General features: G+C 60.6%; 42 protein-coding genes and 1 pseudogene (2 of these 43 only partly in view). 22 read left to right on the top strand and 21 right to left on the bottom strand.

Annotation, left to right across the window (positions count from 1 at the left end; genetic code table 11):
* Positions 1 to 289, top strand: the end of a protein-coding gene (locus tag AB4O12_RS11685; RefSeq protein WP_460062031.1) for an FAD-dependent oxidoreductase. The gene continues 1,103 nt to the left of window position 1, outside the view; only the last 289 of its 1,392 coding nucleotides appear in the window; its start codon lies beyond the left edge, outside the window; it ends in the stop codon at positions 287 to 289.
* 8 nt (positions 290 to 297) lie between these two features.
* Here the strand turns inward: AB4O12_RS11685 and AB4O12_RS11680 are convergent, their stop codons facing one another.
* Positions 298 to 1,686: a type VI secretion system Vgr family protein gene (locus AB4O12_RS11680; protein ID WP_457262687.1), complete on the bottom strand. Its 1,389-nt coding sequence runs from the start codon at positions 1,684 to 1,686 to the stop codon at positions 298 to 300.
* A 221-nt stretch (positions 1,687 to 1,907) separates the two neighbouring features.
* On the opposite strand from AB4O12_RS11680, the gene AB4O12_RS11675 reads away from it, so the two are divergent.
* Positions 1,908 to 2,612: a YebC/PmpR family DNA-binding transcriptional regulator gene (locus tag AB4O12_RS11675; protein WP_252882301.1), complete on the top strand. Its 705-nt coding sequence runs from the start codon at positions 1,908 to 1,910 to the stop codon at positions 2,610 to 2,612.
* Between the two features lie 102 nt (positions 2,613 to 2,714).
* Here AB4O12_RS11675 and AB4O12_RS11670 read toward each other — a convergent pair whose 3' ends face one another.
* From AB4O12_RS11670 to AB4O12_RS11655, 4 genes are all read right to left on the bottom strand, one after another.
* The gene (locus AB4O12_RS11670; protein ID WP_460062028.1) at positions 2,715 to 4,028 is read right to left on the bottom strand and encodes a leucine-rich repeat-containing protein kinase family protein; all 1,314 of its coding nucleotides are present in this window, start codon (positions 4,026 to 4,028) and stop codon (positions 2,715 to 2,717) included.
* A 234-nt stretch (positions 4,029 to 4,262) separates the two neighbouring features.
* Positions 4,263 to 5,393, bottom strand: coding sequence for a cell division protein ZapE (gene zapE, locus AB4O12_RS11665; protein ID WP_041477127.1), 1,131 nt, complete (start codon positions 5,391 to 5,393; stop codon positions 4,263 to 4,265).
* Between the two features lie 207 nt (positions 5,394 to 5,600).
* The gene (locus tag AB4O12_RS11660; protein WP_095182095.1) at positions 5,601 to 6,356 is read right to left on the bottom strand and encodes an anti-sigma factor family protein; all 756 of its coding nucleotides are present in this window, start codon (positions 6,354 to 6,356) and stop codon (positions 5,601 to 5,603) included.
* Complete coding sequence (locus tag AB4O12_RS11655) at positions 6,353 to 6,859, bottom strand: RNA polymerase sigma factor (RefSeq protein ID WP_056788806.1); 507 nt, start codon at positions 6,857 to 6,859, stop codon at positions 6,353 to 6,355. The genes AB4O12_RS11660 and AB4O12_RS11655 overlap by 4 nt, the downstream gene beginning before the upstream one ends.
* A 156-nt stretch (positions 6,860 to 7,015) precedes the next feature.
* Here AB4O12_RS11655 and AB4O12_RS11650 point away from each other — a divergent pair, with 156 nt between their 5' ends.
* Both AB4O12_RS11650 and AB4O12_RS11645 read left to right on the top strand, forming a co-directional pair.
* Complete coding sequence (locus tag AB4O12_RS11650) at positions 7,016 to 8,122, top strand: catalase family peroxidase (RefSeq protein ID WP_460062025.1); 1,107 nt, start codon at positions 7,016 to 7,018, stop codon at positions 8,120 to 8,122.
* Positions 8,119 to 8,664 carry a cytochrome b gene (locus tag AB4O12_RS11645; RefSeq protein WP_016775318.1) on the top strand — a complete coding sequence of 182 codons (546 nt, stop codon included), beginning with the start codon at positions 8,119 to 8,121 and terminating at the stop codon, positions 8,662 to 8,664. The genes AB4O12_RS11650 and AB4O12_RS11645 overlap by 4 nt, the downstream gene beginning before the upstream one ends.
* Positions 8,665 to 8,723: 59 nt before the next feature.
* On the opposite strand, the gene AB4O12_RS11640 is transcribed toward AB4O12_RS11645, so the two are convergent.
* Together AB4O12_RS11640 and AB4O12_RS11635 are read right to left on the bottom strand one after the other, a co-directional pair.
* Positions 8,724 to 9,875: a M14 family metallopeptidase gene (locus AB4O12_RS11640; RefSeq protein WP_460062022.1), complete on the bottom strand. Its 1,152-nt coding sequence runs from the start codon at positions 9,873 to 9,875 to the stop codon at positions 8,724 to 8,726.
* Positions 9,876 to 10,292: 417 nt separating this feature from the next.
* Positions 10,293 to 10,691 carry a DUF6124 family protein gene (locus tag AB4O12_RS11635; RefSeq protein ID WP_315436107.1) on the bottom strand — a complete coding sequence of 133 codons (399 nt, stop codon included), beginning with the start codon at positions 10,689 to 10,691 and terminating at the stop codon, positions 10,293 to 10,295.
* A 130-nt stretch (positions 10,692 to 10,821) separates the two neighbouring features.
* On the opposite strand from AB4O12_RS11635, the gene AB4O12_RS11630 reads away from it, so the two are divergent.
* Positions 10,822 to 11,481, top strand: coding sequence for a LexA family protein (locus tag AB4O12_RS11630; RefSeq protein WP_071172928.1), 660 nt, complete (start codon positions 10,822 to 10,824; stop codon positions 11,479 to 11,481).
* A gap of 42 nt (positions 11,482 to 11,523) precedes the next feature.
* Here AB4O12_RS11630 and AB4O12_RS11625 read toward each other — a convergent pair whose 3' ends face one another.
* From AB4O12_RS11625 to AB4O12_RS11610, 4 genes are all read right to left on the bottom strand, one after another.
* Complete coding sequence (locus tag AB4O12_RS11625) at positions 11,524 to 13,473, bottom strand: acetyl/propionyl/methylcrotonyl-CoA carboxylase subunit alpha (protein ID WP_460062020.1); 1,950 nt, start codon at positions 13,471 to 13,473, stop codon at positions 11,524 to 11,526.
* Positions 13,473 to 14,285, bottom strand: coding sequence for a gamma-carboxygeranoyl-CoA hydratase (locus AB4O12_RS11620; protein ID WP_252886440.1), 813 nt, complete (start codon positions 14,283 to 14,285; stop codon positions 13,473 to 13,475). The genes AB4O12_RS11625 and AB4O12_RS11620 overlap by 1 nt, the downstream gene beginning before the upstream one ends.
* Positions 14,286 to 14,405: 120 nt before the next feature.
* Complete coding sequence (locus AB4O12_RS11615; RefSeq protein ID WP_056788823.1) at positions 14,406 to 16,010, bottom strand: carboxyl transferase domain-containing protein; 1,605 nt, start codon at positions 16,008 to 16,010, stop codon at positions 14,406 to 14,408.
* A gap of 107 nt (positions 16,011 to 16,117) precedes the next feature.
* Positions 16,118 to 17,281: an isovaleryl-CoA dehydrogenase gene (locus AB4O12_RS11610; RefSeq protein ID WP_460062017.1), complete on the bottom strand. Its 1,164-nt coding sequence runs from the start codon at positions 17,279 to 17,281 to the stop codon at positions 16,118 to 16,120.
* Between the two features lie 300 nt (positions 17,282 to 17,581).
* Here AB4O12_RS11610 and AB4O12_RS11605 point away from each other — a divergent pair, with 300 nt between their 5' ends.
* Positions 17,582 to 19,279: an AMP-binding protein gene (locus tag AB4O12_RS11605; protein WP_460062014.1), complete on the top strand. Its 1,698-nt coding sequence runs from the start codon at positions 17,582 to 17,584 to the stop codon at positions 19,277 to 19,279.
* A 651-nt stretch (positions 19,280 to 19,930) separates the two neighbouring features.
* Here AB4O12_RS11605 and AB4O12_RS11600 read toward each other — a convergent pair.
* The 3 genes from AB4O12_RS11600 to AB4O12_RS11590 form a co-directional block, all read right to left on the bottom strand.
* Positions 19,931 to 20,830 carry a hydroxymethylglutaryl-CoA lyase gene (locus AB4O12_RS11600; protein WP_460062012.1) on the bottom strand — a complete coding sequence of 300 codons (900 nt, stop codon included), beginning with the start codon at positions 20,828 to 20,830 and terminating at the stop codon, positions 19,931 to 19,933.
* Between the two features lie 145 nt (positions 20,831 to 20,975).
* Positions 20,976 to 21,374, bottom strand: a complete 399-nt coding sequence (locus AB4O12_RS11595; RefSeq protein ID WP_039763349.1) for a MerR family transcriptional regulator — start codon at positions 21,372 to 21,374, stop codon at positions 20,976 to 20,978.
* A gap of 199 nt (positions 21,375 to 21,573) precedes the next feature.
* Entirely contained in the window at positions 21,574 to 22,503 is a 930-nt protein-coding gene (locus tag AB4O12_RS11590; protein ID WP_056788837.1) for a LysR family transcriptional regulator, read from the bottom strand.
* A 171-nt stretch (positions 22,504 to 22,674) separates the two neighbouring features.
* Here AB4O12_RS11590 and AB4O12_RS11585 point away from each other — a divergent pair, with 171 nt between their 5' ends.
* On the top strand, positions 22,675 to 23,904 hold the full coding sequence (locus AB4O12_RS11585; protein WP_323167586.1) for an acyl-CoA dehydrogenase: 1,230 nt from the start codon (positions 22,675 to 22,677) through the stop codon (positions 23,902 to 23,904).
* A gap of 121 nt (positions 23,905 to 24,025) precedes the next feature.
* Here AB4O12_RS11585 and AB4O12_RS11580 read toward each other — a convergent pair whose 3' ends face one another.
* Together AB4O12_RS11580 and xthA are read right to left on the bottom strand one after the other, a co-directional pair.
* A complete protein-coding gene (locus AB4O12_RS11580; protein WP_460062007.1) occupies positions 24,026 to 25,360 on the bottom strand; it encodes a substrate-binding domain-containing protein in 1,335 nt (444 codons plus the stop codon).
* Positions 25,361 to 25,539: 179 nt separating this feature from the next.
* Positions 25,540 to 26,352 carry an exodeoxyribonuclease III gene (gene xthA / locus AB4O12_RS11575; protein ID WP_041477104.1) on the bottom strand — a complete coding sequence of 271 codons (813 nt, stop codon included), beginning with the start codon at positions 26,350 to 26,352 and terminating at the stop codon, positions 25,540 to 25,542.
* Positions 26,353 to 26,610: 258 nt separating this feature from the next.
* Between xthA and AB4O12_RS11570 the strand changes: the two genes are divergently transcribed.
* The 7 genes and pseudogenes from AB4O12_RS11570 (at position 26,611) to AB4O12_RS11540 (ending at position 37,903) form a co-directional block, all read left to right on the top strand.
* Complete coding sequence (locus tag AB4O12_RS11570) at positions 26,611 to 27,261, top strand: GNAT family N-acetyltransferase (protein ID WP_041477100.1); 651 nt, start codon at positions 26,611 to 26,613, stop codon at positions 27,259 to 27,261.
* A gap of 66 nt (positions 27,262 to 27,327) precedes the next feature.
* A complete protein-coding gene (locus AB4O12_RS11565) occupies positions 27,328 to 29,055 on the top strand; it encodes an autotransporter assembly complex protein TamA (RefSeq protein ID WP_460062004.1) in 1,728 nt (575 codons plus the stop codon).
* A complete protein-coding gene (locus AB4O12_RS11560; protein ID WP_460062002.1) occupies positions 29,052 to 32,726 on the top strand; it encodes a translocation/assembly module TamB domain-containing protein in 3,675 nt (1,224 codons plus the stop codon). The genes AB4O12_RS11565 and AB4O12_RS11560 overlap by 4 nt, the downstream gene beginning before the upstream one ends.
* A 250-nt stretch (positions 32,727 to 32,976) precedes the next feature.
* Positions 32,977 to 33,459: a MarR family winged helix-turn-helix transcriptional regulator gene (locus AB4O12_RS11555; protein ID WP_016775300.1), complete on the top strand. Its 483-nt coding sequence runs from the start codon at positions 32,977 to 32,979 to the stop codon at positions 33,457 to 33,459.
* A pseudogene (locus AB4O12_RS11550) lies at positions 33,449 to 34,917 on the top strand (efflux transporter outer membrane subunit). Before AB4O12_RS11555 ends, AB4O12_RS11550 begins: the two are co-directional and overlap by 11 nt.
* A 15-nt stretch (positions 34,918 to 34,932) precedes the next feature.
* Positions 34,933 to 36,135 (top strand): HlyD family secretion protein, encoded by a 1,203-nt coding sequence (locus tag AB4O12_RS11545; protein ID WP_016775298.1) that lies wholly within the window; start codon positions 34,933 to 34,935, stop codon positions 36,133 to 36,135.
* Positions 36,136 to 36,373: 238 nt separating this feature from the next.
* Positions 36,374 to 37,903, top strand: coding sequence for a DHA2 family efflux MFS transporter permease subunit (locus tag AB4O12_RS11540; protein ID WP_024013426.1), 1,530 nt, complete (start codon positions 36,374 to 36,376; stop codon positions 37,901 to 37,903).
* 178 nt (positions 37,904 to 38,081) lie between these two features.
* Here the strand turns inward: AB4O12_RS11540 and lpxH are convergent, their stop codons facing one another.
* Both lpxH and AB4O12_RS11530 read right to left on the bottom strand, forming a co-directional pair.
* The gene (gene lpxH, locus AB4O12_RS11535) at positions 38,082 to 38,828 is read right to left on the bottom strand and encodes a UDP-2,3-diacylglucosamine diphosphatase (protein WP_252876571.1); all 747 of its coding nucleotides are present in this window, start codon (positions 38,826 to 38,828) and stop codon (positions 38,082 to 38,084) included.
* Positions 38,825 to 39,331 carry a peptidylprolyl isomerase gene (locus tag AB4O12_RS11530; protein WP_460061998.1) on the bottom strand — a complete coding sequence of 169 codons (507 nt, stop codon included), beginning with the start codon at positions 39,329 to 39,331 and terminating at the stop codon, positions 38,825 to 38,827. Before AB4O12_RS11530 ends, lpxH begins: the two co-directional genes overlap by 4 nt.
* Before the next feature lie 251 nt (positions 39,332 to 39,582).
* Between AB4O12_RS11530 and AB4O12_RS11525 the strand changes: the two genes are divergently transcribed.
* Positions 39,583 to 41,280 (top strand): glutamine--tRNA ligase/YqeY domain fusion protein, encoded by a 1,698-nt coding sequence (locus AB4O12_RS11525; RefSeq protein WP_460061996.1) that lies wholly within the window; start codon positions 39,583 to 39,585, stop codon positions 41,278 to 41,280.
* A gap of 18 nt (positions 41,281 to 41,298) precedes the next feature.
* Entirely contained in the window at positions 41,299 to 42,681 is a 1,383-nt protein-coding gene (gene cysS / locus AB4O12_RS11520) for a cysteine--tRNA ligase (protein WP_460061993.1), read from the top strand.
* Between the two features lie 180 nt (positions 42,682 to 42,861).
* Here cysS and AB4O12_RS11515 read toward each other — a convergent pair whose 3' ends face one another.
* On the bottom strand, positions 42,862 to 44,697 hold the full coding sequence (locus AB4O12_RS11515) for a sigma-54-dependent Fis family transcriptional regulator (RefSeq protein ID WP_460061991.1): 1,836 nt from the start codon (positions 44,695 to 44,697) through the stop codon (positions 42,862 to 42,864).
* A 384-nt stretch (positions 44,698 to 45,081) separates the two neighbouring features.
* Here AB4O12_RS11515 and AB4O12_RS11510 point away from each other — a divergent pair, with 384 nt between their 5' ends.
* Genes AB4O12_RS11510 through AB4O12_RS11485 form a run of 6 tightly spaced genes read left to right on the top strand, consistent with a single transcriptional unit; the run spans position 45,082 to position 51,034 of the window.
* On the top strand, positions 45,082 to 46,176 hold the full coding sequence (locus tag AB4O12_RS11510; protein ID WP_016775291.1) for an ABC transporter ATP-binding protein: 1,095 nt from the start codon (positions 45,082 to 45,084) through the stop codon (positions 46,174 to 46,176).
* Positions 46,176 to 47,288: an ABC transporter ATP-binding protein gene (locus AB4O12_RS11505; protein ID WP_460061989.1), complete on the top strand. Its 1,113-nt coding sequence runs from the start codon at positions 46,176 to 46,178 to the stop codon at positions 47,286 to 47,288. Before AB4O12_RS11510 ends, AB4O12_RS11505 begins: the two co-directional genes overlap by 1 nt.
* Complete coding sequence (locus AB4O12_RS11500; protein WP_007912484.1) at positions 47,285 to 48,151, top strand: carbohydrate ABC transporter permease; 867 nt, start codon at positions 47,285 to 47,287, stop codon at positions 48,149 to 48,151. The genes AB4O12_RS11505 and AB4O12_RS11500 overlap by 4 nt, the downstream gene beginning before the upstream one ends.
* Positions 48,152 to 48,160: 9 nt before the next feature.
* A complete protein-coding gene (locus AB4O12_RS11495) occupies positions 48,161 to 48,961 on the top strand; it encodes a carbohydrate ABC transporter permease (RefSeq protein WP_041477086.1) in 801 nt (266 codons plus the stop codon).
* A 10-nt stretch (positions 48,962 to 48,971) separates the two neighbouring features.
* The gene (locus AB4O12_RS11490) at positions 48,972 to 49,244 is read left to right on the top strand and encodes a DUF2160 domain-containing protein (RefSeq protein WP_038861868.1); all 273 of its coding nucleotides are present in this window, start codon (positions 48,972 to 48,974) and stop codon (positions 49,242 to 49,244) included.
* A 47-nt stretch (positions 49,245 to 49,291) separates the two neighbouring features.
* Positions 49,292 to 51,034, top strand: coding sequence for an ABC transporter substrate-binding protein (locus AB4O12_RS11485; RefSeq protein ID WP_016775286.1), 1,743 nt, complete (start codon positions 49,292 to 49,294; stop codon positions 51,032 to 51,034).
* Between the two features lie 135 nt (positions 51,035 to 51,169).
* On the opposite strand, the gene AB4O12_RS11480 is transcribed toward AB4O12_RS11485, so the two are convergent.
* Positions 51,170 to 53,848: an RHS repeat domain-containing protein gene (locus AB4O12_RS11480; protein ID WP_460061984.1), complete on the bottom strand. Its 2,679-nt coding sequence runs from the start codon at positions 53,846 to 53,848 to the stop codon at positions 51,170 to 51,172.
* On the bottom strand, positions 53,845 to 57,671 hold the 3' portion of the coding sequence (locus AB4O12_RS11475) for a SpvB/TcaC N-terminal domain-containing protein (RefSeq protein ID WP_460061982.1). The gene runs 784 nt beyond the window's last position; only the last 3,827 of its 4,611 coding nucleotides appear in the window; its start codon lies off the right edge, out of view — the gene reads right to left on this strand; the stop codon is at positions 53,845 to 53,847. Before AB4O12_RS11475 ends, AB4O12_RS11480 begins: the two co-directional genes overlap by 4 nt.

The raw sequence follows: 57,671 nt of genomic DNA, 5'->3' as shown, positions 1-57,671 counted from the left end.
GTTTTACGGCTTCGGTTATTCCGGCAGCGGCGTCGGCCCGTGTCACATGGGCGGGCAGATTCTCGCCGCGCTGGTGCAGGGTCTGGATAATCCGTGGACCCGTTCGCCGCTGGTCAACGGGCCGCTGGGTTATTTCCCGCCGGAACCCATCCGCTACCTCGGCTCGTTGATGGTGCGCAACGCCATCCGCCGCAAGGAGCGCGCCGAAGATCACGGGCGCCGGCCTCGGCATCTGGACGTGCGCCTGGCCAGGTTCGCGGCGGCGGCGGGCAAGGCGGACAAAGGCTGAGGCGCCGATCAATGCTCGGCGCGGTGGCTCAGCCAGTCGAGCAACAGGCTGTCGCGCACGGGCTCTGATTCGCGCTCCGGCGGCTGGCGTGCGTGGCTGAGGCAAAGGATCGGTCGGTCCGGATCGCTGTCGAGGAAACTCACCCACACTTCACTGCCGGCGCGCGGTAATTGATCGACGGCGACGGGGCCGCTGAGCCGGCTCATGGCGATCGGCAGCCACAGGGCGTCGCTGGCGGATTTATCCTCAGCCGGCCACAGGCTTACAGCGAGGCAGCCGTTTTCGTCCACTTGCGCAGGTTGCCCAGGCGCACCCGCCACTTTTGCCAAGTGATAACCGGCAATATTCGGGCGAGCTTGTTTGAGTGGCGGACGGAAATCGGTCGACCAGGGCTGCGCAGTGAAGTCGTTGTGATAACGCTGAACGCTTGGCGCCGGATCAAGGATCGAAGGGTGCTGCCCGTGGTGGCGCACCGCGCTGATCAGCCATTGTTCGTTGAAATGATGAATCGGGTGGTCGGCCACAAGCAGCAGTCGTCCACTGAGCAAATCGCTGCAATCACTGCGCCCGTGAATGGAGCGCAACTGGCAGCGTTGGCGTTGCAGATGACGTCGGCTGCGTTGTTCGGCGTGCAGACGTTCCGGCGATCGCGCGGGCATCGGCAACTCGGTCGAGACCTCGTTGGCGGCTTCGGCATTGCCGGTTGGCTGACCGCGATTGCGCACCGCATGCAGCATCGGTACAGGCGCCGCGCGATGCTGTTGATAGAGCGCGCTGACGCAGGGCGACGGTGGTTGCTCATCAGCACTGAAAGGGATTTCGACCGGTTCCTGCGGCAGGCTCAGGCTGTCGTCAGCGAAGACCACGACGTGTCCGTCCGGCCCGTGTTCGAAGTGATAGTGGATGCCTTCTTCTTCGCATAGCCGCTGCACCAGTGCCAGATCGCTTTCTTCGTACTGAATGCAAAACGCCCTTGCCGGGTAGTGACCGACGCTCATTTCAATGCGGTAGCTGTGCGCTGGCAGGGCATGTTCTTCGAGCAGTTGTTGAATGATCTGCGGCACACTCAGGTGAGTAAACACGCGGCGCTTATGCGTTTGCGCCAGTTGTTGCAGATACGGCACCAGAATCAGTCGATAGCCGACCCGATGCGTCCCGCGATGTTCGCAGCTGGCGCTGGAAATGACGCCGTGGAATCCGTGCTGCTCACTGAGCCGCAAAAAGGCTGGCCTGTGCAGGAAGGATCCCGGGACGATGGCCGGGGCCAGTCCGAGCAGTTCGATGTCGAAACGGTAAGGCTGGTTCAGCGCTTCCTCGCCGCGAAAACGCACCACCGGCAGGCGCAATCCGCTGTCGGTCAGCGTAAGGGTGAAGGGACTTTCCTTGTCATTGAGCATTCGAGCAGGCCCTGTCAGGCGATACGGGGTTTCAAGGGTACGAAACCGTCGGCCTGAATGGTCATGTCAAAGGCGCTTTTCAGAATCCCCCTACATGCTTTGGTGAAGATGTCGATTCCGTCGGCTGTTTTTTTGGTCGATTGCCGACTTTAGGCCGTATAAACTTGCCGCCACGCGTCGGCCAATAGATGTCTCGGCGCCACAGATCAAGAGAGTGAGTAATGGGCGCACAGTGGAAGGTTAAACACAAAGAAGCGGCAGCCAACGCCAAAGGGAAGATCTTCGGCAAACTGGTGAAAGAAATCACCATTGCTGCGCGCAACGGTGCCGATACCGCCACCAACGCACACCTGCGTCTGGTGGTCGAACAGGCGAAAAAAGCCTCGATGCCAAAAGAAACCCTCGATCGCGCGATCAAGAAAGGCGCCGGTCTGCTGGGTGAAACCGTGCAATACCATCGCGTGACCTACGAAGGCTTCGCGCCGCATCAGGTGCCGCTGATCGTCGAATGCGTCACCGACAACATCAACCGCACCGTCGCGGAAATTCGTGTGGCGTTCCGCAAGGGCCAGTTGGGCGCTTCGGGTTCGGTGGCGTGGATGTTCAACCACGTCGGCATGATCGAAGCCGCGCCGGACAGCCCGGAAGCCGATCCGGAAATGGCTGCGATCGAAGCCGGTGCCCAGGATTTCGAGCCGGGCGAAGAGGGCGCGACGCTGTTCCTCACCGACCCGACCGACCTCGACGCTGTGCAGAAAGCCCTGCCGGAACAAGGCTTCACCGTGCTCTCGGCCAAGCTCGGCTACCAGCCGAAGAACCCGGTCAGCGGCTTGAGCGACGAGCAGATGGCTGAAGTCGAAGCGTTCCTCGAAGGCCTCGACAACCATGATGACGTGCAGGACATGTTTGTTGGTCTGGCTGGCTGATCCGTCGCGCCAGTAATGACCTCTTCTCGAGCAGGCTGGCTCCCACATTTGCAATGCATTCCAATGTGGGAGCGAGCCTGCTCGCGAATGACCGCGCAGCGGTCACAGATTCTCCAGCATCTCGATGACTTCACTGAACCCCGGCCGCCCCAGCACATCCGCCTGACAGCAACGTCGTTCCAGCGCCTCCAGGTGCGCGCGCCGCTCCGTACTCAATCCTGAGTCGACACGCTCCAGCAATTCCCCCAACAACACACCGAACGCACGGACTTCCAGGCGCTGCAATGCGCGCGTCTGCACATCATCGCGGGTTGCATGAAACGACGCCGCGCCGAAATCCCCGAGCAGACAATCGCCCTGATCGTTCAACAGAATGTTGTGGCCATACAGATCGCCGTGGGTAATGCCTTGGTGGTGCAGGTGCTCGGCCGCTGAGGCGATGCCTTGGGCGACGCGCAGGGCAACCTCCGCCGTGAACCGGCAGTCCTCGGCATAAACATCCCGCGAGCACGAGACCAGGCTCGGCAAGCCGGCGAGATTGCCGAAGCTCGGATCTATCAACTGCATCACCAATCCCTGCTGCTGATCGGGGTGGCCGCTGATGCGACCCTCGACGCGGATCAGGTTGGGGTGCAAACCGGCGGTGATGCAGGCGTTCATCTCATGCAACGGCGAGCCGTCGCTGGTCATCTCGCCTTTGTACAGCTTCACCGCAACCGCTTGCGCCGTGCCATCGTCACGCTGCCAGACTGCCCGGGAAATCACCCCAGAAGCGCCTTCGCCCAGTTGCTGTTCCATGCGCAGCGTCGACCAGTCGATCAGCGGCGTGGCCTCAAGGGCAGCGGCATCGGCTTCGGTCTCCAGCGGATTGCCGGCGTAGGCCAGCCAGGTCAGGCTCGGCAAGGTCAGCAGCCATTGCGGCAGCTCGTTGAGCTGGTTGGCGGCGATGCGCAGCAATTCCAGCCGATGGCAGTGACGCAGGGAGTCTGGCAGCGAGCGCAGGCAATTGCCGGCGAGCATGAGCTTCTGCAAAGCGCGGCGTTCGCCCAGTTCCTTCGGCAGGCTCTCGATGCGGTTATCGGTGAGGATCAGCCAGCGCAGCTGCGGCGGCAGAGCGTCACCAGGGACATTGACGATGCGGTTGGCCTTGAAGCCGACCATGGTCAGCGCGGTGCACTGGCCGAGGCAGGCCGGCAGCTCGGTGAACTGGTTGTCGGAGCAGAACAGCACGCGCAGGCGGGTCAGGCGATGCAGGTCATCGGGCAGGCTGCTCAGCGCGTTGCCGCTGAGGTTGAGCACTTCCAGCGTGTCGGCCAGTTGGAATATTTCGCGGGGGAATTCGGTCAGCCCGCAGGACAGGTCGAGGCGGGTAATGCCTGACAGCTCGCCGGCGCGCAGTTGAGCAAGGGTGTGCATGTCTGGTTTCGCTATTGATCGGTGGAGCGACGCGGGGGCGCTGGAATGGGCGACATGATAGCGGTAAAGCGGATGCTGAACGGATTTTGAGTTGTCCCGGGACCTTGTGGGAGCGAGCCTGCTCGCGAAAGCGGTGTATCAGTTAAATGAACCCTGACTGACATACCGCTTTCGCGAGCAGGCTCGCTCCCACAGGGCTCGCTCCCACAGGGCTCGCTCTCACAGGGTGGGGTGTCAGTTGGGTTCGTGAATTTCCTGCAACTGACCCAACCGGCTGCGCGTGCGCGCCAGGTCAATGGCGTGACCTTCCAGGCTCTGGCCCAGCGGCAGTTGGCCGAGCAGGGTCAGGTGCTTGTCCTGATCGTAGAGCACGTCGATCAGATTGATGAAGCGCTGTTGCACGGCGATCGGACACTCGCCGAGCGGCGGCAGGTCATCGATGATCCACTGGTCGAAACGCTGGCACAGTTGCAGATAATCCATCACTGCCGTTGGCTGTTCACACAGATCGTTGAAGGTGAACGCGACTCGCCGGCCTTGGCAAAAACGGGCCTGAAGCTGGCGCTTGCCAACCTCGAGGGCAAGGGCAGGCGCGTCGGCTGGTGGCAGGTCCAGGGCCTGGCGCTGGGCTGTTGTAGCCGGCCAGACGTAATGCCCTTGGGTAAACACTTGATGCGAATGCTGGCGGTTCAGCGTGCGGTAGTCGTGGTCGCCGCCGACTTCCATCACCTGCATGCGCGTGTTGATCAGCTCGATCACCGGTTTGAAGCGTGCGTGATACAGCGGGTTGGGCAGCAGGCCTTCCGGCGCGTAGTTGGAGGTTACCAGCAACATGATCCGCCGTTTGAACAGGGCCTTGAACAGCCGCGTGATCAGCATCGCGTCGCCGATGTCGTGCACATGAAATTCGTCGAAACACAGCACCTGGCAATCTTCCAGCAACTCATCCAGGGTGATTTCCAGCGCGTCTTCCTGCAGGCGGTGACGGAACATGCCGTCGTGCAGCCGGGCAAAAAACTGATGGAAGTGCAGGCGACGTTTGCGCGTGATCGGCAGCGCCTGGAAAAAACCGTCGAGCAACCAGCTCTTGCCGCGCCCGACGGCTCCGTACAGGTACAGACTCGGCGGTGTGTGGCCGCTGTCGCCCAGCAGTACGCTGGCCTGCTGCGCCATGCAGTCGATGACGTGCTGCTGGCTGTGGCTGAGGGTGTAGCCCTGGCTTTTGGCCTTGTCGCGGAAGTAATCGCGGATGGTCGCGGCATGAGCATCGTGCCCGGCGCTGACGGGCAGGCTTTTGCCGAACAGGCGGCGCAACAACGGCCAGCGTTGGCTCAGTCGTGATCGTTTCGGCGTTCGGGCGGGCACGCGGGAAAGGCTCCTGGTTGATCGGGCGGGCTCCACCGGGAGCGCGGTGGCCCAAGTGTAACCAGAGCTCAGGGGCTGGCTCCATGAAATATGTGCACGGTCCCCTGTAGGAGCTGACGAGTGCAACGAGGCTGCGATCTTTGATCTGGGTTGCCGCCAACAGATCGCAGCCTCGTTGCACTCGTCAGCTCCTACCAGAGGCGGATTTCAGAACGGTGGCGATTGCTTGAGCAACTCTGCTGCCGGCGAGTCGGTCGGGCTGACCACCGCATAGTTGTAGCCCGGCCCTGACCAGTAATCGGCCTGCAGATCGCCATCGCTGCGCGAACCGCGCGGCAGCAGGGTGTTTTTCGGCCCCGGTGGACGCAGGTAGAAACTGACCTTGTGACCGCTGCGATCCTCATACATCACCATCGCTGCCGCGCCTTCATCGGTGCTGAGCAAACGCCCGCTGACTGGCTCGAATCCGGCAGCTTTCAAGTCCGGCAAGCGTCCGGCACCACTGAAGTAGCGGTCGAGCCAACGCTGCATGTCGCCGTCGCTGTCGACCTTGTAATCGGCGGGCAGTACGCCTTGCTGGGCGATCAGGCGATAGGCTTGCAACGCGTCAGTCATCGGCAATTGCGCAGGGCGCGCCAGGGTCATTTCCCGCGCCTGCCAGCCACTGAAACCGCCAATGCTCACGGCAATCAGCAACACCGCCGCGCTGGCCAGGTGCCGACGGGACTGCTGGCGACGGCGCTGGCGAATCATCATCGGGTCAAGCGCCGGATTGGCCGGTTGCTGCAACGCGCCACTCAGCGCTGCGCGCAATTGCTGGGCGTCGCGTTGCCAGGCGCGAACCTGCGCCGCTTCTTCAGGGTGGCTGGCCAGCCAGGTCTCGAGCACGCGCCGATCGGCGTCGCTGAGCTGGTGGTCGACGTAGGCGTGCAAATCACGTTCGCTGGGAGGCAGGCTGATCATTTGAGTATCCGCAAGGAAGGGCTGCTGATTTCGCCGTCGCTGAGTTGGCGCAAGGCCTGGCGGGCGCGGGACAGGCGCGACATCACGGTGCCGATCGGGGCGCCGAGGATCTCGGCGACCTCTTTATAGGACAGGCCTTCCACCGAGACCATCAGCAGCAAAGCGCGCTGTTCGGTGGGCAGGCGTTCGAAGGCTTGCAGGGTCGATTGGGCAATCACGGTGCGTTCCACCGACGGCTCGGCATCGTCGCGACCGGTGAAAAATTCCAGCATCCGCGCATAGCGCCGCGAACGACGGTGCGCGTCGAGAAATTGCCGATAGAGGATCGCGAACAGCCAGGCGCGCACGTCGCCGTCAGCGCGTTTCTCGCCCCACGCCGACAGCGCCCGCTCGAGGCTGGCCTGGACCAGATCGTCGGCGCTGCTGCTGTTGCGCGTCAACGACACGGCGAAGCGGCGCAATCTGGGAATGATTTCTCTCAACTGTTCGTCGAATTCGCTCATGAATGTCTGTTGGTCGCTACGCTGTGGACTAGGAAGACGCCCCTCAGCGCAGGTTATTCCCCGCGCGCAAAAATAAATACCGCACCGTGGAATAAACCCGGACGGGGTGCGTCTTGCTGACTCTTTCCACTTGTGGCCGATGGCCTGGAGATATTCATGGTTGATCGCTCGTCCCCAAACGCTGCACCGCCCGGCAGGCCGCCGCGCCAGCCACTGAGCGCCGCGAGCCTGGTTTTTCGTCTGGGCGGCATTGCCGTGATTGTCGCCGCCGTGGCCGGGGCGTTTGCCTACGTGCATGGCAACCTTGACCCGCAACGATTGACGCCAAAAGCGTTGGTCGATGTGCTGGAAAAGAACAACGGCGTGCATCCCGGCTTTCGTCGCAATCACGCCAAGGGTGTCTGCGTGATCGGCCATTTCGAAAGCAGCGGCGAGGCGCGCGCGTTCTCCACGGCACAGCTGTTCAACCTGCCACAGACACCGGTGGTGGGGCGTTTCGCCTTGCCGGCCGGCAATCCCTACGCGCCGGACAGCGCCGTACCGATCCGCAGCCTGGCGCTGCGCTTCACCCAGGCGAACGGTCAGCAATGGCGCACCGGGATGAACAGCATGCCGGTGTTTCCGGTGGGCACGCCCGAAGCGTTCTACCAATTGCAGCAGGCGCAGTCGCCGGATCCAGCCACCGGCAAGCCAGACCCGACGAAGGTGCCGGCGTTTTTTGCCGCACATCCGGAAGCCGTGCCGTTTCTGACGTGGGTGAAGACCGCCAAGCCTTCGGCCAGCTACGCCACCGAAACCTATAACAGCATCAATGCGTTCTATCTGATCGATGGCAACGGTAAAAAACAGGCCGTACGCTGGAGCATGACGCCGCTGGCGCAGGACGCGGCGGGTGCCACGGCCCCTGAAGGCGCGGACTTTCTCGAGAAGGATCTGGTGCAACGCCTGGCCGCCGCACCCTTGCGCTTTCAGTTGAACATCACCCTGGCCAACGCCGGTGACCCGGTGAACGATGCCAGCAAGACCTGGCCCGCAGATCGCAAAGTGTTGAACGCCGGAACCCTGGTGCTGGAGAAGACCCAGCCGCAACTCAGTGGCGAGTGCCGTGACATCAACTACGACCCGCTGGTGCTGCCGGCCGGGATTCAAGGCTCGGAAGATCCACTGCTGGCCGCGCGTTCTGCCGGCTATGCCGATTCCTACCTGCGTCGCACCAGCGAAGTCAGCCAGTTGCCCGCCGCCAAACAGGAGGCTCGTCCATGAACAAGCAACCGACGCATTTCGTTTTGCTGGCGCGCCTGCTGCACTGGCTGATGGCGCTGATGATCATCGCCATGCTGTTTATCGGCGCGGGCATGGTCACTTCGGTGTCGTCTCGCCATGAATGGCTGATTCATTTGCACAAGCCGCTGGGCATCGCGATTCTGGCGCTGGTGATCGTGCGCCTGCTGGTGCGCTTCACCACCCGCCAACCGCCGCTGCCGGATGATCTGCCGGGCTGGCAGGTGCTGGCAGCCAAGGCTTCCCACGTCTTGTTGTATGCGTTGATGCTGGTGTTGCCGTTGCTCGGCTGGGCGATGATCAGTGCCTCGGGCGAGCCGGTGATGCTGACGGCGTCGCTGCATCTGCCGTCGATTGTGCCGGCCGACGCGCAACTGTTTGCATTGCTGCGCAAATCCCATGGCTATCTGGCGTATCTGCTGTTTCTGACGGTGCTGCTGCACTTGGCGGCGGCGCTGTTTCATGGATGGGTGCGGCGTGACGAAGTGCTCGACAGCATGTTGCGCGGGCGCGATCGCGGCTGACCGCTTAAAGCAAAAGATCGCAGACAGGCTGCGATCTTTTGTTGTTGCAGGGGAGGGGATCAGCGCAGGGTGTCGACCATGTCGGCGAAGGTGGTCAGCACATCCTTGCCCAATTGTTTGGAACGTTTGCCCGACCAGCCGGTGATCTTGTCCGGGTGGTCGTCGTGGTCCTTGAACGGCATCTCCAGGGTCAGCGACAGGCAGTCGAATTTCTGCCCGACGCTGTTGCAGGCCAGGGTCATGTTGGCCTGTCCCGGTTCGTCGCGGGTGTAGCCATAGGTGGTCTGGAAGTCTTTGGTGGTGTGCTTGAGGTGGCTGCGGAAATGCTCTTCAAGCTTTTCGATGCGCGGTGTGAAGCCGGGATTGCCTTCACAGCCGGCGGTGAAGACGTGGGGAATTTCCTCGTCGCCGTGCACGTCGATAAACGCATCGACGCCATATTTTTCCATCTGCTGCTGGACGAAAAGCACTTCCGGGCTGATGTCCTGGCTGGCGTTCTGCCAGGCCCGGTTCAAGTCCTGACCCATGGCATTGGTGCGCAGGTGGCCGTGGAAGGCGCCATCCGGATTCATGTTCGGCACCAGATACAGATCGGCGCTGGCCAACAGTTTGTTCAGTACCGGATCATCCTGGCGCTCCAGACGCTCGATCACACCTTCCATGAACCATTCAGCCATGTGCTCGCCCGGATGCTGCTGGGCGATGATCCAGATTTTGCGCTGGCCTTCGGCACCGGTGCCTTTGCGCAGCAGCTGAATGTCGCGGCCCTCGACACTTTTGCCGGTCGCCAGCAATTCGGTGCCAGCCTTGCTTAGCGCTTGCTCGATCAACCAGTCGTGGCGGCCGCGGCTGTAGGGTTCGAAGTAGGCGAACCAGGCGTGGGTCTGTTCCGCTTCGAGGCAGAAGCGCAGGCTGTCGCCTTCGAAGCTGGTGGGGATGCGGAACCAGTTGACGTGATCATACGACGCCACCGCTTGATAGCCCGGCCAGCCTTTGCTGTAGGTCGATTGGCTGGCGTTGACCAGGCGAAACCAGTGTTCCTGGTGCACATGCAGGCCGCTGGCCTTGAAGTGGAACCACTGAAAATGAGCGCTGCGGGTGTCCGGGCGGATGGCCAGGACGGGACTGAGCGGGTTGCTGATATCGATGACTTGGATATTGCCGCTGTCGAAATTGGCGCTGATGTCGAACGAAGATTTAGCCACGGTCATAGTCGCTTCCTGAGCAGGATTTTTATGACCGGTACTCTACACGCAGGCAGGGCTGAAACCGAGGGGAATTGCGGGTGTAGCGGGGGGCGTCCTCCGTGACGCGCCAGCAGCTTAGAGGCTATGCGATTGATTCTCAAGTGCTGATTGCCATTAGTTTCGCCCAATGTGGCTGGGCTCGGCTTGCCAATTAATATTCTTTTGATATTATCCGCGCCATCGAATTGCAGCACCCAAAGACTTCATTAGCCTGAAGACACAAGCCCGAAAAACGGGCAAAAAAAGACCCGGCAAAAAGCCGGGTCAAAAACCGTGATTAGCCTGATGAGGAGATAGTCCAGAAGACCGACCTAAGGTCTCTGGTCCATCGACTGATCTCGCGACCAGCTGCTTGCAATAATAATCATTATCATTTGCAAGTCAAATGTTTTTATCTGCGCGATGGGAAAATTCTTTCCTGTCCGCCCGTACCTTGTCCGCCGTGACTTCGTCGTTGTCGATCGAATGGTCGACCATCGCCCGCGCCATATCCACCATGTGCACCACCGAAAAGGCCAGGTCGCGACTGGTGCCTTGCAGGTTTTCTGCGGCCTTGAACGCGGTGGCGGCCGCACATCGCAACAGATCCGAGGCATGCACCAGCGCTTCTTCGCCGCTGAGATGGCCTTTGACATTGAAAAAACGTTCGTCCGTCTCGGATTTCGAAACAGTCGGTTTCAAGTAGTAGTCCAGCGCGCGCTGTGCGGCGGCATTGCCCTGAGGGGAGGTGAAGCTGGTGTCGATTTGCAGATCGGGCAGGTCTTTGCTGCTGATGTTCATCATGACACGTCACTCCATGTTCGATTGAAAGTCCGTTCCTCTAGGATAGTACCGCCTGTATTTGTGACTAGGATTTAAATACTACAATATGTGTTTTGCCGGTCGAAGACGTCCGCGTAAGGTGCGGCACATGGATAAATGGATTGAGTTGGTCAAGGCCAAGATGAGTGAACTCAAAGTCACTCAAACAGAGCTCGGAGAGCGCGTCGGCATGTCCCAGGGCGGGATCGGTCATTGGCTGAACAAGCGTCGCGAACCCGGTGTTACCGAAATGAACCGCGTGCTCAAAGCGCTGGGAATGGACTTCCTCGAAGTCGTTCTGGTGATCCGCGAACCGCAGCCGACGCCGGAAGACGAAATGCCGCTGGCGCAGAAGTACAACCCGTACTTCCGTTATCCGGTCTGCGATTGGCGTGCACCGTGCGAAGTGCGTGACACTGCGGCGAGCTATCCCGGAGCATCAGCGAAGCAGCGCTTCGAACTCACGGATTACCACGCTCGCGGCGGTGCGGCGTTCTGGCTGACAGTAACCGGGGATTCGATGACCGCGCCGAGCGGCCAGAGTGTTGCCGAGGGCATGCTGATTCTGGTCGATCCGGAGTTGGAGGCAGTGCCTGGCAAACTGGTGATCGCCCAGTGGCCGGACAGCGAAGAAGCGATTTTCCGCAAGCTCGACGAACAGGCCGGCCAGCGTTACCTGGTGCCGCTCAATCCGACCTGGCCGAAAACCCTGCTCACCGATGAATGCCGGATCATCGGCGTGGTGGTTCAGGCAACGGCGCGTTACTGAACGGATCGATCCTCGCGCAAGGCCAGGATCGACCCTTTTATTTCATCCCTCTTCCAGTTCAACCAAAGCGCTGCCTTCACTGACCATATCGCCTTCCTGGCAGTACAGCGCTTTGATCACACCGGCCTGCGGCGCGCGGATGCTGTGTTCCATCTTCATGGCTTCAAGCACTACCAGTTGCGCCCCGGCCTCAACCGACTGTCCCGTTTCGACCAACACACGCACGATGCTGCCGTTCATTGGCGCCGTCAGACCGCCCTGATGGCTGTGGCTGGCCTCGACGGCGCTGATCGGATCGAACGCTTCGATGCGCCGCAACTCGCCGTCCCATTCCAGATACAACACGCCACCCTGACGAATCGCCCGTAACGTGCGGCGCACGCCGTCATGCTCGACGACCAGCGCTTCGCCCAGCAGTGTAGCAGAGGCCGCAGAGCCCAAAGTCAGCGCGCGATCCTGTCCCTCGCAACTCAAATGCAAGGTGATTTGCGCCGGCAAACCTGCGCGCAAACCACTACCGCAAGACCAGGGCGAGGCGGGATCATCCGCCCGCGCACGCTGCGGCAGACTCTGCGCAAACGCCTGCGCCGCCGCCTGCCAGAACTCATCGCTCAACGTGCCTGGTGCTGGCAGCAATTGCTCCTGATAGCGCGGAATGAACCCGGTATCCAGCTCTGCCGCCGCAAACGCCGGATGCGCGATGATCCGGCGCAGGAAATTGATGTTGGTCTTCAGCCCGCCAATCGCAAACTCGTCGAGCATGCTCAACAGACGCAAGCGCGCCTGCTCGCGATCTTCACCCCAAGCAATCAGCTTGCCGAGCATCGGGTCGTAGAACGGCGAAATCTCGTCACCTTCCTCAACGCCGCTGTCCACCCGCCGCCCCGCGCCCTGTGCCGATTCGCGATACAAGTCCAGCCGCCCGGTGGCCGGCAGGAAATCATTCGCCGGATCCTCGGCATACAAACGCACTTCGATCGCATGACCGTTGAGCGGCACCTGCGCCTGGTTGATCGGCAGCGTTTCCCCACGGGCGACGCGAATCTGCCAGGCGACCAGATCCAGTCCGGTGATTGCTTCGGTCACCGGGTGCTCGACCTGCAGCCGCGTGTTCATCTCCATGAAGAAAAACTCGCCGCGCGCATCCAGCAAAAACTCCACGGTGCCGGCGCCGACATAACCGATCGCCTGCGCTGAACGCACGGCCGCTTCGCCCATTGCCCGGCGTAGCTCGGGCGTCAGACCCGGCGCCGGGGCTTCTTCGACGACTTTCTGGTGACGACGCTGGATCGAGCAGTCGCGCTCGTTGAGATACAGGCAGTTGCCGTGCTGATCGGCGAACACCTGAATCTCCACGTGACGTGGCTTGAGCAAATACTTTTCCACCAGCATCCGCGAGTCGCCAAACGACGATTGCGCTTCGCGCTGCGCCGAGGCGAGGGCTTCAGCCAGTTGGCTGACATCCTCGACGACTTTCATGCCTTTACCACCGCCGCCGGCCGTAGCCTTGAGCAGCACCGGATAACCGATGCGTTCGCAGGCTTCGCGGAAGGTTTCGAGGTCCTGCGCCTCGCCGTGATAGCCCGGCACCAAAGGCACACCGGCCTTTTCCATCAACGCTTTGGCGGCGGATTTGCTGCCCATCGCGTCGATGGCCGAGGCGGGCGGGCCGAGGAAGATCAGCCCGGCGGCTTCGATGGCGCGGGCGAATCCAGCGTTTTCCGAGAGAAAACCGTAGCCGGGATGAATCGCCTGGGCACCGCTGGCCTTGGCGGCGGCGATCAATTTATCGATTTGCAGATAACTCTCGGCAGCCTTGCTGCCGCCCAGATCGACGCGGATATCGGCTTCACGGCTGTGGCGCGCATCGCGGTCGGTGGCGCTGTGCACAGCGACGGTAGTCAGGCCCAAGGCCTTGGCGGTGCGCATGACCCGGCAGGCGATTTCGCCACGGTTGGCCACCAGCACAGTGGTAATCACAGGTGCGCTCATCAACGCGACTCCTTGGTGGGTGCGGCTTGCCAGTTCGGTGGGCGTTTTTGCAGGAAGGCGCGCAAGCCTTCCTGGCCTTCAGGGCTGACGCGAATCCGCGCGATGGCATTTTCCGTGTAGCGGCGCAGGGCCGGGGTCAGCGCGCCGTTGCCGACTTCGCGCAGCAAGTCCTTGCTGGCGCGCATGGCCGCGGGGCTGTTGAGCAGCAGGTTGTCGATCCACTGTTCGACCTGTTGCTCCAGTTCAGCCGCAGGATAGCTTTCGGCGAGCAAGCCGATCTCCCGCGCCCGCTGCCCGCTGAAGCGCTCGGCAGTCAGCGCATAGCGCCGTGCCGCACGCTCACCGATCGCTTGCACCACGAACGGGCTGATTACCGCTGGCGCCAGACCGATGCGCACTTCCGACAGGCAGAACTGCGCGTCATCGGCGCCGATCGCCATGTCACAGCAACTGATCAAGCCCAGCGCGCCACCGAACGCCGCGCCTTGCACCACGGCCAGCGTGGGGATTTTCAGCTTGGCGAGGTTGTACATCAGCTCGGCCAGCTCGCGGGCGTCATCGAGGTTGGTGTGATAATCGAGTTCCGCCGATTGCTGCATCCACGCTAGGTCGGCGCCGGCACTGAAGTGCTTGCCGCGCCCACGCAGCAGCAGGAAACGCAGGCTCGAATCGCTGGCGACCTTGTCGAGGGCGAGGATCAGTTCGCGGATCATCTCGGCGTTGAAGGCGTTGTTTTTCTCCGCGCGATTGAGCCACAGCGTCGCGAAACCGCGTGGATCGGTTTGCAGTTCGAGGGTATTGAAGTCGCTCATATTCATCTGTCTCCACGGTTCTTGTGGGAGCGAGCCTGCTCGCGAAAGCGGGGTATCAGTCGATCTATCCGCCGCCTGACAGATCGCATTCGCGAGCAGGCTCGCTCCCACAAAAAAACATCACATCCGGAACACGCCGAAGCGGCTCGGTTCGATTGGCGCGTTCAGCGACGCGGACAAGGCTAGGGCCAACACGTCGCGGGTCTGCGCCGGGTCGATGACGCCGTCATCCCACAGCCGCGCGCTGGAGTAATAAGGGTGACCCTGTTCTTCGTACTGATCGAGAATCGGCTGCTTGATCTCGGTCTCCTGCTCGGCGCTGAACGCCTGACCGCTGCGTTCGGCCTGTTCGCGCTTGACCTGCACCAGCACACCGGCGGCCTGTTCGGCGCCCATCACGCCAATCCGCGCGTTCGGCCACATCCATAAGAAACGCGGATCGTAAGCGCGCCCGCACATGCCGTAGTTGCCGGCACCGAAGCTGCCGCCGATGATCACGGTGAATTTCGGCACCTTGGCGCAGGCCACTGCGGTCACCAGTTTCGCGCCGTGTTTGGCGATGCCGCCGGCCTCGTATTTCTGGCCGACCATGAAACCGGTGATGTTCTGCAGAAACAGCAGCGGGATGCCGCGCTGGCAGGCCAGTTCGATGAAGTGCGCGCCTTTCTGTGCGGCTTCGGCGAAAAGGATGCCGTTATTCGCCAGAATCGCGATCGGATAGCCGTGCAAGTGAGCGAAACCGCAGACCAGCGTGGTGCCGAACAGCGCCTTGAATTCGTCGAACACCGAACCGTCGACCAGCCGCGCGATCACTTCGCGCACATCGAATGGCTGCTTGGCGTCAGCCGGAACCACGCCGTACAACTCGTCGCTGGCGTACAGCGGCGCGATCGGCGTGCGTTGCTGCACCTCGCCGAGCTTGCGCCAGTTGAGGTTGGCGACGCTGCGGCGGGCGAGGGCGAGGGCGTGTTCGTCGTTCTCGGCGTAATGGTCGGCCACGCCGGAGGTCTTGCAGTGCACATCGGCGCCGCCGAGGTCTTCGGCGCTGACCACTTCGCCGGTCGCGGCTTTTACCAGCGGCGGGCCGGCGAGGAAAATCGTCGCCTGGTTGCGCACCATGATCGCCTCGTCCGCCATCGCCGGCACATACGCGCCGCCTGCGGTGCACGAGCCCATGACCACGGCGATCTGCGGGATGCCCATGGCGCTCATGTTGGCCTGATTGAAGAATATCCGCCCGAAATGCTCGCGATCCGGAAACACTTCGTCCTGACGCGGCAGGTTGGCGCCGCCCGAGTCCACCAGATAAATGCACGGCAGGCGATTCTGCTGGGCGATGGTCTGCGCACGCAGGTGCTTCTTCACGGTGAGCGGGTAATACGAGCCACCTTTCACCGTCGCATCGTTGGCGACGATCATGCACTCGACGCCTTCAACGCGACCAATCCCGGCGATCACCCCGGCAGCCGGCACGTCTTCGCCGTAAACCGCATGGGCGGCCAGTTGGCTGATTTCGAGAAACGGCGAGCCCGGATCAAGCAAGCGATTGATGCGCTCGCGCGGCAGCAATTTACCCCGCGAGGTGTGGCGTTCCTGCGCTTTGACACCGCCACCCTGCGCCACTTGGGCGAGCAAGGTGTGCAGCGCGTCGACCTGTTTGAGCATCGCCGCACTGTTGGCGGCGAACTCCGCTGAACGCGGGTTGAGCTGAGTGTGCAGAATCATGGGGCTTACTCCGTAAGCAGCTTCCAGCTACAAGCGGCAAGCTGCAAGTTGGGGCAAGAGCGTGGTTCTCTTGCAGCTTGTCGCTTGCGGCTTGCAGCTGACGAAATTCATTTCGTCTCGTTGAACAGTTCGCGGCCGATCAGCATGCGGCGGATCTCGCTGGTGCCTGCGCCGATTTCGTAGAGCTTGGCGTCGCGCAGCAGGCGGCCGGCGGGGAATTCGTTGATGTAGCCGTTACCGCCGAGAATCTGGATCGCGTCGAGGGCCATTTGCGTGGCGCGTTCGGCGGTGTAGAGGATTACCCCGGCAGCGTCCTTGCGGGTGGTTTCGCCGCGCTCGCAAGCCTGGGCCACCGCGTACAGATAGGCGCGGCTGGCATTGAGCTGGGTGTACATGTCGGCAACTTTGCCCTGGATCAGCTGGAATTCGCCGATGCTCTGGCCGAACTGCTTGCGGTCGTGGATGTACGGCACGATCAGGTCCATGCACGACTGCATGATCCCGGTCGGGCCACCGGAAAGCACCACGCGTTCGTAATCGAGGCCGCTCATCAGCACTTTCACGCCACCGTTGAGCACGCCGAGGATGTTTTCCTCCGGTACTTCGACGTCATCGAAAAACAGCTCGCAGGTGTTGGAGCCACGCATGCCAAGCTTGTCGAACTTGTTGCTGCGGCTGAAGCCTTTCCAGTCACGCTCGACGATGAATGCAGTAATGCCGTGCGGGCCTTTTTCCAGATCGGTCTTGGCGTAGATCACGTACGTATTGGCGTCAGGGCCGTTGGTGATCCAGGTTTTGCTGCCGTTGAGTACGAAGCGATCGCCGCGTTTGTCGGCGCGCAGCTTCATCGAGACCACGTCGGAACCGGCGTTGGGCTCGCTCATCGCCGGGGCGCCGACGTGCTCGCCGCTGATCAGCTTCGGCAGGTATTTGGTTTTCTGTTCGTGGTTGCCGTTGCGGTTGATCTGGTTGACGCAAAGGTTGGAGTGCGCGCCATAGGACAACGCCACCGACGCCGAGCCACGGCTGATTTCTTCCATCGCCACCACATGCGCGAGGTAACCCAGACCTGCGCCGCCGTACTCCTCCGGCACGGTGATGCCGAGCAGGCCCATGTCACCGAATTTGCGCCACATGTCGGCGGGGAACAGGTTGTCGTGGTCGATCTGCGCGGCGCGCGGGGCGATCTGATCGGCGACGAAGGACTGCACCTGATCGCGCAGCATGTCGATGGTTTCACCGAGGGCGAAATTCAGGGATGGATAGCTCATGAGGCACCTTTTGGCTTTTTTATCGGGTGGAGCGCACGACGAATCGGCGTTCAGCTTTACGTTAACGTAAAGCTTCCGGAGTTCGACTGTCAATCGGCTTTACGTAAGCGTCAACTTGGGCGAGAGTAAGGACAGTTCAGGATCAGATATCGGTTTGTTTCTGGTGGGAGCGAGCCTGCTCGCGAAAGCGCTGTATCAGTCGCCCTCAAGGCTGAATGACGCAGCGTATTCGCGAGCAGGCTCGCTCCCACAGGGATTCAAAACCGGGAAAACCCACTAATAAAGACAATAGGGGTCGTCATGGATCTACCCAGTGCAAACCCGCAGCGCAGCTACACCCGTGGCTCTCAGGACAAAGCCCTGCTGGCGATGACCATCGGTCAGCGCTTCGATCAGACTGTCGCGCAATACCCGGACGGCGAGGCTTTGGTGGTGCGCCATCAACAGTTGCGTTACTCCTGGCGGCAACTGGCCGACGCGGTGGATGAGCAGGCCGTGGCCTTGCTCGCGCTGGGCTTGCAGACCGGAGATCGCCTCGGCATCTGGGCGCCGAATTGCGCGCAGTGGTGCATCACTCAGTTCGCCACGGCGAAGATCGGCGTGATCCTGGTCAACATCAATCCCGCCTACCGCAGCTCCGAACTCGAGTACGTGCTCAAGCAATCCGGCTGCCAGTGGCTGGTCTGTGCCGGAGCGTTCAAAACCTCGAATTACCACGAAATGCTCCAGAGCCTGGCGCCGGAATTGGCCGAGCACACCATCGGTCAGCTGCGTAGCGAACGCCTGCCGGAGTTGCGCGGCGTGATCAGCCTCGATGCCAATCCGCCGCCCGGTTTTCTGCCGTGGTCGCAGCTCAGCGATCTGGCCGCCAGCGTCTCGCCCGATCAATTGCGCGAACGCAGCGCCAGTCTGCATTTCGATCAACCGGTGAACATCCAGTACACCTCCGGCACCACCGGTTTCCCCAAGGGCGCGACCCTCAGTCACTACAACATTCTCAACAACGGCTACATGGTCGGCGAAAGCCTCGGCCTGACGACTGCCGATCGTCTGGTGATTCCGGTGCCGCTGTATCACTGCTTCGGCATGGTCATGGGCAACCTCGGTTGCGTCACCCATGGCAGCACGATGATCTACCCCAACGACGCTTTCGATCCGGCGCTGACCCTGCAAGCGGTGGCCGAAGAAAAAGCCACGGCGCTGTACGGTGTGCCGACCATGTTTATCGCCATGCTCGATCAGCCGCAGCGGCAGACCTTCGACCTGTCGAGCCTGCGCACCGGGATCATGGCCGGCGCGACCTGTCCGATCGAGGTCATGCGCCGGGTCATCAACGAAATGCACATGAGCGAAGTGCAGATCGCCTACGGCATGACCGAAACCAGTCCGGTGTCGCTGCAGACCGGGCCAGCGGATGAGCTGGAGTTGCGCGTCACCACGGTCGGGCGCACCCAGCCGCAACTGGAAAGCAAGATCATCGACACCGCCGGCAACCTTGTGCCGCGCGGCACCATTGGCGAATTGTGCACGCGCGGTTACAGCGTGATGCTCGGCTACTGGAACAACCCGCAGGCTACTGCCGAAGCCATCGATGAGGCGGGGTGGATGCACACCGGCGACCTGGCGAGCATGAACGAGGAGGGTTACGTCAACATCGCCGGGCGTAACAAGGACATGATCATTCGTGGCGGCGAGAACGTTTATCCGCGTGAGCTGGAGGAATTCTTCTTCACCCATCCGGCGGTGGCGGACGTGCAGGTGATCGGTATTCCGTGCTCGCGCTACGGTGAGGAAATCGTCGCCTGGATCAAATTCCACCCCGGCCACAGCGCCTCCGAACTGGAGCTGCAAGCCTGGTGCAAGGAACGCATCGCCCATTTCAAGACACCGCGTTACTTCAAATTCGTCGACGCGTTTCCGATGACGGTGACGGGCAAGATCCAGAAATTCAGGATGCGTGAGATCAGTATCGAGGAGCTGAAAACAATCGAGCGGTAACCTAAACCCTGTGGGAGCTGGCTTGCCAGCGATGGCGTCAGGTCAGCCAGCATCAATGTTGAATGTTCTACCGCAATCGCTGGCAAGCCAGCTCCCACAGGGATCGGGGGATTCAGGAATCACAGAAAGCACAAAGGGGAGCCGAAGCTCCCCTTTAATTTGTCGTTGCGTGCTCTTTTTATTATTGAGGGTCGGTCTGTTGTTGTTTTTGGCAACCGTGGCCCTGTACAGCTTTTTGGCGACCCCCATCCGGGGTCAAGAGCAAACGTATTTTTTTGAGCGCTGATCTGCTTTCTCGTTTAACGATCCAACCGATTCGGGAGCTACCTGAAGGTAGTTTTATTGTTCTCTGCCCGGTTGCGGGTCACTCCTGAGAGCACCCTGAAAAGCACACCTTCTCCAAAAAAATCTGTTAGCTGCGTCTCTGCCGTGTTGTTCTTGTTATGTCAGAGTCGTTTCGTCTTGTTTTTATTGGTTTGCGGCTTTTTATTCTTGTTATGCCATAGAGATAGCAGGTGTCGTGCCAACTTTTAAAAAGTCTTATAAATCAGTGATTTAAGTTTTTCGGGCTTTTTCACCCCAGGGCAAAGCCAGACAATTTGTTTCCGTGTTACTCGCTTTTGCCCACAGCACTGACCCAGCGGTAACACCTCACTGCGCGCTGCGTGCCTTGGCCACTCGCGAACCGCTTGGACGGCCGAGCACTGCACTGATCTGCTGGCCCGCAGCAATCAAGGCGTCCAGGTCGATACCGGTCTCGATGCCCAGGCCATTGAGCAGGTACACCACGTCTTCGGTCGCAACGTTACCGCTCGCGCCTTTGGCGTACGGGCAGCCGCCGAGGCCGGCGATAGAGCTGTCGAACACAGCAATGCCTTCGAGCAGGCTGGCGTAGATATTGGCCATGGCCTGGCCATAGGTGTCGTGGAAATGCCCGGCAAGCTTGTCCCGTGGTACCTGCGCCGAGACCACCTCGAACAGGCGCCGGGTCGCGCCCGCCGTGCCGGTGCCGATGGTGTCGCCCAGCGACACTTCGTAGCAGCCCATCGCGTACAGCTCGCGCGCGACCATCGCCACTTGCTCCGGCGCGACCGTGCCTTCATACGGGCAGCCCAGCACACAGGAAACGTAACCGCGCACGGTAACGCCGTGTTGTTTGGCGGCCTCCATGATCGGCGCAAACCGCGCCAGGCTTTCGTTGATCGAGCAATTGATGTTGCGCTGCGAGAACGCCTCGGAGGCGGCGGCGAACACCGCGACTTCCTTGACCCCGGCGGCGAGCGCGTCTTCAAAGCCGCGCAAGTTCGGCGCCAGCGCGCCGTAGGTCACGCCGGGTTTGCGCTGGATCTGCGCAAACACCTCGGCGGAGCCGGCCATCTGCGGCACCCATTTCGGCGAGACGAAACTGCCGACTTCGATGTAGCCGAGCCCGGCGGCGCTCAGGGCATCGACCAGTTGCACCTTGTCAGCCACGCTGATCGGTTGGGCTTCGTTCTGCAGGCCATCGCGCGGGCCGACTTCGATCAGGCGTACTTGGGAGGGGAGGGACATGGGTGGGACCTGCCTGTTTTTTTAGTTCACGAAGAACCCTGTGGGAGCGAGCCTGCTCGCGAAAGCGGTGGATCAGTCACCGTTAATGTTGGATGACAGAATGCATTCGCGAGCAGGCTCGCTCCCACAGGGGCGCCAGTGTTGGCTAGACCGCCTGCTGGCTCTTGAGCGTCTGCTCCAACGCCTGTACGCAGCGCTCTTCGGCAGTGTCCAGCTCAAGCTTCATCTGTTCGATATCGAGCAACTGCTGTTCGAGCTGTTCGCGGCGTTCGCTGATTTTCGCCAGCATGCTGTTGAGCTGTTTGGTGTTACCACCGGAAGGGTCATAGAGCTCGATCAGCTCGCGGCATTCGGCAAGGGAAAAACCGATGCGCTTGCCGCGCAGGATCAGCTTCAGAGTGACCTTGTCGCGCGGCGAATAAATGCGTTCCTGGCCACGACGCTCGGGGCTGAGCAGGCCTTGCTCTTCATAAAAGCGGATCGCCCGGGTGGTGATGTCCAGCTCGCGGGCGAGATCGGAAATGCTGTAGGTCTGACTGCTCATGAAAGCGCTCGGAAAAGGGGCATGGCGCTAAGCTAATCGGTGGTTTACGTTTACGTCAAGCGGGATGGATTTGGGGTGTCCGTACAGGCCTCTTCGCGAGCAGGCTCGCTCCCACATTCGACCGCGTTCCTTCAGATGAAATGCAATTCATTGTGGGAGCGAGCCTGCTCGCGAAGAACGATAACGCGGTAAAAAAGCCCTACACCTTCTCCAGCTTCTTCTCCTGCGCCGTCACCTGTTGGCACAACTCGATCATCTGCTCGCGCATCCAGCGGTTGGCCGGGTCCTGGTCGGTGCTCTCATGCCAATACAGGTGCGTTTCCACCGAGGGCACATCATTCACCGGCAAATTGAACGATTGCAGATCATGGCGGCGGGCGAAGCGTTCCGGCACGGTCATGACCATGTCGGTCTGCTGCATCACTTGCGAGGCCATCAGATAGTGCTGCGAGCGCAGGGCGATCTTGCGCTGGATGCCCATTTTGCCCAGCGCCAGATCGACATAACCCAGCCCACTGCGGCGGCTGGAAATATGGATGTGAGTCAGCGACAAATAGTCATCGAGGCTGAGTTTTTCCTTGCCCGCCATTGGATGGCCCTTGCGCATGGCGCAGACGTAACGGTCGTCCATCAGCTTGACGTGGCGTACCTGCGGGTCGGTGTTGAGCGGCGCATCCACGGCGAAATCCAGACGCCCGGCGGCCAGTTCCTTGGTGGTTTCCCGGCGTTTGGACAGAAAGCTTTCGATGATCACCGTCGGCGCCAGGCGGCGCAGACGCTGGAACAAGGGCGGCAGAATGATTGCCTCCGTCAAATCGGTCATGCTGATGCGATAAGTCTTGGCCGCCTGCGCCGGGTTGAAGATGCGGCTTTCCTGCACCGATACGCGCAGCAGCGACAGGGCGTTGCGCACCGGGCCGATGATGTTCTGCGCCATCGGCGTGGGCACCATGCCCTGAGCGGTACGCACGAAGAGCGGGTCGTTGAAGGTTTCGCGCAACCGCGCCAGGGCATTGGACACCGCCGGCTGGGTGATGCCGACAATCTGCCCGGCGCGGGTCAGGTTGGCTTCCGTGTAGATCGCGTCGAAGACGATGAAAAGGTTCAGGTCGACCTTGCTCAGATTCATAACGCGGCTTCTCTTGTTATTAAGTGCAAGTGTTTTGGGGGTGACGATCAGCGGATCATATATTGGTGATGAATGTTTATACACGCCGAGAATAGGCTAGGTAAATGATCAGCGCTGTTCTAGCATCGATTGCATGACTTGAACAACATCTGCCCGAGAAGGTAACTACCCATGGATTTCGCTTATTCGCCCAAGGTGCAAGAACTGCGTGAGCGCGTGACCGCGTTCATGGACACTTACGTTTACCCGGCCGAAGCGGTGTTCGAACGCCAGGTCGCCGAGGGCGATCGCTGGCAGCCGACCGCAATCATGGAAGAGCTCAAGGCCAAGGCCAAGGCTGAGGGTCTGTGGAATTTGTTTCTGCCTGAGTCCGAGCTGGGCGCCGGCCTGAGCAACCTCGAATATGCGCCATTGGCGGAAATCATGGGCCGTTCCCTGCTGGGGCCGGAGCCGTTCAACTGCTCGGCGCCGGACACCGGCAACATGGAAGTATTGGTGCGCTACGCCAACGAAGAGCAGAAACAGCGCTGGCTCGAGCCGCTGCTGCGCGGCGAGATCCGTTCGGCGTTCGCCATGACCGAGCCCGACGTGGCATCTTCCGACGCGACCAACATGGCCGCTCGGGCCGTGCGCGATGGCGATCAGTGGGTGATCAACGGTAAGAAATGGTGGACTTCCGGCGCCTGCGATCCGCGCTGCAAGATCCTGATTTTCATGGGCCTGAGCAACCCCGACGCGCCGCGTCACGCCCAGCACTCGATGATTCTCGTGCCGGTCGACACCCCCGGGGTGAAAATCGTCCGTCCGCTGCCGGTGTTCGGCTACGACGACGCACCGCACGGTCACGCCGAAGTGCTGTTCGACAACGTTCGCGTGCCGTACGAAAACGTCCTGCTCGGTGAAGGACGCGGCTTCGAAATCGCCCAGGGTCGCCTTGGCCCAGGCCGCATTCACCACTGCATGCGTTCGATCGGCATGGCCGAACGTGCGCTGGAACTGATGTGCAAACGCTCGGTGAGCCGCACCGCGTTCGGCAAACCGCTGGCGCGTCTGGGCGGCAACATCGACAAGATCGCCGACTCGCGGATGGAGATCGACATGGCGCGTCTGCTGACGTTGAAAGCGGCGTACATGATGGACACCGTCGGCAACAAAGTGGCGAAAAGCGAGATTGCGCAGATCAAAGTCGTCGCACCGAATGTCGCCCTGCGGGTGATCGACCGCGCTATCCAGATGCATGGCGGGGCAGGGGTGTCGAACGATTTCCCGCTGGCCTATATGTATGCGATGCAGCGCACCCTGCGTCTGGCCGACGGCCCGGACGAAGTGCACCGCGCGGCGATCGGCAAGTTCGAGATCGGCAAGTATGTGCCGAAGGAGATGATGCGTGGCGGCCAGTAACACCGCGTCGCCTCATTCGCGAGCAGGCTCGCTCCCACAAGATTTGTGCACGCCACAGATCCAATGTGGGAGCGAGCCTGCTCGCGAAAGGGCCTGTACACTCAGCACATCGACATCAGGATCAATACACCCAAACCTCAACCCGCCGATTCTTGATCCGCCCTTCATCCGCGCTGTTGGTCGCCACCGGCATCAGCGCACCAAAGCCGCGTACTTCGCGCATGACCACACCGTTTTTGACCAGCTCGCGCCGCACCGCCATTGCTCGCAGCTTCGACAGTAGATCAGCCCGCGCCGGGTCATCCTTCAAATCACCAAACCCCACCAGCGTCACCGCCCGTTCGGTCTTGCCATTGCGCTTTATATAGTCGAGCACCCGCGCCAGATCCTGCCGCGCCTTGTTGTCCAGACTGGCGCTGCCCTCGGCAAAACGGAAATTCACTGTCAGACGCTGGGCATGCCGGCTGAGAGATTGATAACCCTCTGGCATTAGCGCATTCGGCGCCACGCTCATGGCCTGCACGGTCTGGCTGACAAAACCGCTGGTCGCGACGATCGCCTGTCCCTGTGGACTTTGCGCGAACGTTGCCAACGCCTGCGCCCACGGATTCTGGATGTCCGGCGGTAGATAAAAGAACAAGCGCCGCGACAGCGGATAGTCTTCGGTGGCGATCAGGCTATTCAGCGGCAACATCGCTTGCGAGGCGCCGTCGGCAATCGCCACGGCTTTGGCCTGACGCACGTAAGGCAAGCCGATGAAGCCGATACCTTGCGGATCGTTGCTGACCGCATCGGACAATTGCTCGCTGGATTCGAAACGTTTCGCCGCGCTGCTCAGACTTTTCCCACGCCGGCTCAGAACCAGTTCCTTGAACGTGTCGTACGTCCCCGATTGATCATCCCGCGCATATAAATGAATGGCGTCGCCACGGCCACCGAGTTCTTCCCAGGTTTTCACTTCGCCGGCAAAAATCCGCGCCAGTTGCTCGGTGTTCAACTGCTCAAGCGGGTTGGCCGGGTTGAGGATAATCGCCAGGCCATCGATGGCAATGACTTGCTCGGCCGCCGGGCTTTTCAGATCGCCGAGGGCTTGCAGGGCAAGCAGTTCGCTGTCCTTGATCTCACGGGAAGAGGCGGCCAGATCGGCGCTGGCGTTTTTCAACGCAGCGAAACCGGTGCTGGAACCGTGAGCGGCGACTTCGATGATGACGCGTTGCCCTTGTGCGGTCTGGCCGACGATGCGTTGTTCGTTGGCGGTGTCCGGGGTTTCGCGGTGGATTTTCAGCAGGCCTTGTTGCTGCAACAGGCCTTCGACCAGCGCCGGACCAAGATCGGCACCGATGGTGTTGGAACCCTGAATGCGCAATGCCGGGCCGTTTTCGGGGATCGGCAGGGCGGCGGCGTAGATCGACAGCCAGCCACTCAACAGGAAAACGCAGAGAACACGCAGGGTCATGCCGGCACCGAATCAAGCCAAGGGGATTGCCGGGGAGATTAAGTCAGGCGCGTGACCGAAATATGACAGGGGATTACCTGTGGGAGCGAGCCTGCTCGCGAAGGCGCCGTGTCAGTCGAAAAATTCGTCGCTGATCCACCGCATTCGCGAGCAGGCTCGCTCCCACAATGAAAATTCCCTCAGGCCAGCTCAAGCCAGATCGGCGCATGGTCCGATGGCTTTTCCATGCCGCGCAGTTCGTAGTCCACGCCGGCATCCTTGACCCGTGGCAGCAGGCCATGGGACGCCAGAATTACATCGATGCGCAGGCCGCGTTTGGGCTCATCTTCAAAGCCACGGCTGCGGTAGTCGAACCAGCTGAACATGTCGCTCACGTCGGGATTGAGGTGACGGTAGCTGTCGGTCAGGCCCCAGTTTTTCAGGCGCGCCATCCACTCGCGTTCTTCCGGCAGGAAGCTGCATTTGCCGGTTTTCAGCCAGCGCTTCATGTTGTCCGGGCCGATGCCGATGTCGCAGTCTTCCGGGGAAATGTTCACATCGCCCATCACCACCAGCGGCTGTTCGTTGTGGAACTGGCTTTCCAGCAGCGCTTGCAGATCGCTGTAGAAACGCTCTTTGGCAGGGAATTTGGTTGGGTGATCGCGGCTTTCACCTTGTGGGAAATAGCCGTTCATGATCGTCACCGGCACGCCGTTGGCATCGGCAAAAGTGCCCCAGATAAAGCGCCGTTGCGCGTCTTCTTCATCGGTGGCGAAGCCTTTATGGATGGCGATCGGTTCGTTGCGCGAGAGCAGGGCGACCCCGTAATGACCTTTCTGGCCATGGAAGTGCACGTGGTAGCCGAGGGCGCGGATGTCTTCGAGGGGGAACTGGTCGTCGTGGACCTTGGTTTCCTGCAGGCCGATCACGTCGGGCTGATGTTTTTCGATCAGCGCTGCCAGCTGATGCGGACGGGCACGCAGTCCGTTGATGTTGAAGGAAACAATCTTCATGGTCGGCAGTCCTGGCAAAAGGGCGATGCTAGCTGACATGGGGGAGATGGGCCAGTGTGGGACAAATCATTTTGGCCTGTGGGATTTGTGATGCCCTATGCAGCGCCTCTGTGGGAGCGAGCCTGCTCGCGAAGAGGCCGGCGAGATCGATGAAGATCCCGACTTGGTCTATACCTGTCAGGGGAACCACCACATCCGCCCAAGGTTCGTACCAACAAGCGCCAGCCTCCGAGCGCGCCCCCGGGGAGAATCACTGCAATGCCTGAAACCCAGACCGCCGTTGCCGACATCCATATGCTCGACCGCGGCTATTCGCGCGAAGCCCGCTCGTTGCTGTATCAGGCCTATCGCCACGAGCCGACCTTCGGCTACCTGTTCGAAGCCGAACGTCCCGGCTATGAGCAACGGGTGCGCGCGACGGTGCGCGAGTTGGTCAAACAGCATTTTCTCCAGGACCTGCCGGCGATCGGCCTGTTGGTCAACGATCGCTTGATCGGCATCGCCCTGATCGCACCGCCGCAACGGCGCCTGGGCGTTACCGAAAGCTGGGCATGGCGCCTGCGCATGGTGCTCAGCACCGGTTTTCGCTGCACCCGGCGTTATCTGGAATACCACGATGCCGTTGCTGCATGCGTGCCGGGTGATTCGGTGCACATGCTGCCGTTGCTCGGCGTTCACCCGCAGTTTCAGGGCAAGCATTACGGCGAACAATTGCTCACTGCCGTGCACAACTGGTGCGCCGTCGATGAAACATCGCAAGGCGTGGTGCTCGACACCGGCAACCCGCGCTACCTGGAATTCTATAAAAGGCAGGGTTATCAGGAGATCGGCGAGGTTGCCGTCGGGCCGGTGCGCGAACACGTATTTTTCCACGCCAATCCGCAGGTGTTACAAACAGCAACGGGATAATGATCGAACTTCTTCACAAATTACCTGTTCTATCAGGCTCCCGAGCCCGTGATAGCATCCGCGCCTATGAAGTTTCCACGAAGATTTACCAGCGGCGTGCTGATGCTGTTATCCAGCTGCGCGGCGCTGGCGCAAAGTGAATTGGATGTACGGATCAAGCCGTCCAACGATGAACTCAAGGCCAATATAGAAGGCTATATCGGCAGCCTCGGCGATCGCGACGAAGAAGCCTTGCTGCGTTTCAGTCGCGGCGCCGAAGAGCAGGCGCGCAAAGCGGCGCAGGCGTTGGGCTACTACCAGCCGCAGATCGACAGTGACGTCAAGGGTGGAGAAAAACCGCGTCTGGTGTTGAACATCGATCCCGGCGAGCCGATTCGCCTGCGCAACGTCACCGTGCGCGTCGACGGCCCGGCAGCCTCGCTGAAATCCTTTCGCGTGCCGAAAAGCGACCTGCTCAAGTCCGGCGCCGTGCTCAACCATGGCCGTTACGAAGACGCCAAACGGGTGATCCAGAACCAGGCCTCGCGCTTCGGTTACTTCAGCGGTCATTTCACCAGCCAGAAGCTCATGGTCGATCCGCGCGCGGGCGTGGCCGACATCGAATTGATCTACGACAGCGGCGCGCGCTATGCGCTGGGCAAAGTCAGTTTCGAGGGCGACACGCCGTTCGACGAAGACCTGCTGCAACGCATGGTGCCGTTCAAGGCAGGCGAGCCTTACGATTCGGAACTGATCGCCGAACTCAATCGCGACCTGCAATCGAGCGGCTATTTCGAAGGCGTGCGTGTCGATGCAGCACCGACGGCAGCGCAGAACGATGTGATTCCGGTCGCCGTCAAACTCGACACGCGCAAGCCGCGCACCATGGGCCTGGGCCTCGGTTATTCGACTGACGTCGGCCCACGGATCAAGGCCAACTGGACGCGTCACTGGGTCAACCCGCAGGGCGACAGCTATGGCTGGGAGGCCGAGCTCTCGGCGCCCCGGCAGAACGTCGGGCTGTTCTACGATATCCCGCTCGACCCGCCATTGACCGACAAACTGCGCTGGGCCGGCGGCTATCAGTTCGAAGACATCGAAGGCTCCGACACCCTCAGCAAACTGCTGACTTTCGGCCCGGAATGGCACAGCAAGTTGCCCAGCGGCTGGCAGCGGGTGATCTCGCTGAAATGGCAACGTGAAGAATACGAACTCGGCGACGACTCCGGCCTGAGCACGTTGCTCATGCCCGGCATCAGTTATTCCTATCTGAAAAGCGACAACCGCATCGACCCGCGTAACGGCTATCGCCTGAGCTTCGAAAGCAAAGTGGCCAAGGAAGGCCTCGGTTCGGACAACAACCTTTTATACGGCACCGCGCTGGTCAAGGGCCTGACCACGGTATTCGACAAGCACCGCCTGCTCGGCCGCGTGCAGGTCGGCGGCAGCGCCACCAACGGCTACAACTCGATCCCGCCGTCGCTGCGCTTCTTTGCCGGTGGCGATCAGAGCGTGCGCGGTTACGACTATCAGAGCCTGTCGCCGAAAAACTCTGACGGCGACCGCATCGGTGGCCGCTACATGATTGCCGGCAGCGTCGAGTATCAGTATTCGATCGCCGAGAAATGGCGGGTCGCGACCTTCGTCGACCAAGGCAACTCTTTCAACAAACTCGAACTGCCCGACCTCAAGACCGGGGTCGGTGTAGGTGTGCGCTGGGTCTCTCCGGTCGGGCCGATCCGCCTTGACCTGGCCCATGCGCTGGACGACGACGGCGGCATCCGGCTGCACTTTTCCATGGGGCCTGAGCTGTGAAGCGTGGTGTGAAAATAACGGCGCTGACGCTGTTGGCGCTGGTTGTGTTAATCGTCTTGAGCCTGGCCGCACTGCTTGGCACGCAGGCCGGCAGCCGTTGGGCGCTGGGCCTTGTGCCCGGCTTGAGCGTGGAGAATTTCCACGGTCGCCTCGCTGGGCAGTGGAGTGCCGATCACCTGGTGTGGCAGCAGGACACCAGCCGTGTCGAGCTGAACAAGGCGATTTTCGCCTGGTCGCCGCTGTGCCTGACGCGCATGACCTTGTGCATCGATCAGCTCAAGGCCGATCAGGTGATCCTGCAATTCCCGCCGAGCGAAGAAACCACCGAGAGCGGCCCGATCACACTGCAGGACCTGCAATTGCCGTTGGCCATCGAATTGGGCGACGTCGAGGTGGGCAGCCTGTTGTTCAACGGCAGCGAACAGCTCAAGGGCTTGCAACTGGCGGCGCACTGGACCGCACGAGGCCTGCAGATCGACAGCGTGAAATTGCAGCGCGACGAGCTCAGCCTGAACCTGTCCGGCCTGCTGCAACCGAGCGGCAACTGGCCGCTGACGATTCAGGGCGATTTGACTTTGCCTTCTCCCGGCAGCGAGCCGTGGACGCTGGCGCTGAAAGTCGACGGCGATCTGCTGAAAACCCTCAACCTGCACGCCGACAGCCGCGGCTACCTCGACGGCCAGTTGAACGGCGAGCTGCAAGCGCTGGCGGAAAACCTCCCGGCCAAGCTGCGCGTCACCAGCGATGCGTTCAAGCCGAGCGCCGATCTGCCGGACACCCTGCAATTCAATCAGCTTGTGCTCACCGGCGAAGGCGACCTGAAAAACGGTTATCAACTGCTCGGCAACGCCACGCTGCCCGCCGAGAAATCACCGGTGGCGCTGCTGCTCAAGGGCAAGGTTGACGCCAACGGCGCGCAGATCGCCGGCCTCGACCTCAACGCCAACGACACGCAAAGCGTCAAGCTCAGCGGCAATGTCGACTGGAGCAAGGGTCTCAGCGCCCAGGCCAATATCAACTGGCAAGACTTCCCGTGGCACCGGCTCTATCCGGAAATCGACGAGCCGCAAGTGACGTTGCGCACCTTCACCGGCGAAGTGTCCTACACCGACGGCCAGTATCTCGGTAATTTCGACGCTGCGCTGGATGGCCCGGCCGGGGCGTTCACCTTGAGCAGTCCGTTCAGCGGCAGTCTGGAACAGATCGCTTTGCCGCAACTGGTCATGCAGGCCGGGCAGGGCAGGGCCGAAGGGCACGTGAATGTGCGCTTCGCCGATGGCATCGCCTGGGATACTGCGCTGGATCTGTCGGCGCTCAACCCGGCGTACTGGGTCGCCGAACTGCCGGGCACCCTGGCCGGACCGTTGAAGAGTAAAGGCGAGATGAAGAATGATCGACTCAGCCTCAGCGCCGACCTCGATCTCAAGGGCAAGTTGCGCGGCCAACCGGCGGTCCTCCAGGCCAAGGCTGACGGCGCGGGCGAGCGGTGGAATCTCAATGCCCTGCAGATCCGCCTCGGCGACAACAGCATCAATGGCAAGGGCAGCCTGCAGGACAAACTCGGCGGACAGATCGACATCAAGCTGCCGCGTCTGGCCCAGTTGTGGCCGCAATTGCGCGGGCAGGTCAACGGTCAGGTCAACGTCGCCGGCACGCTGAAGGCGCCGCAGGGCAAGCTTGATCTGCAAGGTTCGCAACTGGCCTTCCAGGACAATCGCCTGCAAAGCCTCAACCTCGACGCCACGCTCGACAGTGCGCAGCGGGCGAAGATCAATCTCAAAGGCAGCGGCATTCAGGCCGGCGATACTTCGCTCGGCACCCTGACCGCCAGTGCTCAGGGCGATATCAAAAGCCAGAAACTCAACCTCGACCTGATCGGACCGAAGCTGAAACTGGCGCTGGGGCTGGACGGCAATCTGGACAAGGGCAACTGGCGCGGACGCTTGGCCAGTGGCGACATTCAGGCCGGTGGCCAGGACTGGAAGCTGCAAAGCCCGGCTAGACTGGAGCGCCTGGCGGACGGCCAGATCAATTTCGGCGCGCATTGCTGGCTGTCCGGCAATGCCAGCCTGTGTGGCGAAGATCAGCGCCTGATGCCCGAGCCTAAGCTGCGTTATCACCTCAAGCAATTCCCGATCGAAAGCCTTGCGCAATGGTTGCCCAAAGACTTCGCCTGGCAGGGCCGGCTCAACGCCGATCTGCAACTGGACTTGCCGGCGAGCGGCCCGAACGGCGTGGTCAGTGTCGACGCCAGCGGCGGCACCCTGCGCGTGCGCGACAAGGATCGCTGGCTGGATTTCCCCTACCAGACCCTCAAACTCAGCAGCAAGCTAACGCCCAAGCGGGTCGACACCGAGCTCAATTTTGTCGGCGGCAAACTCGGCGAATTGCTGGTGCAAGCGCAGCTCAATCCGCTGCCGAAAAACAAACCGCTGAGCGGCTCGTTCCGCCTCTCTGGCCTCGACCTGTCGGTGGCGCGGCCGTTCGTGCCGATGGTCGAGAAACTCACCGGCCGCCTCAACGGCAGTGGCACGATCTCCGGTGGTTTGCTCGCACCGCTGGTCAACGGCACCGTGCAGCTCAGCGATGGCGAAGTGTCCGGCGCCGAACTGCCGATGGAGCTGCAGAATCTGCAACTGACTGCAGCGATCGCCGGCGAATCGATGCGCCTGGACGGAGGCTGGAACAGCGGCAAGACTGGCAAGGGCAGCCTCAACGGCAACGTCGCTTGGGGGCAGGCGCTGGTGGTCGATCTGGCGCTCAAGGGCACGCAATTGCCGGTCAGCGTCGAGCCCTACGCCAAACTGGAAATGGCCCCGGACCTGAAGATTTCCATGGCCGGCGATGAGCTGAAAGTTGCCGGCAAGGTGCTGGTGCCGAAAGGCGAAATCACCGTGCGCGAGCTGCCGCCATCGACGGTAAAAGTCTCCGACGACACGATCATCGTCGGCGCACAGACCGAAGAGGGCAAACCACCGATCGCGATGAAAATGGACATCGACGTGATCGTCGGCCAGGACAAGCTGAGCTTTGCCGGTTTCGGCCTGACCGCCAATCTGCAAGGTCAGGTGCACATCGGCGACAACATGGACACCCGTGGCGAACTCTGGCTCAACGACGGCCGCTATCGCGCCTACGGCCAGCGCCTGACCGTGCGTCGCGCGCGTCTGTTGTTCGCCGGTCCCATCGACCAGCCGTATCTGGACATCGAAGCGATCCGCCAGACCGACGACGTCATCGCCGGCATTCGCCTGAGCGGCAGCGCCGAACAGCCGACCACGCAGATCTTCTCCGAACCGGCGATGAGTCAGGAACAGGCGCTGTCGTACCTGGTGCTCGGCCGTCCGCTGAGCACCAGCGGCGAAGACAACAACATGCTCGCGCAAGCCGCGCTGGGCCTGGGCCTGATGGGCAGCGCCGGGGTCACCAGTGGTCTGGCCAAGGATCTGGGCATCGAGGATTTCCAGCTCGACACCCAGGGCAGCGGCAACGACACCAGCGTCGTCGCCAGCGGCAACATCTCTGAAAAACTCAGCCTGCGCTACGGCGTCGGCGTCTTCGAACCGGCCAGCACCATCGCCTTGCGCTACAAGCTGAGCAAGAAGGTCTACGTCGAAGCGGCGAGCGGCGTGGCGAGTTCGCTGGATATTTTCTACAAGCGGGATTTCTAGAGCGCGTTCTCTCCAATGATCGTTCCCACGCTCTGCGTGGGAATGCCTCAAGGGACGCTCTGCGTCCCGGCTCTCAAAAAAACGGACGCAGAGCGTCCCCGGCTGCATTCCCACGCGGAGCGTGGGAACGATCCCGCGTGGCCGGTCAGTGATTAATTACAAAGCCCCCTAACTATTGCGTTGACATTCGCTGCCTAAGCAGTAACATCTCGACATACATTCACTGCCTAGGCAGTCATCAGGTCGACCCATGAAGCATTTCACCCCGGAAGAATTCAAACATTGCCACCTCGGCCTGTTGCTCGGTCGTGCCGCGTTGCTCAAGGACCGGATCATCGATACCCACATGGAACCCCACGGCATCACCGCCGCGCAGTTCAAGGTGTTGATCATCATGGCCCAGTTCGGCGTCGACACCCCGGCCGAGCTGTGCCGCCATCTGTCGCTGGACAGCGGGTCGATGACGCGCATGCTCGATCGTCTCGAGCAGAAGGCTTTTCTGCTTCGTCAGCGCAGCGAAGGCGACCGGCGTCAGGTGCAGTTGAAGCTGACCGAGCAGGGCCAGCAACTGGCTGATCGTCTGCCGCACATCGGTGCCGATGCGATGAATGAGCTGGCCGGCGCGATCTCCCGCGAAGAGTTGAAAACCCTGGAATACATCCTGAAGAAAATCCTGCTGGCCGCCGGTGACCCGATCACCATACAGCGTCTAGGTGATCACAATGAGCGCTAACACTTTGCGCAGCAGTCTGACGCTGCTGTTGTCGGCGATGATCCTCGCCGGTTGCGCCAATTACAGCGGCCTCGACACTGAAGGCCAGCGCCTCGACGCGAAGAGCCTGAAGACAGCGCAGTCTCTGGACGGCGTCAGCCTGTCGCCGGCGGCGTGGCCGAAAAGCGATTGGTGGAGCAGCCTCGGCGATCCGCAGCTCGACGGCCTGATCCGCGAAGCCCTGCACGACAGCCCGGACATGCAGATCGCCGCAGCCCGCGCCCATCAGGCCAGTGCCGCCGCCTATGCCGCCGACGCCGAGCGTTATCCGACCCTCGACGCCAGCGCCGGCATCAGCCGTTCGCGGCTGGCTCGTGATCAGGATCCGCTGGGGCAGGGCGGGGCTTACGCGACGGTGCGCAATGTCAGCGCCGGCTTCAATTACAACTTCGATTTGTGGGGCGGTCAGCGCGCTGCTCGGAAGCCGCACTCGGCGAGGCTCGTGCTGCTGAAGTCGACCGTCAGGCGGCGCAGCTGACACTTGCCGCTGACGTCGCCCGTGCGTATAGCGATCTCGGTCAGGCGCACATCGTTTACGACCTTGCCAGCGAAGACCTCAAGCGCACCCGGCAAATGCTCGACCTCAGTCAGCGCCGCTTGAGTTCGGGGATCGACAGCCAGTACCAGTTCCAGCAAACCCAGAGTCTGGAAGCCAGTTCTCAAGCGAGCCTGATCGACGCGGAAAAACGCCTGAACAGCGCGAAAATCGCCTTGGCGGTATTGCTCGGCAAAGGCCCGGATCGTGGCAACGAAATCGCTCGACCGAAAGTTCTGCAAGCCAGCGCCGTGGCGGTGCCGTCGGTGTTGCCGGCGGAACTGCTCGGCCGCCGCCCGGATCTGGTCGCGGCGCGCTGGCGTGTCGAGGCGGCGAGCAAAGACATCGATGCGGCGAAAACCCGCTTCTATCCCAACCTCAACCTGTCGGCCTCGGCCGGCGCCGAGTCGTTGCTGGGTGATGCGATGTTCGGTTCGGCCAGCCGCTTCTTCAACATCGCGCCGACCGTATCGCTGCCGATTTTCGATGGCGGACGCCTGCGCGCCAACTTTGATGCGCGCGACGCTGATTACGATCTGGCGGTGGCGCAGTACAACAAAAGCCTGGTGAAAGCCCTGGGTGATGTTGGCGACACCATCAACCAGCTGCGTGATATCGGCCGGCAGATCGGCGCGCAGCAACATGCCACCGACATTGCTCAGGATTCTTACAACACCGTCGTCCAGCGTTACGGTTCCGGCATCGGCAACTACCTGGACGTGCTCAGCATCGAGCAGCAATTGCTCCAGGCCCAGCGTCAGCTGGCGACCCTCAATGCCGAGCAGATCGACCTGTCGATTCAACTGATGCAAGCGCTGGGCGGCGGCTTTCAGGGTGAAAACCTGAACGCAGCCAACGCCAGCCCCGCCTCGTCGCACCATTAATTCAAGGTATTTGTCATGGCCACTGCCGAAAACACCCAAGCTCAAGACAACACCCCGGACACCGGCAACCCGCGCAAACGCAAGGTGATGCTGCTGGCCCTCGCCGTGGTCGTCCTGCTCGCCATTGCCGGCGTCTGGGCCTATCACGAGTTCATCGGGCGCTTTAACGAAAGCACCGACGATGCCTACGTCAATGGCAACGTCGTGGAAATCACACCGCTGGTCACCGGCACCGTGGTCAGCATCGGCGCTGACGACGGTGATCTGGTCCAGGAAGGCCAGGTGCTGGTCAACTTCGACCCCAACGATGCCGAAGTCGGCCTGCAAAGTGCCAAGGCCAAACTGGCCCGCACCGTGCGTCAGGTGCGCGGCTTATACAGCAACGTCGACGGCATGAAAGCCCAGGTCAACGCGCAGCAGGCCGAAGTGCAGAAAGCCCAGGACAACTACAACCGCCGCAAAAATCTGGCTCAGGGCGGGGCGATTTCCCAGGAAGAACTGTCCCACGCCCGCGACGACCTGACCTCGGCGCAGAACGCACTGGCTAACGCCAAACAGCAACTGAAAACCACCAGCGCGCTGGTCGACGACACCGTGGTCTCGTCGCATCCAGACGTGATGTCGGCGGCTGCCGATCTGCGTCAGGCCTATCTGACCAATGCGCGCAGCACCTTGATCGCGCCGGTCACCGGTTACGTCGCCAAGCGCACCGTGCAACTCGGTCAGCGCGTGCAGCCGGGCACCGCGTTGATGGCGGTGATTCCGCTGGATCAGCTGTGGATCGACGCCAACTTCAAGGAAACCCAACTGCGTGACATGCGCATCGGTCAGCCAGTGGATATCGAGGCCGATATTTATGGCAGCGATGTGAAATACAGCGGCACCGTCGACAGCCTCGGCGCCGGTACCGGCAGCGCATTTGCCTTGCTGCCGGCACAGAACGCCACCGGTAACTGGATCAAGATTGTTCAGCGTGTGCCGGTGCGTATCCACATCAACGCCGAAGAGCTGGCCAAGCACCCGCTGCGTGTCGGTCTGTCGACCAATGTCGAGGTCAATCTGCACGACCAGAGCGGCCCGGTGCTGGCCCAGCAACCGCCGCAAAAGGCCTCGTTCAGCACCAACGTCTACGAGCGCCAACTGGCCGAAGCGGACGCGATGATTGCCCAGTTGATTCACGACAACAGCGCAGCAGCAGGCAAGACCGCGCAGCGCTGAGAGCACACCGGATCAGAAGTAGGCTCTGTGGTGAGCGGTTATCTGTGGTGAGGGGATTTATCTGTGGCGAGGGGATTTATCCCCGCTGGACTGCGCAGCAGGCCCGTTTTTCCTGAGCCAAAAGAGGGGCCGCTTCGCGACCCAGCGGGGATAAATCCCCTCGCCACAAGGGCCTGTTACCACAGGGCCTGCTGTGTTCATCAGACCGCAGCGACCATCAGGTTTCATAGGATTCACAATGAGCAATAACGCTTCTTTCACGCCGCCCAGCCTGTTGCTCAGCACCATCGGCCTGTCGCTGGCGACGTTCATGCAAGTGCTCGACACGACCATCGCCAACGTGGCGCTGCCGACGATTTCCGGCAACCTCGGGGTGAGTTCGGAGCAGGGCACCTGGGTCATCACTTCGTTTGCCGTGAGCAATGCCATTGCGCTGCCGCTGACCGGTTGGCTCAGCCGCCGCTTCGGTGAGGTGAAGCTGTTTCTGTGGGCGACGATGCTGTTTGTGCTGGCGTCGTTTCTCTGCGGTATCTCCACTTCGATGCCTGAGCTGATCGGCTTTCGTGTGCTGCAAGGCCTGGTGGCCGGGCCGCTGTACCCGATGACGCAGACCCTGTTGATCGCGGTGTATCCGCCGGCGAAACGCGGGATGGCCCTGGCATTGCTGGCGATGGTCACGGTGGTCGCGCCGATTGCCGGGCCGATTCTCGGCGGCTGGATCACCGACAGTTACAGCTGGCCGTGGATCTTCTTCATCAACGTACCGATCGGCATCTTTGCGGTGATGGTGGTGCGTTCGCAACTGGCGAAACGGCCGGTGGTGACCAGTCGCCAGCCGATGGATTACGTCGGTCTGATCACGCTGATCATTGGCGTCGGCGCGTTGCAGGTGATCCTCGACAAGGGCAATGACCTGGACTGGTTCGAATCGAACTTCATCATCGTCGGCGCGGCGATTTCCGTGGTCGCCCTGGCGGTGTTCGTGATCTGGGAAATGACCGACCGCCATCCGGTGGTCAACCTGCGCCTGTTCGCCCATCGCAACTTCCGCATCGGCACGCTGGTGCTGGTCTTGGGTTACGCCGGGTTCTTCGGCATCAACCTGATCCTGCCGCAGTGGCTGCAAACACAAATGGGTTACACCGCGACCTGGGCGGGACTTGCCGTGGCGCCGATCGGGATTCTGCCGGTGTTGCTGTCGCCATTTGTCGGCAAATACGCGCACAAGTTCGACCTGCGTCTGCTCGCCGGCATTGCGTTTCTGGCGATTGGCCTGAGCTGTTTCATGCGCGCCGAGTTCACCAACGAGGTCGACTTCCAGCACATCGCTCTGGTGCAGTTGTTCATGGGTATCGGTGTGGCGCTGTTCTTCATGCCGACCCTGAGTATTCTGATGTCGGACTTGCCGCCGAGCCAGATCGCTGATGGCGCAGGCCTGGCGACGTTCCTGCGGACACTGGGCGGCAGCTTTGCGGCGTCGTTGACCACCTGGATCTGGATTCGCCGGGCCGATCAGCATCATGCGTATATGAGCGAAAGCATCAGCACGTTTGAGCCTGCCACCCGCGAGACCCTGAATCAGTTGGGTGGCGCGAGTCAGTCGGCGTATGCGCAGATGGACCAGATCCTCACGAGCCAGGCGTACATGCTTTCGACCGTGGATTACTTCACGTTGCTAGGGTGGGGATTCATGGGGCTGATTTTGATTGTATGGCTGGCGAAACCGCCGTTTGCCGCCAAGGCCGGGCCGGCAGCTTCGGGGCACTAGAATCAAGAGCCCCTCACCCTAACCCTCTCCCGGAGGGAGAGGGGACTGACCGCGGTGCATGTTCGAGGTACATCGACTTGCGATACCGAGTCGAACTCAGGTTTTGAACTGCATGCGATCAGCTCCCTTTCCCCCTCGCCCCCCTGGGGAGAGGGCTGGGGTGAGGGGGTAAAGCTCTTCAGCCGTGCGGCAATGCCAGCGGCGGGGCGAAATCGAACGGCGCCAAGGCATACCCACTCTCATCCACCTGCAACGCCCAACCCTGACGATCCCAATCTCCCAGCACAATCCGCTTCGCCGCTTGTTCACCAAGCTGCAACTTGTGAATTGCCGGGCGATGGGTATGGCCGTGGATCAGGGTTTTCACGCCGAATTCGTGCATCACTCGCGGAATCTCTTCCGGGGTGACATCAACGATGTCATTGGCCTTCATCCGCGTCTGTGCGCGGCTTTCGCTGCGTAGCTTGCGCGCCAGTTTGTGGCGGCTGCGCAGTGGCAGGTGACGGAGGATGAACAGGGTGATCGGGTTACGCAGATAACGCCGCAGCTTCATATAGCCAACGTCGCGGGTACACAGGCTGTCGCCGTGCATCAGCAGCACCGGCTCGCCGTAGAACTGCACGACACTCGGATCCTTCAGCAATGTGCAGCCGGCCTGTTTGCAGAAGGCCTTGCCGAGCATGAAGTCGCGATTGCCGTGCATCAGGAATATGGCCGTGCCGCTGTCGCTCAAATCGCGCAGGGCCTGGCAGATGGAGCGCTGAAAGGGCGTCATGGCGTCGTCGCCAATCCACGCCTCGAAGAAGTCGCCGAGGATGTACAACGCACTCGCCGAGCGGGCGCGTCCGGCGAGCAAATCCAGAAACGCCCGGGTAATGTCCGGGCGCTCCTCTTCCAGATGCAAGTCTGAAATCAGCAATATCACGCTTCGATGATCTCGGCTTTCTCGATGATCACGTCGTCTGCGGGTACGTCCTGGTGGCCGGACTTGGAAGTGGTCGACACGCCTTTGATCTTGTCGACAACGTCGGTGCCGGCGGTCACTTTACCGAATACCGCGTAACCCCAGCCCTGAGTGGTCTTGCCGCTGTGGTTGAGGAAGGTGTTGTCGGCGACGTTGATGAAGAACTGCGCCGATGCCGAATGAGGCTCCATGGTGCGGGCCATGGCGACGGTGTATTTGTCGTTGGAGAGACCGTTGTCCGCTTCGTTCTGGATGCTTGGACGCTTGTCTTTCTTTTCTTTCATGCCGGGCTCGAAACCGCCGCCCTGGATCATGAAGTTGCCGATGACGCGGTGGAATACGGTGTTGGTGTAGTGACCGGCGTTGACGTACTCGATGAAGTTGGCAACGGTGATCGGCGCCTTTTCAGCGTTCAGTTCGATGACGATGTCGCCATGGTTGGTGGTCAGTTTGACTTGAGTCATGGTCATTACTCTTCATAGGGAATTCGTGGTTCTGGGACCTTTAGCCCCACAACCGGTTCAGCCTGCTTCGGCCAAGGTGCGCAGTTTAGCGTGACAGGCGCGAATTTCGAGGCGGTTTTTCATTTCCCGGCGATTAAATGCGTGCCTTTATAAGAGCTGCTCTGTCAGGCCCTTGACAGCATCGGCTATGATAGCGGCTTTGTTTTGTCTGGCCCCTCTTTGCGGCCGCGCACCTGTACGTCAAGGATCCTATGAGCAAGCCCACTGTCGACCCTACCTCGAATGCCAAGTCTGGCCCTGCCGTGCCGGTCAACTTCCTGCGGCCGATCATCCGGGCAGACCTGGACTCGGGCAAGCACACCCAGATCGTGACTCGCTTTCCGCCGGAGCCCAACGGCTACCTGCACATCGGCCACGCCAAGTCGATCTGCGTCAACTTCGGCCTGGCCCAGGAGTTCGGTGGCGTCACGCACCTGCGTTTCGACGACACCAACCCGGCCAAGGAAGATCAGGAATACATCGACGCCATCGAAAGCGACGTCAAATGGCTGGGCTTCGAATGGTCCGGTGAAGTGCGCTACGCCTCGCAGTATTTCGACCAGTTGCACGACTGGGCCGTCGAGCTGATCAAGGCCGGCAAGGCCTACGTCGACGACCTGACCCCGGAACAGGCCAAGGAATACCGTGGCAGCCTCACCGAGCCGGGCAAGAACAGCCCGTTCCGTGACCGTTCGGTTGAGGAAAACCTCGACCTGTTCGCGCGCATGAAGGCCGGTGAATTCCCGGACGGCGCGCGCGTGCTGCGGGCGAAGATCGACATGGCCTCGCCGAACATGAACCTGCGCGACCCGATCATGTATCGCATTCGCCACGCGCATCACCACCAGACCGGCGACAAGTGGTGCATCTATCCGAACTACGACTTCACCCACGGTCAGTCGGACGCCATCGAAGGCATCACCCATTCGATCTGCACCCTCGAGTTCGAAAGCCATCGTCCACTGTACGAATGGTTCCCGGAGAACCTGCCGGTGCCGGCGAACCCGCGCCAGTACGAGTTCAGCCGTCTGAACCTGAACTACACGATCACCAGCAAGCGCAAGCTCAAGCAACTGGTTGACGAGAAGCACGTCAATGGCTGGGACGATCCGCGCATGTCCACGCTGTCGGGCTTCCGTCGCCGTGGCTACACGCCGAAATCGATCCGCAACTTCTGCGAAATGATCGGCACCAACCGTTCCGACGGTGTGGTTGATTTCGGCATGCTCGAATTCAGCATCCGTGACGACCTCGACCACAGCGCCCCGCGCGCCATGTGCGTGCTGCGTCCGCTGAAAGTGGTCATCACCAACTACCCGGAAGGCCAGGTCGAAAACCTCGAACTGCCACGCCACCCGAAAGAAGACATGGGCGTGCGCGCGCTGCCATTCGCCCGGGAAATCTACATCGACCGTGAAGACTTCATGGAAGAGCCGCCGAAGGGCTACAAGCGCCTGGAACCGGCCGGTGAAGTGCGTCTGCGCGGCAGCTACGTGATCCGTGCCGACGAAGCGATCAAGGACGCCGACGGCAACATCGTCGAACTGCGTTGCTCGTACGACCCGGAAACCCTGGGCAAGAACCCGGAAGGGCGCAAGGTCAAAGGCGTGATCCACTGGGTGCCGGCCGCCGCCAGCGTCGAGTGCGAAGTACGTCTGTACGATCGCCTGTTCCGTTCGCCGAACCCGGAGAAGGCCGAAGACAGCGCCAGCTTCCTCGACAACATCAACCCTGACTCGCTGCAAGTGCTGACCGGTTGTCGCGCTGAGCCATCGCTCGGCAACGCACAGCCGGAAGACCGTTTCCAGTTCGAGCGCGAAGGCTACTTCGTCGCGGATCTGAAGGACTCGAAACCCGGTCAGCCGGTATTCAACCGTACCGTGACCCTGCGTGATTCGTGGGGCCAGTGAGTGAGTCAAGGAACTAACGTGCTAACGATCTACAACACGCTCACCAAGAGCAAAGAAGTCTTCAAGCCGCTTGATGGCAACAAGGTGCGCATGTACGTCTGCGGGATGACCGTGTACGACTACTGCCACCTCGGCCACGGCCGCAGCATGGTCGCGTTCGACCTGGTGACGCGCTGGCTGCGCTTCAGCGGTTATGACCTGACCTACGTGCGCAACATCACCGACATCGACGACAAGATCATCAATCGTGCGCGCGAGAACGGTGAATCGTTCGAAGCGCTGACCGAGCGCATGATCGCCGCGATGCACGAAGACGAAGCGCGCCTGAACATCCAGAAGCCGGACATGGAACCGCGCGCCACCGATCACATCGCTGGCATGCACGCGATGATCCAGACCCTGATCGACAAGGGCTACGCCTACGCACCGGGCAATGGCGACGTGTACTACCGCGTCGCCAAGTTCATGGGCTACGGCAAGCTGTCGCGCAAGAAGATCGAAGATTTGCGCATTGGCGCGCGCATCGAAGTCGATGAGTCGAAACAAGACCCGCTCGACTTCGTCCTGTGGAAAGCCGCCAAGCCGGGCGAGCCGAGCTGGGAATCGCCATGGGGCGCCGGGCGTCCGGGCTGGCACATCGAGTGCTCGGTGATGTCGACCTGCTGCCTCGGTGAGACTTTCGATATTCATGGCGGCGGCAGCGACCCGGAGTTCCCGCACCACGAAAACGAAATCGCCCAGAGCGAAGCGGCCACCGGCAAGACCTACGCCAACGCGTGGATGCATTGCGGCATGATTCGCATCAATGGCGAGAAGATGTCCAAGTCCTTGAACAACTTCTTCACCATCCGCGACGTGCTCGACAAGTACCACCCGGAAGTGGTGCGTTACCTGTTGGTCTCGAGCCACTACCGCAGCGCGATCAACTATTCGGAAGACAACCTCAAGGACGCCAAGGGCGCACTGGAGCGTTTCTACCATGCGTTGAAAGGCCTGCCGAGCGTGGCGCCGGCCGGTGGCGAGGCGTTCGTCGAGCGTTTCACCACGGTGATGAACGACGACTTCGGCACCCCTGAAGCGTGCGCTGTGCTGTTCGAGATGGTGCGCGAGATCAACCGTCTGCGCGAGAGCGATCTTGATGCAGCGGCGGGGCTGGCGGCACGTCTGAAGGAACTGGCGAGTGTGCTCGGTGTGTTGCAACTTGAGGCCGATGACTTCCTGCAGGCGGGCGCTGAAGGGCGGGTCGATGCGGCTGAGGTTGATGCGCTGATTGCGGCGCGTCTGGCGGCTCGGGCGAGTAAGGATTGGGCTGAGTCCGATCGTATCCGTGATCAGCTGACGGCGATGGGTGTCGTGCTGGAAGACGGCAAGGGTGGGACTACCTGGCGTTTGGCTGACTAAGGCCCAAAGCCCCTACCATGATCGTTCCCACGCTCTGCGTGGGAATGCCTCAACGGACGCTCCGCGTTCGGCTCTGTAGGGACGCGGAGCGTCCCGGCTGCATTCCCACGCGGAGCGTGGGAACGATCGATCCCCTGTGGGAGCGAGCCTGCTCGCGAAGAGGCCCGTCCAGACAACTTGTCATTCAGCCTGCCGCAACCGCTTGTAAAGCGTATTCCGGCTAACCCCCAACCGCCGCGCCAGATGCGAAATATTTCCTCCGGCCGCCTTCAACTCGCGATTCAACGCCTCAACATCATTCAAATCCAGCCCCAGCGGCGCCGCTGTTTCCACCGGCTCCATCTCCAGATCGACAAAAAAATCATCCGGCAAATGCTCCGGTCGCACTGGTTGTTCCTCGGCCATGGCCAGCGCCACCTGCATCACGCTGCTGACCTGACGCAAATTCCCCGGCCACGGATGCTTTTCAAACAACTCCAGAACTTCAGGGCTCAGTCCCGCCCATTGCGTAGGCTCGCGATGCTGCTCCCACAGCCGTTTGAACAGCGCCTGCTTGTCACTGCGCTCGCGTAACGGCGGCAGCTCCAGGGTCAGGCCGCCGATGCGGTAGTACAAGTCTTCGCGGAAACGGCCCAGTTGCACCTGCTCGCGCAACGAACGGTTGGTCGCGGAAATGATCCGCAAGTCCACCGGAAACAACTCGCTGCTGCCCACCGGCTGCACGCAGCGCTCCTGCAACACACGCAACAAACGCGCCTGGGTCGGCAGCGGCATGTCACCGATCTCATCAAGAAACAGCGTGCCTTTGTCGGCCTTGCGGATCAGGCCGATGCTGCCTTTCTGGTTGGCCCCGGTAAACGCGCCTTTCTCGTAACCGAACAACTCGGACTCGACCAGTTCAGCGGGGATCGCCGCGCAGTTCACCGCGATGAATGCCTGTTTTTGCCGGGAGCTGGCCTGATGCAAGGCTTTGACGAACACTTCCTTGCCGACGCCGGTTTCACCGTGAATCAGTAGCGGAATGTCTTTCTCCAGCAAACGCTCGGCCTGGCGCACGGCTTTTTCCACGCGACTGTCGCCGAAATGCAGCGTATTGAGGCTGATCACGCTGGCTGGCGCAGGCTTGTCCTCGGCGACAAACACCCGCGCTTGCACCGGCGCCTGTTTCGGCCGTTTCAGCAAGCACTGGAAACGGTTGCGCCCGGAGGTCTGCAAAGCAAACGGCAAGCCCTCGGGCTGATTGATCAACTCCAGCAGCGACACCTTGAACAGGCTTTCAACGCTGACGCGGGACAAACGCACACCGAGCAAATTGTCGGCGCGGCGATTGGCCGACAGCACTTGACCGCTTTCATCGAAGATCAGCAACCCGGCCCACTGGCTGTCGAGGTTGTTCAACCCGGTGTTGAAGGTCAGTTGAAAATGCTGGCCATGGAACAGGTTGAGGATCAGCCGGTTCTCCACGGTCTGGCTCATCATCTTGACCATACCGAGGGTGTGCGAGGGCGGCAGATAGCTGTCGCTGGAGACATCGAGCACGGCGATGACCTTGCGCTCGGCGTCGAAAATCGGCGCGGCGGAGCCGGTCATGAAGCGGTTGGCCTTGAGGAAGTGTTCATCGTGTTCGATGTGCACAGCCTGCTCACAGGCCAGTGCGGTGCCGATCGCGTTGGTGCCGCTGCTGCGCTCCATCCAGCTCGCCCCAGCCTGAAAGCCCCGGGCCAGATTCGGTTCGATAAAGCGCTGCGTGCCCCACGAGGTCAGCACTTGGCCCTGATTGTCGGCGAGCATGATCAGGCAGTTGGAATTGCTGAGGATGTTTTCGTAGTAGGGCAGGACTTCCTGATGCGTGGTCTGCACCAGCGAATGATGGCTGTCGAGCAATCGTGCAATGCCGGCGGCGGGTAATTGATCGAAGGCCGGCGCGCTCTGGTGGTCGAGGCCGAACGCGCGGCAACGTTGCCGGGAGGTCTGGACGATCGCGTCGTGGGACAGCGGCGAAGCAGGTGCGGCCATGGGGGCGAGCCTCTGAGTGCAGCGATTTTATTATTGTTATGAGCCCGATCTTCAAAACTACACAAATCCCCATGTGGGAGCGAGCCTGCTCGCGAAAGCGTCGGTTCAGTCAATGGATTCATTGAATGACACACCGATTTCGCGAGCAGGCTCGCTCCCACAGGGGATCCATTTTGCATTCAGGATTGGGCAAAAGCGTGCATAGAGTGTTGTTCACTATTGTTCATTGTCAATCACCCCGACTGTTCAAAAGTGTTCAGCTGTGAACGCCATTTCCTCGCGTAATCAACGATTTTCACGGCAAATCAACCACTTGCCATTTCTGGCACGAATGTCGCTCTGTTGCTCCGGTCGCTTGACTCCAAAAATAAAAAAGGCCGAGCCATGTCACTCACCCTGGAGCACGTCAGCCGTACCGTCGAGGGCCAGATCTGGATCGACGATGCGTGCCTGAAATTCGAACCCGGATCCTTCAACGTACTGCTCGGGCGCACCCTGTCCGGCAAGACCAGCCTCATGCGCCTGATGGCCGGCCTCGACAAGCCCGACAGCGGCCGCGTGCTGATGAACGGTGTCGACGTCACCCAGCGCCCGGTGCGGCTGCGCAACGTGTCGATGGTCTATCAGCAGTTCATCAATTACCCGACCATGACGGTGTTCGAGAACATCGCCTCGCCACTGCGTCAGGCCGGCATCTCGAAAGAGATCATCCACAGCAAGGTGCAGGAAACCGCACGCATGCTGCGCATCGAGAAGTTCTTGCAGCGCTATCCGCTGGAGCTCTCCGGTGGGCAGCAACAGCGCACGGCCATGGCCCGCGCCCTGGTCAAGGATGCTGAACTGATCCTCTTCGACGAGCCGTTGGTCAACCTCGACTACAAGCTGCGCGAAGAGCTGCGTCAGGAAATGCGCGAGCTGTTCAAGGCGCGCCACACCATCGCCATTTACGCCACCACCGAGCCTAACGAAGCGCTGGCCCTCGGCGGCACCACGACCATCCTGCACGAAGGCCGGGTGATCCAGAGCGGGCCGTCGACCGAGGTCTATCACCAGCCGCAGTCGGTGCTCGCCGCTGAATTGTTCTCCGAACCGCCGATCAACCTGATGCCGGGACGCATTGCCGGCAACGAAGTCAGCTTTGCCAATTTCGTCCATTTTCCGCTGAACGTCGATCTGCGCCCGGTGGGCGAGGGTGAGTTCCGCTTCGGCGTACGCCCGAGTCATATCTCGCTGGTGCCGAGCAACGATGACGATCTCGAACTGGCCGTGACCGTCGAGGTCGCCGAAATCAGCGGCTCGGAAACCTTCCTGCATGTGCGCAACGAGCATTTCCTGCTGGTGCTGCACTTGCCGGGTGTTCATGAATACGACGTCGATGCGCCGATCCGCATCTATATCCCGACCCACAAACTGTTCGTTTTCGATGCGCAGGGCCGTCTGGTGCAAGCACCGGGCCGGCGTGTCGCGAGGGTTGCCTGATGGCCGAAATCCGTTTGCAGCACCTCGCCCACAGCTACAGCAAAACCCCGAGCGGCGCGGAGGATTATGCGATCCGCGAGATGGATCACGTCTGGGAGCAGGGCGGCGCCTATGCTTTGCTCGGCCCGTCCGGTTGCGGCAAGTCGACCTTGCTCAACATCATTTCCGGCCTGCTCAGCCCGTCCCAAGGCCACGTGTTGTTTGACGGCAAAGCGGTCAACGACCTCACGCCGGAGAAGCGCAACATCGCCCAGGTTTTCCAGTTTCCGGTGGTCTACGACACCATGACCGTGTTCGACAACCTCGCTTTCCCGCTGCGCAATCAGGGCATGGCCGAGGCGAAAGTGCACAGCAAGGTGCAGGAAATTGCCGAAGTGCTCGACCTGCAGAATCTGCTGAGCAAGAAGGCGCGCAATCTCACCGCCGACGAAAAGCAGAAAGTCTCCATGGGTCGTGGACTGGTGCGCGATGACGTCTCGGCAATCCTCTTCGATGAGCCGCTGACGGTGATCGACCCGCACCTGAAGTGGAAGCTGCGGCGCAAGCTCAAGCAGATCCACGAGCAGTTCAACATCACCATGGTCTACGTCACCCACGACCAACTTGAAGCCTCGACGTTCGCCGACAAGATCGCAGTGATGTACGGCGGCCAGATCGTCCAGTTCGGTACGCCACGGGAATTGTTCGAGCGGCCGAGCCACACCTTTGTCGGCTATTTCATCGGCAGCCCGGGGATGAATCTGATTGAGGTGCAGCCGCAGCCCGGGGGCGTCGGTTTCGCCTCGACGCACCTGCCGTTGTCCGACGCCTTGCAGCGCCATATCGAGCACGGCCAGTGGAAAAACCTCAAGGTCGGCATCCGCCCGGAGTTCATTCATGTGTGGGACGAGCCGTTTGACGACGCGATGCAGGCCAAAGTCGTACACGTCGAAGACCTCGGCACCTACAAGATCATGACTCTCAACCTCGACGGCGCGCCGTTGAAGGTGCGTCTGGCCGAAGACAAACCGGTGCCGCAGGGCACGGCTTACATCAGTTTCCCGGCGCAATGGCTGATGGTCTATGCCGATGAATTTCTCCCGGAAGTCAGCGACGAGGAGGCGCAGCCATGAACAAAGTGCAGAACAACAAGGCCTGGTGGCTGGTGTTGCCAGTGTTCCTGCTGGTGGCGTTCAGTGCGGTGATCCCGATGATGACCGTGGTCAACTATTCGGTGCAGGACATCTTTGACCAGTCCAGCCGCTACTTCGTCGGTGCCGACTGGTACAAGCAAGTGCTGCTCGATCCGCGTCTGCATGACTCGCTGCTGCGCCAGTTCATCTATTCAGCCTGCGTGCTGCTGATCGAAATCCCGCTGGGCATCGCCGTCGCGTTGACCATGCCGACCAAGGGCCGCTGGTCCTCGGTGGTGCTGATCATTCTGGCGATACCGCTGCTGATTCCGTGGAACGTGGTCGGTACCATCTGGCAGATCTTCGGCCGCGCGGACATCGGCCTCCTCGGTTCCAGCCTCAACGCGATGGGCATCAGCTACAACTACGCGGCCAACACCATGGACGCCTGGGTGACGGTGCTGGTGATGGACGTCTGGCACTGGACTTCGCTCGTCGCGCTGTTGTGTTTCTCCGGCCTGCGGGCGATTCCCGACGTCTATTACCAGGCGGCGCGGATCGACCGCGCCTCGGCCTGGGCGGTGTTCCGCCACATTCAGTTGCCCAAGCTGAAGAGCGTGCTGCTGATCGCGGTGATGCTGCGCTTCATGGACAGTTTCATGATCTACACCGAGCCGTTCGTGCTCACCGGCGGCGGGCCGGGCAATGCCACGACCTTTTTGAGTCAGACGTTGACGCAGATGGCTGTAGGGCAATTCGACCTAGGTCCGGCAGCGGCGTTTTCGCTGGTGTACTTCCTGATCATCCTGTTGGTGTCCTGGCTGTTCTATACCGCCATGACGCACTCCGACGCCAACCGCTGAGGCCCGGCCATGAGCAAGAGAAAGCTTATTCCATTGCTGGTGTACATCCTGTTCCTGCTGGTGCCGATCTACTGGCTGCTGAACATGTCGTTCAAGAGCAACACCGAAATCCTCGGCGGCCTGACGCTTTTCCCACAGGAATTCACGCTGGCGAACTACAAGGTGATCTTCACTGATCCGAGTTGGTACACCGGCTATCTGAACTCGCTGTATTACGTCAGCCTCAACACGGTGATTTCCCTGAGCGTGGCGTTACCGGCGGCTTACGCGTTTTCACGCTATCGTTTCCTCGGCGACAAACACCTGTTCTTCTGGCTGCTGACCAATCGCATGGCGCCGCCGGCGGTGTTTTTGCTGCCGTTCTTTCAGTTGTATTCGTCGATCGGCCTGTTCGACACGCACATCGCCGTAGCCTTGGCGCACTGCTTGTTCAACGTGCCCCTGGCGGTGTGGATTCTGGAAGGTTTCATGTCCGGCGTGCCCAAGGAGATCGACGAAACGGCCTACATCGACGGCTACAGTTTCCCTAAGTTCTTCGTGAAGATTTTCATCCCGTTGATCGGCTCCGGTATCGGCGTCACGGCGTTTTTCTGCTTCATGTTTTCCTGGGTCGAACTGCTGCTGGCGCGCACCCTGACCTCGGTCAACGCCAAGCCGATTGCGGCAGTGATGACGCGCACCGTGTCGGCATCGGGGATCGATTGGGGCGTGCTGGCAGCGGCGGGGGTATTGACCATCCTGCCGGGGATGCTGGTGATCTGGTTTGTGCGCAACCACGTGGCCAAGGGCTTTGCCCTCGGTCGAGTCTGAGGAGCTGATGATGGAATGGATGAGCTGGACGACACCGACCGCCGCGTTCTTCATCGGCATCGGTCTGATTCTGGTGGGCATGACCACCTGGGAATTGCGCTCGCCGAGCATTCTGCGGCGCGGGTTTCTGCCGATTGCCACCACCCGTGGCGATCGCTTGTTTATCGGTCTTCTCGGCAGCGCCTACCTGCATTTGCTGGTAATCGGCGTCACCGACTGGAGCATCTGGGTGGCGTCCGCGTTGTCCCTGGTGTGGCTGTTGGCTGTGATGCGTTGGGGCTAGTCGAATCGTTCGGCAACGCGGCTCCACAACTTAAACAGGAGGTCTCTATGTTCGATAAAAACAATAAGCTGCGACATAGCATTTCATTGGCAGCCATGCTGGCACTCAGCGGTCTGAGCGCATCTGCCTGGGCCGACGCCTACGAAGATGCTGCGAAAAAATGGATCGGCAGCGAGTTCAAGCCCTCGACCCTGACGGCCGAACAGCAGCTTGAAGAACTGAAGTGGTTCATCAAGGCCGCCGAGCCGTTTCGCGGCATGGACATCAAGGTCGTTTCCGAAACCCTGACCACTCACGAATACGAGTCCAAGGTGCTGGCCAAGGCCTTCAGCGAAATCACCGGGATCAAACTCACCCACGACCTGCTGCAGGAAGGCGACGTGGTCGAGAAAATGCAGACGGTGATGCAGTCGGACAAGAACATCTATGACGGCTGGGTCAACGACTCCGACCTGATCGGCACGCACTTTCGCTACGGCAAGACCGAATCGATCACCGACCTGATGGCCAACGAAGGCAAGAACTTCACCTCGCCAACTCTCGACATCAAGGACTTCATCGGCATCTCCTTCACCACCGCGCCGGACGGCAAAATCTATCAACTGCCCGACCAGCAGTTCGCCAACCTGTACTGGTTCCGTGCCGACTGGTTCGAACGCGCCGATCTGAAAGCCAAGTTCAAGGAGAAGTACGGCTACGAATTAGGCGTGCCAGTGAACTGGTCGGCCTATGAAGACATCGCCAAATTCTTCAGCGAAGACGTCAAGGAAATCGACGGCAAACGCGTCTACGGCCACATGGACTACGGCAAGAAAGACCCGTCGCTGGGCTGGCGTTTCACCGATGCCTGGTTCTCCATGGCCGGTGGCGGCGACAAGGGACTGCCCAACGGCTTGCCGGTGGACGAGTGGGGGATTCGTGTTGAGGACTGCCACCCGGTCGGCTCCAGCGTGACCCGTGGCGGCGACACCAACGGCCCGGCGGCCGTGTTTGCCACCACCAAATACGTCGACTGGCTGAAGAAATACGCGCCACCGGAAGCGGCCGGCATGACCTTCTCCGAGTCCGGCCCGGTGCCCTCGCAGGGCAACATCGCCCAGCAGATCTTCTGGTACACCGCGTTCACCGCCGACATGACCAAACCCGGCCTGCCGGTGGTCAACGCCGACGGCACGCCGAAATGGCGCATGGCGCCGTCGCCTAAAGGCCCGTATTGGGAAGAGGGTATGAAGCTCGGCTACCAGGATGTGGGGTCGTGGACATTCATGAAATCCACGCCTGAGAAACAGAAACTCGCGGCGTGGCTGTACGCGCAGTTCGTGACCTCGAAAACTGTTTCGCTGAAGAAAACCATCGTCGGTCTGACACCTATTCGCGAGTCGGACATCAACTCGCAAGCGATGACCGATCTGGCGCCGAAACTCGGTGGTCTGGTCGAGTTCTATCGCAGCCCGGCCCGCGTGCAATGGTCGCCGACCGGTACCAACGTGCCCGACTACCCGCGTCTGGCGCAACTGTGGTGGAGCCATATCGCCGAAGCCGCCAGCGGCGAGAAGACCCCACAACAGGCGCTTGATGGCCTGGCCAAGGATCAGGACCGCATCATGGAACGCCTCGAACGCTCCAAGGCCCAGGCCACTTGCGCGCCGAAGATGAACCCGGAACGCGATGCGCAATACTGGTTCGATCAACCGGGCGCACCGAAGCCGAAACTGGCCAACGAGAAGCCGAAGGGTGAAACGGTGAGCTATAGCGAACTGCTGAAATCCTGGGCGGATGCGCGTAAATGATGTTGGAAATGTAAGAAGCGAACGGCACCGGAAGGTGCCGTTTAGCTTTCTTCCCATCGATCTGAAGCAATAGCAACCTGGCTTCCATATGTTTTGAGGTGCGCGCATTCCATCAAGGGCTTGAGGGAATGGAAGTCAGCGTTTCACGTTGCGAGCAAATTGAGTCAGCAACTGTTTTTTACTTCGCTCGTATGAGTCTATCGTGTACTGGGCAAGCTCGAAGGGGAACGGCTGCATGTCGACGGGGTAAACTTTAGTATCTCTCTCCGACCAGAGGAAATTATGGTCCTGTACATCCTGGTGATATAGGTCCTTTGCTTCCATTTCATTAAACATCTCCAAAAGTGCATTGGCGCCGCTTGCCGGAATGGAACCTTTCTTGATGTCGCCGAGGGGGATGCCATCGAGTTTTATCATCTTGAGGTAACTCTGATTGTCTTCAATAAGTGCCGTCGCCGACCCTGCTCCATAGTAAGCATTGAAACCCTCGGCTTCGGTTTTTACATACCCCGGAATACTGTTTCGCTTGTCGGCTCCTCTGAACTTTTTATAGACATGCTTTCCGTCGGCGCTTTCGTATATTTCTCCTTCGCCCCCGCCGCCTATAGCAGGGCGACCACCAATATCATCGGCAATCGACGTTGGCTTGTTCTTCAGCGAAGAATCGGTCAATTGCACTTTCTCCATCAACACTTCGATGGAGTGGCTTGCGCTCTCTACTTCTGGAGACAATGGTGGTGTATCAGGAAATCCAAATCTCGTGCTTTCGTTAATTACAGAGTTTGCTGAAAATGGCGTTGTTGATTGCGGCGAAGGCGAAGATCCGATGGTCGCTTGCGTCGGGTACTCCTCATTGACGCCTTCACGAATTCGCCCATCAGTATCGAAGTAGGCCAACGGATTGCCTTTCACCATGCTGAACAGATTCAGACCATCAATCGCCCCGGACGGATCCGGATTCAACCATCGCTGCCAACCCGCCACGTAATACCTGAACCCGTAATAATAAAGCCCGGTCGCATCCCGCTCTTTGCCCGAATAGCGCAGCGTTTTATAGCTTGTCTCGATTTCGCTACGCCCGGCAAACCACGCGGTGGTGCCGAAAGGGTGGTATCGCTCCTGACTGATGAGCTTGCCCGTGGCGTCGAGTTCCAGGGTGCAGGAACCCAAATGGTCGTTGAGGCTGTAACGCGCTTGATCGTTGTCGATGCCTTGGGGCGGTTCGGATTCCCAGTGCAACACCTGCACGCTGCTGCGCCCGGCCTGGACACTGATCACCTGCAGTATTTCTCCCGTACCACTGTGGGTACGGATTTGCAGATTCGGCAGATAACGCACTTCGTTCATCAGCGTTTTAGCGTTGGTCTGCATCAGCCGCACTTTGCGCACGCGCATGCCGTCTGAGGCGTATCGGTATTGCTCGTTATCAGCCGAACGGTCTTCACGCAAAACCAGCCGGACTTCACGCAATCGGTTACGCAAGTCCCAGTTGAAAGTCTGTCCTGGTTGCAGGCCAAGCAGATTGCCATTGGCATCGAAGCCGTTGCGCAAATCTTCCTCGCCCGGGTCCATGCCATCGCGCACCGGCAAGCAGCGGTTACTGTGCTTGGCGGCGACCAGGCGGTGACCGTGGCCTTGTGGGCCGTCGTGGATCAATTTGAGCAAATTGCCACCGCAGTCATAGTGATAGGTCTGGGTGTAATTGGCGATCGCTGCAGGATCTGCCAGTGAAAACTTCGATGTCTGACCGGCCTCCCAACCCGTGGCCTCGATCAACTGATCGAGACTGTCATAACGGTAGCGGTTGACCGGTTCGATGCGCTGGTTGGCAAAGTATCGAATCGGGAGGGCGGCGTCTTCAATACTCAACACGTTGCCTACCGGGTCGTAGACATAACGCAGGTCTTGCAGGATGTCATTGCCGCGCTGGCTTTGCAGACTGATCAGCCTGCCATCCTCGGCGGCGTAGTCCAATGTGGTGATCACTCCGTTGTCAGCGGTTTCCCGAAGGGTATGTCCTTGGGCATCGTACTGGATGGCGCCGACCAGGGTTTTCGGCGCGATGCCCTTCAATTGCAGTCGAACGTCTCGCAACTGGCCGTCCAGGGTCTGGCTGAAAAGCTGTCGGTGTCCTCTGGCGTCGATTTGTTCGATGGTTTCCGAGAGCGGGTTGAAACGCGAGTAGCTCGTGGCGGCAGGTGCGTCTTCGAGCAATTTGTCACGCTCGCTGAGCGATACCGGCCAGTCAGGAGGGTCGAGTGAGCGCAGAAAGCGTCGAGACTGCGCGATGATTCCACCGGTCAATCCGAACTGTTCGAACAACTGCGTGCCGGCCGGATCATCGAGGCGGATGATCTGTCCGCACTGATTCCGCGTGGCAAATGTCGGATTGCTGCCAGCATAACCATATCGCTCCGTGCACAAAGGTTCTCCGTCATCGGCGTGTTCGAACACAGCCAGTGGTCGCAGCTGTTCGTCATACTCGATGCTGCGCACGCTACCCCGGCCATCCCAATCGTGCAGCGGTTGACGCGCCTCGCCCCACAGACTGACGCGCCATCCGGCATCGACGCTGAGCGTGATCAGCACCTGACCGGTCAGTGAGTAAACCGTCCTGAGATTGGCGGGGGCTGATGCGTCGGCGAACAATCGTGGATCGCGCTGCGCCACCCGTCGCCCGGCAACGTCATGCTGAACCGCGGTGATGCGCGCTTCAGATTCGCTGCCATCTTCGCGCCAGTAGGCAACCTGCCGCACCGGTAAGCCTCGGGCATCAGTGACGCTCAGATGCGGTGTCTGCGCATGCGTGCTCACCTTCCTGTCCACCAGTTGCGTCGCCGTTGTTCCGGCGGCGGGTCGAACAGGTCGTTTTCGTCGAAGGCGACGTTACACCAGATCCAGTACCAGACTTCCCGGCGCAGGGGTTTGAGCGTCGGCGGATTGCCTTGCAGCATTTGCTTCGCCAGCACGGTTGCGGTCGGTCGGCCCACCGCGTCGTAGAACTGCTGGTCGTGAAAAGCATGCTTGCGCATCGAGCGATCATTGATGTAGCGCGGTTGATCGGCGAAGTAGGGCCGGTAAATCCGCACAGTCTGGCCTTTGTTGTTGTATTCCACTGGCTCGCTGACACGCCAGCGTCGCTGGGCCTGGGCGTCTATTGGTTTGCCATTGTCGTCGAGGACCAACTCACCGTTGTCATCGACCTGCCAGGCCATGCCCGGGGGGACCTCATGTTTGGTTTGCAGAGTGCGGCCGAAACCGTCCAGGCAAGCAATGCTGACTCGCACTTGCAGATCGGGATCAAGCGGATAGCGGTCGGCCACCAGAGAGACGGCATACACGGGCTCACGCTGTGCATTATCGATTTGCTGCTGGAGTTCGGTTTCATTCAGATCGGGATTTTCCACAGCGGCAAGGTACTGTCGGGCGCGATCGCAAATGTGTCCTTCGGGCAGAATGTAGCCTTGGCTTTTCGCCCAGTCCCACCACTCTTGGGAGCGTGAGGACGTGCGGGAGATGCAACCCATCCAACTGAACGTATCCCAGAAAGCGGCATGGGCGAAGTTGCCAATGGCTTGTTTCGGATCGGCGATGGCAATGGCCGGGTCGCGGTCTGCCGGCGGGACGTAGGTTTGCAGCGGGTCAAAACCCACCGCTTCTCCAAGTTCGGTGCCGTGGAAACTGCTCACCAGCGGCTCGCCGAAAGCGTTGTAGCGCGCTTCCTGCAGGTTGCGGTTGGCATCTTCAATGGCCGCAGGGAGGAAGGTGCGGTAGTCCACGTCGAGGCTGCGGGTAGTGCAGCCGTCCGGTAAGGTCACAGCGGTTGTCACACACCAATACGCGTCATAGGTAATCAGGGTTTCGCCGTGACTGCGGGTTTCACGGTATTTCTGCACGTTATGAAAGCCGTCGAGTGCGTGGTAGGTGGAGAAACCTCTGTGCACTGACCACAGATAGTTCTTCGCATCGTCAGGATCATCGATCGGACCGTGATCTTGCTCGGGCAGGAACAGCGGCATGATGTGGTAACCGACCTCCTGCGATTCGAGTTTTTCTTTCAGGTTGAAGGGTAATTGGCCATCCACCTCGAGTTTGTCATATGCGCTGAGGGCGACGGCGTCCAGTTCGGCCGTCTCCATGTAGGCGGGCAAACCCTCGAAAGTCGCGGCGCCCGGATCCAGCGTTGCACCGCTGCGAGGGTCGATGTAGCGCTGCAGCGTCAATGCAGACAACACTGCTTGCTGCGCCCATTCGCCATCCTCGCGGGCCATTAGCAAAATATGTTCATGGTGGATCGTTGCGGCACTCAGCGCCGCTTTTTCCAGCACCAGCGAATTGCTGCGCAAGCGGCAGGGCAATCCAAGGCGCCAGGCCTCGTCATTGGGCAAATGAATCGATTCTGACCGGAGCTGCGTCAGGTACCATTTTTGCTGCGCATCGTCATGAGCATCCTTCCACCAGTTCTGCTGATGCTCTTCAGTGAACGGCGGCGCATCGCTGCTGGTTTTGCGTCGCGCGTAGTTCACCGTGAAAGCATGCACCACACGGCCGTAGGGGTCCCATTCCAGATTTAACTGGTGCTGGCACATCGGATCGTCGGCAATTGCCGGTTCGTACTGATAACTGATGGATTCCGCGTCCAGGGGCAAGATCACTGCATAAGGCTGGTACTTGCCTTTGGGGCGCAGCACCCGTGCGCCATAGCGATGTTCCTGGACCACATAGGGGACTGCGGTCGCCGCGTCGTCACCGGCGGCGAACACTTCCGAGCGCATCACTCGGCCGCTCAGGGTGCGGGCGATCTCTCGCGCAGTCTCCTCATCGGCTTCGGTGAAAGGTTGCGCGATGCGATCATTGAAGTGATAGAGCTGCAGCAGTGTGGATTTGAGATCGACCGCATCACCGTCACGGCTGTAATAACCGGTTCTTGACGGGTCGATGGTTTCGCCTGTGTGAAACCAGGTCTTACTGAGAATCGGCGCGGTGAACTCGGTTGCTGACGCTTCGGTGTCGCTTTGCAGCAGCAGGCGAAAACCACGGAATTCGCGCTCGAAACGGTCGTAATAACCGCCGCGATAGCTGAAGAGCTGTGTCAGTGTGTTGCCGGTGATCTCATCATGTTGGATTTGCTCGTGTACCAGGTGCATGGCCATGGGTAGACCGGACACTGGATTTTCAACACCGGCTGCCTGTTGCTCACGTTTTTCATCCAGCCATTCCTGCGCCGAACTGCGGTAATTCACGCTGGCGCTGCAACCCATGTTGTTGCAGCTTCTGTTGAGCAGATAGGGTTTGGCGTCGACGAAATCGTAACGCCAGTGTCTGGGCGACATGTGCGGCAATGTCACCACCAGGCTCGAGCAGCCCAGGCCTTGCAGATCTGCGCTGGTGACCTGCCAGAGCGCGTCATGGGCGAGGCCCTCAGGCCAGGGAAGATCAATGGATGTCTGGGCGAAACCGCTGCCGGCATGGTTCATGAAAATACGCAGGCGCTCGGCTTCCATGTAGATCAGGTCAGCCGCACCCGAGCCGTCGAGATCCGCCAGCAAGACCCGTGAGGCGTTGAATTCATCGTAGGCGAAGGGCAGGGTGCACAGCACAAAGCCTTTGCCGAAACGACCATGTCCCAAATTCGGCCAGCACTTGACTTCGTTATGACGGATCCGCACCAGATGTTGCTGACCGCTGCCGATGAGATCGGCGAATGCAACGATTTCGCTCGGTGTATTGCTCAGCACAGGCAGCTCATCATCATCGCCTGCGGCGGTTTTTTCCGCATGCGGCACGTCGACGGCCTCGGCGAAGCCAGCCGCGCGACGATTGGCATACAAACGCACGCTGCGCGGGCCGACCAGCGTCAGGTCGCTCAGGCCGTCACCCAGCAAGTCGGCGATCTGCGCCATCGGGTGGGAAAATTCGCCGGGAAATGCATCGAAGGGCACGAACCCTGACCAGTTGCGATCTGGGTCGAGGGTGAAAAATCCGCACATGCCCGGCGCGGCGAGCACCCAGTCGAGCTTGCCGTCGCCGGTCAGATCGGTAAGCGACTGATGCACGGGTTTGCCGGCGTCGGACATCGGCACGCCTTCAAGAAGTTTCCACTCGCTGTACTCGACCTGGTCGCTGCCGGTCTCTGCGCGCAACGGCTCGCGGTAATACCAGCCGTGGTCATAACGGCAGAGCACACCCGCCAGGCCCTCACCGTACAGGTCAACCAACTGATATTGATGACCATCGTCGAGGCCGGGCATGGCCGTGAATTCTTTCCAGCCCTGCGGCTGCGGGGCGAGGTCGAACGTGTTGTAGCTGAACTCCATGGGCGGTCGGCTTTCGATCTGGCCGAGGCCGTCATAGGCCTGCTGATGCGCCGCGCTCAGATGGCTGTAACCCAGTGGGCTGAGGCGATATTGCAGGAGCAGGCGCTGCACCAGAACCGGATGGTCACCCAACTCTTCGGGGAAGTGATGAAACATCAGCACTTGTCGACACAGGCGTCGGTTGCCCAGTTCGAAACCGTAGGCGTAGATCCAGTAAGGGTCGCTGCGCTCGGCCCATGGCTGTTGTTCTTCAAACGTTGGCACTTGTTCCAGATCGCTGCTGCGTTCGCCATAGTCGAACACCAGTTGAAAGTGCCACA

This window comes from Pseudomonas sp. S2_A05 (assembly GCF_054668485.1).
This window is presented reverse-complemented; position numbering and strand designations above follow the sequence as displayed.

What these genes read in the sequence shown, in the direction of transcription:
- AB4O12_RS11650 (WP_460062025.1), top strand. Translation starts at nt 7,016, where the DNA reads ATGGTTGATCGCTCGTCCCCAAACGCTGCACCGCCCGGCAGGCCGCCG.
- AB4O12_RS11680 (WP_457262687.1), bottom strand. Translation starts at nt 1,686, where the DNA reads ATGCTCAATGACAAGGAAAGTCCCTTCACCCTTACGCTGACCGACAGC.
- AB4O12_RS11635 (WP_315436107.1), bottom strand. Translation starts at nt 10,691, where the DNA reads ATGAACATCAGCAGCAAAGACCTGCCCGATCTGCAAATCGACACCAGC.
- AB4O12_RS11645 (WP_016775318.1), top strand. Translation starts at nt 8,119, where the DNA reads ATGAACAAGCAACCGACGCATTTCGTTTTGCTGGCGCGCCTGCTGCAC.
- AB4O12_RS11585 (WP_323167586.1), top strand. Translation starts at nt 22,675, where the DNA reads ATGGATTTCGCTTATTCGCCCAAGGTGCAAGAACTGCGTGAGCGCGTG.
- AB4O12_RS11590 (WP_056788837.1), bottom strand. Translation starts at nt 22,503, where the DNA reads ATGAATCTGAGCAAGGTCGACCTGAACCTTTTCATCGTCTTCGACGCG.
- AB4O12_RS11630 (WP_071172928.1), top strand. Translation starts at nt 10,822, where the DNA reads ATGGATAAATGGATTGAGTTGGTCAAGGCCAAGATGAGTGAACTCAAA.
- AB4O12_RS11510 (WP_016775291.1), top strand. Translation starts at nt 45,082, where the DNA reads ATGTCACTCACCCTGGAGCACGTCAGCCGTACCGTCGAGGGCCAGATC.
- AB4O12_RS11600 (WP_460062012.1), bottom strand. Translation starts at nt 20,830, where the DNA reads ATGTCCCTCCCCTCCCAAGTACGCCTGATCGAAGTCGGCCCGCGCGAT.
- AB4O12_RS11490 (WP_038861868.1), top strand. Translation starts at nt 48,972, where the DNA reads ATGGAATGGATGAGCTGGACGACACCGACCGCCGCGTTCTTCATCGGC.
- AB4O12_RS11485 (WP_016775286.1), top strand. Translation starts at nt 49,292, where the DNA reads ATGTTCGATAAAAACAATAAGCTGCGACATAGCATTTCATTGGCAGCC.
- AB4O12_RS11500 (WP_007912484.1), top strand. Translation starts at nt 47,285, where the DNA reads ATGAACAAAGTGCAGAACAACAAGGCCTGGTGGCTGGTGTTGCCAGTG.
- AB4O12_RS11570 (WP_041477100.1), top strand. Translation starts at nt 26,611, where the DNA reads ATGCCTGAAACCCAGACCGCCGTTGCCGACATCCATATGCTCGACCGC.
- AB4O12_RS11625 (WP_460062020.1), bottom strand. Translation starts at nt 13,473, where the DNA reads ATGAGCGCACCTGTGATTACCACTGTGCTGGTGGCCAACCGTGGCGAA.
- AB4O12_RS11660 (WP_095182095.1), bottom strand. Translation starts at nt 6,356, where the DNA reads ATGATCAGCCTGCCTCCCAGCGAACGTGATTTGCACGCCTACGTCGAC.
- AB4O12_RS11610 (WP_460062017.1), bottom strand. Translation starts at nt 17,281, where the DNA reads ATGAGCTATCCATCCCTGAATTTCGCCCTCGGTGAAACCATCGACATG.
- AB4O12_RS11555 (WP_016775300.1), top strand. Translation starts at nt 32,977, where the DNA reads ATGAAGCATTTCACCCCGGAAGAATTCAAACATTGCCACCTCGGCCTG.
- AB4O12_RS11565 (WP_460062004.1), top strand. Translation starts at nt 27,328, where the DNA reads ATGAAGTTTCCACGAAGATTTACCAGCGGCGTGCTGATGCTGTTATCC.
- AB4O12_RS11615 (WP_056788823.1), bottom strand. Translation starts at nt 16,010, where the DNA reads ATGATTCTGCACACTCAGCTCAACCCGCGTTCAGCGGAGTTCGCCGCC.
- AB4O12_RS11670 (WP_460062028.1), bottom strand. Translation starts at nt 4,028, where the DNA reads ATGCACACCCTTGCTCAACTGCGCGCCGGCGAGCTGTCAGGCATTACC.
- AB4O12_RS11545 (WP_016775298.1), top strand. Translation starts at nt 34,933, where the DNA reads ATGGCCACTGCCGAAAACACCCAAGCTCAAGACAACACCCCGGACACC.
- AB4O12_RS11620 (WP_252886440.1), bottom strand. Translation starts at nt 14,285, where the DNA reads ATGAGCGACTTCAATACCCTCGAACTGCAAACCGATCCACGCGGTTTC.
- AB4O12_RS11675 (WP_252882301.1), top strand. Translation starts at nt 1,908, where the DNA reads ATGGGCGCACAGTGGAAGGTTAAACACAAAGAAGCGGCAGCCAACGCC.
- AB4O12_RS11525 (WP_460061996.1), top strand. Translation starts at nt 39,583, where the DNA reads ATGAGCAAGCCCACTGTCGACCCTACCTCGAATGCCAAGTCTGGCCCT.
- AB4O12_RS11640 (WP_460062022.1), bottom strand. Translation starts at nt 9,875, where the DNA reads ATGACCGTGGCTAAATCTTCGTTCGACATCAGCGCCAATTTCGACAGC.
- AB4O12_RS11495 (WP_041477086.1), top strand. Translation starts at nt 48,161, where the DNA reads ATGAGCAAGAGAAAGCTTATTCCATTGCTGGTGTACATCCTGTTCCTG.
- AB4O12_RS11580 (WP_460062007.1), bottom strand. Translation starts at nt 25,360, where the DNA reads ATGACCCTGCGTGTTCTCTGCGTTTTCCTGTTGAGTGGCTGGCTGTCG.
- AB4O12_RS11530 (WP_460061998.1), bottom strand. Translation starts at nt 39,331, where the DNA reads ATGACTCAAGTCAAACTGACCACCAACCATGGCGACATCGTCATCGAA.
- AB4O12_RS11505 (WP_460061989.1), top strand. Translation starts at nt 46,176, where the DNA reads ATGGCCGAAATCCGTTTGCAGCACCTCGCCCACAGCTACAGCAAAACC.
- AB4O12_RS11515 (WP_460061991.1), bottom strand. Translation starts at nt 44,697, where the DNA reads ATGGCCGCACCTGCTTCGCCGCTGTCCCACGACGCGATCGTCCAGACC.
- xthA (WP_041477104.1), bottom strand. Translation starts at nt 26,352, where the DNA reads ATGAAGATTGTTTCCTTCAACATCAACGGACTGCGTGCCCGTCCGCAT.
- AB4O12_RS11655 (WP_056788806.1), bottom strand. Translation starts at nt 6,859, where the DNA reads ATGAGCGAATTCGACGAACAGTTGAGAGAAATCATTCCCAGATTGCGC.
- AB4O12_RS11540 (WP_024013426.1), top strand. Translation starts at nt 36,374, where the DNA reads ATGAGCAATAACGCTTCTTTCACGCCGCCCAGCCTGTTGCTCAGCACC.
- AB4O12_RS11605 (WP_460062014.1), top strand. Translation starts at nt 17,582, where the DNA reads ATGGATCTACCCAGTGCAAACCCGCAGCGCAGCTACACCCGTGGCTCT.
- AB4O12_RS11595 (WP_039763349.1), bottom strand. Translation starts at nt 21,374, where the DNA reads ATGAGCAGTCAGACCTACAGCATTTCCGATCTCGCCCGCGAGCTGGAC.